Source organism: Micromonospora wenchangensis, from assembly GCF_002210435.1.
Classification (GTDB): Bacteria; Actinomycetota; Actinomycetes; order Mycobacteriales; family Micromonosporaceae; genus Micromonospora; species Micromonospora wenchangensis.
On sequence record NZ_MZMV01000024.1, the window covers coordinates 56385 to 104184 of the forward strand.

Consider the following 47800-nt stretch of genomic DNA (forward strand, 5'->3'; position numbering starts at 1 on the left):
CCCGGGTCGGCGCGGCGGTGGTGAACTCGTCCAGGCCGTCCTCGCCGCGCATCACGATCACCGAGTCGCCCCGGCGGGCGAACACCTCGGCCATCACCGGGGCCATCCGGGCGTCGAAGCAGCCGACCGCCCCGGCGTGCGGCCGGGCCGGGTTGGTCAGCGGGCCGAGGAAGTTGAACGCGGTCGGCACGCCGATCTCCCGGCGGACCGGGCCGGCGTGGCGCATCCCGGGGTGGAACCGGGCGGCGAAGCAGAAGCCGATCCCCGCCTCGGCCACGCACCGGGTCACCTGCTCCGGGCCGAGGTCCAGCGGCACACCGAAGAACTCCAGCAGGTCGGCGGTGCCGCACAGCGACGAGGCGGCCCGGTTGCCGTGCTTGACCACCCGGACGCCGGCGCCGGCCACCACCAGCGCGGTCATCGTCGAGATGTTGACCGTGTGGGCGAGGTCACCGCCGGTGCCCACCACGTCGACCGAGGTGCGCCGCAGCTCCTCCGGCAGGGTCACCGGCACCGCGTTGCCGAGCATCGCCTCGACCAGGCCGGCCAGTTCGGCAGGGGTCTCGCCCTTGGCCCGCAGCGCGATCGCGAACCCGGCGATCTGCGCCGGTACGGCGGCACCCGCCATGATCTCGTTCATCGCCCAGGCGGTGTCGGCGGTGGACAGCTCGTCGCCGCGCAGCAGCGCGTTGAGCAGGTGCGGCCAGGTCCGATCGCCCATGGTGGGCCTCCCGAGGCGGGCGTGGGGTGCGGGTGGACGGGTGCGCCCGTCACCCCGGGCGCCTGGGCGCCGCCGAGTGTCTGCGACTCAGGCGGCGGCGTGCGTACGCAGCAGCTCGGCGACCGTGGTGCCGGTGGTCACCGGGTCGAGCGGGTGCATCAGCACGCCGTCGACCTGCGCGTACGAGGCGAGCCATCGGTCGGCGGCCCGGGCGATGACCACGCACGTCGGCGGGGCGTCGTCCCGGTCGTCCTTGATCTGGCGGGCGATGCCGAGGCCGCCGCCGGGGCTGGCCTCGCCGTCGAGCAGCATCAGGTCGATCTCGTAGTCGTCGACCAGCCGGACGCAGCCGGCGTAGTCGGACGCCTCGACGAACTCGATCTGGATGCCCGGCGCGGGACGGGTGCCGACGGCCAGCCGCATCCGGTCCCGGACCTGCTGGTCGTCGCTGTAGAGCAGGACGGTGCAAAGACGCTCGCTCATGCCGGCACTCCGCTTCGCTCCGTGCCGTGATGAGGCACCGTCGCACTGAGCCTGACTCGCTCGCTGCGCTCACTCATGGGCTGTACTCCTCGTTGCTGCCCGTTGATCGTACCGGGCGGTGTGGCGTACCCGACATCCCGCCTGCCGGCCCCCGGCGGACCGGGTGTCGCGGCAGCTCAGGACGGGGTTCCGGGGGCCGCGGCGGGGGTGGCAGGCGGACCTGCGGGGGCGGTGGTCGCGGCGTCGGACGTGGCGGTGGCCACGACGGGGACAGCGGCGGCCCCGGCGGCGCGGTCGCGGGCCTCCTGCCGGTCCAGCTCGCGGTCCACCCGGCGGGCCTCCCGCTCGGACTGCTTGATCCACTGCACCACCAGCACCGCGATCATCGTCACGCTGACGAACTCGCCACCGGCCCACAGGATGCCGCCGGCGACCACCTGGTCGTTCCACGGGTCGGACCAGGCCAGGTTGAGCGAGGGGTACCAGTCGCCGCCGAACAGCGTGGTGCTCTGCATGATGGTGAGCCCGAGCACGGTGTGGAACGGCACCGACAGCAGCATCAGCAGCGCCCGCGCCGGGTACGGCCAGCGGCCGGGCAGCGGGTCGAGCCCGAGCAGCGGCCAGAAGAACACGCAGCCGGTCATGATGAAGTGCGCGTGCACCAGCTCGTGCGCCCAGGCGTGTTCGAGGGTGTAGCGGTACAGGTCGGTGAAGTAGAGCGCGAACGGGTTGACCACGAAGATGGCGAACGCCACCAGCGGGAAGCCGTAGATCCGGGCGATCCGGCTGTGCACGACGGCCAGCAGCCGCTTGCGCGGGCCGACCGGCAGGGTGCGCAGCGCCAGGGTGACCGGCGCGCCCAGGGCCAGGAAGATCGGGGAGATCATCGACAGCACCATGTGCTGCACCATGTGCACCGAGAGCAGGGCGGTGTCGTAGGCGTGCAGGCCGCTGACCGTGACCGCGGCGATGCCGCCGAGGCCCGGCCCGAGGAAGCAGACGGTACGGATCGCCGGCCAGCGGTCGCCGCGCAGCCGCAGCCGGTGGACCCCGTAGAGGTAGAGGCCGGCGGCGAGGACCAGGCCCAGGGCGAGCCAGCTGTCCAGCCGGGTCTCGGTGAAGACCCGGGTGATGTCGAACGGCGGCGGTACCTCGACGCCGCCGGCCGCCAGGCCGGTGGGCGGGGCCCCCGAGGTGGCGGTGAAGATCGAATCGACGTGCAGCACGCTTTTCAGGCTAGGCCAGGCGAACCGGACCGCCACGATCGGGCCATCCCCGCCCCGGGTTTGGCCCCCCGCTGATCGCCCGCCCCGGTCAAGGGCAATAATGACCGCGTGACTGCGGCCCCAGCCATTGACAAGAGCCGGATCCACTCTCTGACGCGGCCCAACATGGTCAGCGTCGGGACGATCGTGTGGCTCTCCAGCGAACTCATGTTCTTCGCGGCGCTGTTCGCGATGTACTTCTCGATCCGCGCGGCGGCACCGGAGCAGTGGGAGAAGCACACCGAGGTCCTCAACATCCCCTATGCGACCACCTTCACGGTGATCCTGGTGCTGTCCTCGGTGACCTGCCAGCTCGGTGTGTTCGCGGCCGAGAAGGGTGACGTCCACGCCCTGCGGCGCTGGTTCACGATCACCTTCGTGATGGGCCTGATCTTCGTGCTCGGCCAGGCGAACGAGTACCTGACCCTGGTGCACGAGGGCGTGAAGATCAACGAAGACGGTTACGGGTCGATGTTCTACCTGACCACCGGCTTCCACGGCCTGCACGTGACCGGCGGTCTCATCGCCTTCATCATCTTCATGATCCGCACCACCATGGGCCGGTTCACCCCGGCCCAGGCCACGTCGGCGATCGTCGTGTCGTACTACTGGCACTTCGTCGACGTCGTGTGGATCGGGCTGTACGGCATGATCTACTGGCTTCAGTGATCTTGGCGTGTCACGTTCCGCGCCGCTGCTCCGTCCCCTGAGACAAGGTCCAACCGGTTAAGGACACAGGTCATGACTTCTGACAACGACCGCCGACGCGGTCTGCTCGCGCGCCTGCGCGGGCGGCCCGCGGCGCGCAGCAGGGGCCGCCGCCGGCTGGGCGCGGCGTTCCGGCTGATCGCCGCGTTGACGCTGGCCGGCGGCGCCTACACCGTCTTCGCCCCCGGCGTGCAGGCGCAGGAAAACCCGCCGCTCACCGGCGCCGCGGCCGAGGGCAGGGCGCTGTTCGACGTGAGCTGCGTGACCTGCCACGGCCGCAACGCCCAGGGTGTCGAGGGTCGTGGCCCGAGCCTGATCGGGGTGGGCTCCGCGTCGGTCGAGTTCCAGGTCGGCAGCGGTCGGATGCCGATGGCCCGGCAGGAGGCGCAGGCCATGCGCAAGCCGCCGGTCTTCACCGACGAGCAGGTGCGCCAGCTCGGCCAGTACATCCAGGAGCTCGGCGGGGGTCCGCAGGTCCCGCAGGGCAACCTCCGCGAGGGCGCCAACCTGGCCACCGGTGGCGAGCTGTTCCGGATCAACTGCTCGCAGTGCCACGCCTTCGGCGGCGGCGGCGGCGCGCTCTCCTCCGGCAAGTACGCCCCGAGCCTGAACCCGGCCAGCGACGCGCAGATCTACGCCGCGATGCTCAGCGGCCCGCAGAACATGCCGGTGTTCGGCGACAACCAGATCACCCCGGAGCAGAAGGCGGACATCATCGCCTACATCCAGGAGACCCTGAAGGCCGACCAGGACCAGGGCGGCTTCAACCTCGGCCGGTACGGCCCGTCCACCGAGGGTCTGGCGATCTTCCTGGTGGGCATCGTCGCGCTGGTCTTCGCGAGCCTGTGGATTGCGGGCAAGTCGTGACCGAGCGGATCGTCAACACCATTGCCGTGGTGCCGTGCGCCGGCACCGCCCGTAGCGAGGTGACGGCATGAGCACCAAGACCGAGCAGCACGCCCCGCAGGACCGGGAGCCGCTCGACATCCACGACCCCCGGCTCTCCCGGTTCGACATCGTCACCGAGGGCGCCCGCCGGGACGACATCGAGATCGTCCATTACGAGGAGCAGGTCGTCCCGGGCAGCAAGGCCGAGCGCCGGCTGACCCGTACGGTCGCGGCGATGTTCCTGCTCACCGGCCTGGCCGCCACCGCGTTCCTGGTCGTCTACATCTGGTGGCCCTGGGAGTACGAGCCGGGTCGCGGCGGCGACAAGTGGTACACCCCGCTGCTCGGCCTCACCCTCGGCATCGCCCTGCTCGGCATCGGCTTCGGCATCCTCACCTGGGGCAAGAAGCTGCTGCCCAAGGAGGTCTCGATCCAGGACCGGCACGACGGTCCCGGTTCGGCGGAGGACCGGAAGATCACCGGCGAGACCATGCTCTACCTGGCCGACGAGATGGGGGTGCGGCGGCGTCCGCTGCTCGGCGTCTCGCTGGTCGCCGGCCTGCTGCCGGTCGGCGCGGTCGCCGCGGCCCCGCTGGTCGGCGGGCTGATCTCCAACCCGCACAAGAACAACCAGATGTTCACCACCGGCTTCGCCCCGCAGGACGGCAAGAAGATCCGGCTGGTCCGCGAGGACGGCCGGCCGATCCGCCCGGCCGACGTCAGCGCCGGCGGCCAGCTCACCGTGTTCCCGGGCATCGAGCACGGGGTGAGCAACAAGCACGCCGACTCGCCGACCCTGCTGATCCACCTGCGGGAGACCGACGCGGAGAAGTCCCGGCAGGCCAACTCGCGGGTCGGCCACGGTGACTACATGTGGGGCAACTACGCGGCGTACTCCAAGATCTGCACCCACGCCGGCTGCCCGGCGAGCCTGTACGAGCAGCAGACCAACCGGCTGCTCTGCCCGTGTCACCAGAGCCAGTTCCTGATCACCGACAACGCCCGGCCGGTCTTCGGCCCGGCGAGCCGGCGGCTGCCCCAGCTGCCGATCGAGGTGGACGAGGACGGCTTCTTCGTGGCGAAGTCCGACTACACCGAAACCGTCGGCCCCGACTTCTGGGAGCGGCCATGAAGCGCCGAAAGTTTGACGTAGCAGCGGTGCCGGGCAAGGCCGCCGGGGGAGTGGACGACCGCTTCCAGGTCGCCACCCCGCTGCGCAAGCTGCTCAACAAGGTCTTCCCGGACCACTGGTCGTTCCTGCTCGGCGAGATCGCGCTCTTCTCGTTCGTCGTGCTGCTGCTCACCGGGGTCTTCCTGACCTTCTTCTACGAGCCGGCGATGACCGAGGTGGTCTACAACGGCAGCTACGCCCCGCTGCGGGGCACCCCGATGTCCGCCGCGTACGCCTCCAGCCTGGACATCTCGTTCGATGTCCGGGGTGGCCTGATCATGCGGCAGATGCACCACTGGTCCGCGCTGCTGTTCATGGCCGCGATCGTGGTGCACATGATGCGGGTCTTCTTCACCGGCGCGTTCCGCAAGCCGCGGGAGACCAACTGGATCATCGGCTCGCTGCTGTTCTGGGTCGGCTTCCTGGCCGGCTTCACCGGCTACTCGCTGCCGGACGACGGCCTGTCCGGCACCGGTCTGCGGATCGCCTCCGGCATCATGCTGTCGATCCCGGTGATCGGCTCCTGGGTCACCTCGTCGGTCTTCGGCGGCGAGTTCCCCGGCGAGATCATCATCAGCCGGTTCTTCATCGCCCACGTGCTGCTGATCCCGGGTCTGCTGGTCGCGCTGATCAGCGCCCACCTGGGCCTGGTGTTCAAGCAGAAGCACACCCAGTGGCCCGGCCCCGGCCGGACCAACGAGAACGTGGTCGGCGAGCGGATGTTCCCGCGCTACGCGCTCAAGCAGGGCGGCTTCTTCATGGTCGTCTTCGGCGTGATCGCGCTGATGGGTGGCCTGTTCCAGATCAACCCGATCTGGTACTTCGGCCCGTACGAGGCATGGGTGGTCTCGGCCGCCAGCCAGCCCGACTGGTACGTCATGTTCCTCGACGGCTCGACCCGCCTGATGCCCGCCTGGGAGATCAACATCCCGATCGGCAACGGGTACGTCATCCCGCCGCTGTTCTGGCCGACGGTCGTGCTGCCGGGCATCCTGGTCGGGCTCTCCACGCTCTACCCGTTCGTGGAGGCGCGGCAGCTCAAGGACTACCGGCACCACAACCTGCTGCAACGTCCCCGGGACGTGCCGGCCCGGACCGCGGTGGGCGCGATGGCCGTCGCCTTCTACATCGTGCTGACCCTCTCGGGGGCCAACGACGTGATCGCCGACAAGTTCCACATCAGCCTGAACGCGATGACCTGGGCGGGCCGGATCGGTCTGCTGTTCATCCCGCCGCTGGCGTACTACGTCACGTACCGGATCTGCCTGGGTCTGCAGCAGCACGACCGGGAGGTGCTGGCCCACGGCGTGGAGACCGGCATCATCAGGCGGCTGCCCGACGGCCGGTTCGAGGAGGTCCACCAGCCGCTCAGCGCCGGCGACGGCCACGGGCACGGCGAACTGGACTACGTCGGCTGGGTGGTGCCGAAGAAGATGAACCGGCTCGGGGCGCTCGGCCCGGCGATCCGGGGCTTCTTCTACCCGATCGAGAAGCCGGTCGAGGCACCTGTCTCGCCGGGGCACCCGCCGGTGGAACCCCGCCCCGAGCGGGAGGAGATCGGCAGCGGAGATTCCCGCCGCTGACCTGCCCGTACCACTGCACCGAAGCGCCCGCCGGAGGACTCCGGCGGGCGCTTCGTCCGTTCCGGTGGCCGACCCGCCGGGCGGGCGGTGGGCGGCGTGACCGGCCACCAACGGGTGGAAAGCACAGGAATAACCCGCGCCAGCCGGGTATCCGTGCGGTCCAACGAAAACGGGGAGGGAACATGTTGGGTATCAAACGCCTGGGACTGCTGGCCACGCTGGTGGTGGTCGGCCTGGCCCCCGCGGCTGCCGCGCAGGCCGCCGCGCAGCCGTCGGCGCAGGACACCCAGTACCTGCAGGCGGTGCACCAGGTCAACCTGGCGGAGATCGTCACCGGGAACCTGGCCCAGAAGAAGGGCCAGAACGAGCAGGTCAAGCAGTTGGGGCAGCAGTTCGTCACCGATCACACCCAGCTCGACCAGACGGTGAAGAGCACCGCCCAGCAGCTGAACGTGACCCTGCCGAACGCGCCGACGGCCGACCAGCAGAAGGTGATCGACAAGCTCAACGGTCTCAACGGCGCCGCGTTCGACAAGGCGTGGGTGACCGCTGAGCTGGCCGGTCACGTGCAGGCCATCCAGGCCACCCAGACCGAGATCTCGCAGGGCTCCGAGCAGTCGGTGGTCCAGCTCGCGCAGGACGCGCTGCCGGTGTTGCAGGCGCACTACGACGCGCTGGTCGCCCTGGCCCAGGAGCTGGGCGTCCCGGTCCCGCAGACCAGCGCCAGCGGCACCGCTAGCCCGGGTGGCAGCGGTACGCCGGCTCCGGGCGGCACGACCGAGTCCCCGGCCCCGGGTGGCACCACGGAGTCGCCGGAACCGGGTGGCACCACCGAGACGCCGGCTCCGGGCAACAGCTGACGTCCCGTACCACCTGACGGTGGCCGGTCCCCGACGGGGCCGGCCACCGTCGCCTGTGCGGCGCGGCGGTCAGTCGGCGCTGGCCAGGCCGATCGCGAACGCCTCCTCCAGATCGTGCTGGGAGTAGGCGCGGAAGGCGATGTGCGACTCGGTGTTGAGCACGCCGGGGACCTTGGAGATGCTGCCGGCGATGACCTTGGCGATCTGCTCGAACTCCCGCACCCGGACGATGGCGATCAGGTCGACGTGCCCGGCCACCGAGTAGACCTCGCTGACCCCGGGCAGGTTGGCCAGGTTCTCGGCCACCTCGGGGATCGAGTCGGTGGCGCAGTCGATCAGGACGATCGCGGTGATCACTTGACGATTCTCCGTTCGTCGTGCCCGGCGCGACGCCGGCCTGGCGTCGCTGACCATGCTAGTGCCGCACGGCGTCGGTCAGAGCAGCATGGTGCGGGGGTCGGCGGCCATGGCGCGCAGCCAGGCGGACGCCTCCGGCGCCCCCGGGCAGCGGGCGGTGTCCAGCGCGGCGGCCAGGGCGTACATCTCGGGCGGCGGGATCAGCAGGCTCTCCTTGCTGCGCAGCCCCAGCTTGACCGTGCCGGTGTCGGCGGTGACGGTGAGCACCGGGGTCCGGGTGACCGCGCCGGTGGCGACCACCGAGCCGTCGCTGGAGACTCCGGTGTGCGCGACGGCTGTGGCCTGCAACGTCACCGACCGGGCGGCCCGCAGGTCGACGCTCTTCGTGGTGAGCCCGACCACGGTGAGCCGGGTACCCTCCAGCCACGCGCTGCTCCGCACGATGTTGGTCACCAGCAGGCCGACGAAGATGATGACCAGCCCGGCCGACAGCAGCGCGACGACCGCCGGGACCGCCCCGCTGCCCGAGGTGCCCTCACCGACCGTCGCGTTCAGGACGGTCCCGAGCATGGCACCGACACAGCCGCAGGTCACCGTGAGCAGGGCACCGAGCACCAGCAACGAGACGACCCGACCGGTGCGGCTCGACCGGTAACCGACGGACAGGGGGATCCGGGGCGGGGAGGGCTGCATGCCGGTGATTCTGACACCGACGATCAACGTCCGCCCGGTACGGCCGGCACGGTGAGCCCGTCGCCGGCCCGGATCGCGTCGCGCAGCCGTTCGTCCGGGCCGACCGTCGCGCCGGGCCAGACCACCACGCGCTCCACGTCGCCGCGTACCACCGCGCCCGCGCCGACCACCGCGTGCCGGACCCGGCCGGTGACTGTGGCGTCCGGGGCGACCAGGACGTCGTCGCCGGCCGCGTGGAGGTTGGCCGCCAGGTAGTCGGCGGGCGTCCCGGTGTCGAAGAACGTGCCCGGGTACGGCACCACGGTCAGCTCGCCGGCCGCCTCCGCCGGCCGCCACACCGTGCGGACCAGGTCACCGAAGCTCGCCGGTAGCTCCCGCACCCGGTGCCAGGGCAGCAGCGAGAAGCCGGTGAAGACGTGCCCGTCGAAGGTGCCGGGGGCGCGCGGGTCGGGTGCCGGCCGACCCAGCAGGCGTACGGACCGGAAGTCCCACCCGGCCAGCAGCGCCGCGACGTCCGGGCCGGGGGCGGCGCCGGGATCGGCCAGGTACGCGTCGGCGTTGCCGACCAGCACCCCCCGGCCGGCGATCCAGTCCCGCAGGTTGCCCAGGCCGCCGGCGGTGCCCAACGGGTCGCCCGGCTCCACCGACAGGTGCGCCCGGTCGCCGACGTGCGTCACCACCTGGTCGGCCAGGTAGCAGGCGTTCACCGCCACCCGCTGCGGCCCGGTCAGGCCCAGCCCGGCGAGCCGGTGCAGGGCCCGGTCCAGCAGCGGCACGTTGCCGACCGGGCAGAGCGCCTTGGGCACCCGGGCGGTCAGCGGGCGCAGCCGGGTGCCCTCACCGGCGGCGAGCACCACCGCGCACAGGCCGTCCGGGGCGGTCACGTCGTCGGCTGGCCGGCTTGCGGCCCGATGCCGTAGTGGCCGAGCAGGTTGGCGGTGGCCCGGCTCAGCCGGGGCAGGTCGTCCAGCGGGTGCCAGGCCGCCTCGAAGACCTCCGCGCCGTCCACCTTCAGCGGCGTGGTGGCGGCGGGGACCTCCGCCTCGAAGACCATGTCCACCCAGCCCCGGGTGTGCACCACGGCGTTCGGCACGGCCGGGCGGAGCTGTTCCGGGGCGAGCCGTACGCCCGACTCCTCGTGCAGCTCGCGGGCCGCGCCGACGACCGGGGCCTCCCCGCGCTGGAGCAGGCCGGCGGGCAACGTCCAGCTGTGCCCGGGGGGCTGGCGCAGCAGCAGGAGCCGGCCGGCCCCGGCGGCCCCGCTGTCCCGGACCAGGGTCACCGCGCCGACGACGTACTTCGGCCCGGCGAGCCGGACCAAGCGACGACGCACCGAGACCGGCAGCCGGTAGAAGACCTTGTACGCGACGGCCCGGCCGGTGGCGCGGGAACGGAGGATCATGGTCTCCAGGCTAGGCCGTCGGTGCGCTGCCGTGGGGTGCGGGGCGACCGGTCACCCGGCCAGGGCCTCACTGTCGATGGTCGACCAGGTCGATGAGCTGGCGGACCACGGTGTCCGGTTCGACGGCCCGGTCGAAGACCGCGACCAGCAGGGTCTCCAGGTCGGGGTAGCCGAGTTCCTCCGACAGCCGCAGCAGCGGCAGGTCGCTGGCCAGTCCCCGGTTGTGCGTACGCAGCGCCAGGCCGATCGTGGCCCGGCCCAGGCGGACCTTGTCGGCGATGGAGATGCCGGGCTCGACGTGCTCGGTGAACCAGCGGCTGATCTGCATCTGCGCGTGCGGCGACTTGACGAAGTCGAGCCACTCGCGGCGGGGGCCCCGGGGGGCGACGTCCGCCTCGAAACCGCTCTCCGCGTCGCTCTCGGTGTAGATCTCCACCACGTCGCCCTCGTCCAGTTCGGACGCCAGCGGGGCGAGCCGGCCGTTGATCCGCGCGGCGAGGCAGTGGTCGCCCCGCTCGGTGCCCAGCTCGTAGGCCAGGTCGACCGGGGTGGCCCCGGCCGGGAGCACCACCTGCCGACCGTCGGCGACCACCTGGATCTGCGCCTCGGCCAGGTCGCAGCGCAGCGACTGGAGGAACTGGGCCGGGTCGGGGGCCTCCTGCTCCCAGTCGAGGACCCGGCGCAGCCAGGAGAGCTGGTCGGTGTTGCTGGCCCCGGTGGCGGCCCGGGGGAAGCGGAAGTCGGCGGCCACCCCGTACTCGGCGCAGCGGTGCATCTCCCGGGTGCGGATCAGCACCTCGACGGTGCGGTCCTGCGGGCCGCAGACGCTGGTGTGCAGGGAGCGGTAGAGGTTGTTCTTGGGGGAGGCGATGAAGTCCTTGAACCGGCCGGGGACCGGTCGCCAGCGCCCGTGCACCGCGCCGAGGGCGGCGTAACAGTCGGTGGCCGGGCCGTCCACCACAATCACGATCCGGGGCAGGTCGTACGGCACGGCGTGCCCGCCGGCCACGGTGTCCTTCCAGATCGAGTAGAGGTGCCGGGGGCGGACGCTCACCTCGGCGTCGACCCGGCTGCGGCGCAGCGCCACCTTGGCCTGGGCCACCACGTCGTCGAGGTAGGCGTCCCAGCCGGGCCGGTCGTGCACGTGCCGGGCCAGCCGGGCGTGCTCGTCGGGCTCCAGGTGCAGCAGCACCACGTCGTCCAGGTCGCGCTTGAGGGTCTGGATGCCGAGCCGGTCGCAGAGCGGGACCAGCACCTCCTGGGTCTTGCGGGCGATCCGCTCCCGGGAGGCGGCCGAGCGGACCCCGAGGGTACGCATGTTGTGCAGCCGGTCGGCCAGCTTGATGATCAGCACCCGGACGTCCTTGCCGGCCGCGATGATCATCTTGCGGATCGTCTCCGCCTCGGCGGCCTTGCCGTAGAACGCCTTGTCGAACTTCGTCACCCCGTCGACCAGGTGCGCCACCTCGGGCCCGAAGTCCTCGCTGAGCGCCTGGAGGGTGTAGCGGGTGTCCTCCACCGTGTCGTGCAGCAGCGCCGCGACCAGGGTGGTGGTGTCCATCCCGAGATCGGCGCAGATCTGGGCGACCGCCAGCGGGTGGGTGATGTACGGCTCGCCGCTCTTGCGGAACTGGCCGCGGTGCATGTTCTCGGCGATCGTGTACGCCCGGCGCAGCACCGAGGCGTCCGCGCTCGAATGGATGCCCCGGTGGGTGCGGACGAGCTGGGTCACCGGGTCGGCGTCGTTGGCCGGCCAGCTCAACAGGGACCGGAGCCGCCGGGTCAGGGGCAACTCACCCGGCTGGGCCGGGAGCGCACCCCCCAGGGCGGCGCCGTGTCCGGCGTCGACGTCCACGAGGGACACCTCCTCACCCCGGCTCCACGGTCACCGTCGCCGGCAACCGGAAGCAGGCCCACGAAACGGGCAGGACTGCACTCCCTTAACAGACTAAGCGAGGCGGGGTCGTCCGATCGGACACTTGCTCATGAGCGTTCGGTCGAGAGTTGGTGGGACCCGCCGCCCTCGGCCTTCTCCAGCAGGTCACGGAACCGTCCCGCGCCGGCCACCGGGGACGACCAAACGGAGGTCATCTCCACCAGCCGGGTCTCCGGTCGTTCCAACCAGGACAGGATGCGTTCGGTCTCCTCGGCGGTGGCCCGGGGCACCGGCCCGTGCCCGCCCGGCTCCACCGTCTCGGCGGTCGCCCGGATCGCGGTGATCGTCGGTCGGGGGTGGACGCCCGGCGGGGACACCCCGGCCCCGGCGAGCCGCCCGTGCCGGACCAGCGCCAGCTCCCAGCCGCCCCCCGGGGCGGGCCGGGCGGCGGCCAGCTCGGCGATCCGAGTCAGCCCGGCCAGCCGCTGCATCCGGACGGTGGCCCGCAGCACCGCCGCCAGCCGGGAGCGCACCACCGCCGCCTCCTCGTAGCGCTGCGCGGACGCCAACGCCTCGATCCGGGCCAGCAGGGCGTCCACCACCACCTGCGGGTCGCTGGTGGTGGCGGTGCGGAACGGGGCGACCGCGCGGTCGTCGTACTCCTGCGGGGTGATCCGGTGCTCGCAGGGCGCCGGGCAGCGGCCCAGCTCGGCCAGCGCGCAGGCCGGCGTGACCGTGCGCAGCGACAGCCGGTGGGTGCACTGGCGCAGCGGGACCGCGTCGTGGAACCCGGCGGCGGCCAGCTCGGCGGCCCGGGTGGAGCGGAACGGGCCGAGGTAGGCGGTGTCGCCGGGGGCGAGGCCGCGCACCACCGACAACCGGGGGTACGGCCCGCCGGTGAGCTTGAGCCACACCATCCGCTCCGGATACTTCGACCGCCGGTTGTACGGCGGCGCGTGCGCGGCGATCAACCGCAGCTCCCGGACCTCCGCCTCCAGCGGGTGGGCGCACTCGACCGCCTCCACCCGCTCGGCGGCGGCCAGCATCTCCGACATCCGGGCCCGCTTCTCGGCGGCGGTGAAGTAGCTGCGGACCCGGGTGGCGATGTCGCCGGACGTGCCGACGTAGAGCGGCCGGTCGTCGGCGGCCCGGAAGATGTAGACCCCCGGCCCCCGGGGCAGCCCGTCGGCGAGGTGCCGCTTGCGCCGCTGGGTGGGGCTGACCGCGCGGGCGAACTCGATCGCCTCGCCGACCGTGTCGACCCGGTGCCCACCGAGCCGGGCGATCAGGCCGTGCAGCACGTCCACCGTGGCCTTGGCGTCGTCGAGCGCCCGGTGGGTGGGCTGGGTGGCGGTGCGGAAGTAGGCGGCCAGGGTGCCCAGCTTGCGGTTGGGCACCTCGTCGCGGGTGAGCACCCGCCGGGCCAGCGCCGCCGTGTCCAGCACCCGGGGGTTGGGCCAGCGGTAACCGTGCTTGGCGCAGGCGGCCTTGAGGAACCCCACATCGTACGGCGCGTTGTGGGCCACCAGCACGGCGTCGGTGATGAACTCCAGGAAGCTCGGCAGCACCTGCTCGATCGGCGGGGCGGGCACCAGCATGGCCTGGGTGATGCCGGTCAGCACGGTGATGAACGGCGGGATCGGCACCCCCGGGTTGACCAGGGTGGCGAGCACCCCCAGCTCCTCGCCGCCGCGCACCTTCACCGCGCCGATCTCGGTGATGCCCCCGCCGTCGGGTGAGCCGCCGGTGGTCTCCAGGTCGACCACCACGAACGTCGTCGCGTACAGCGGCAGGGCCGGATCGACGCCACCGGCCGACCGGTCCAGACCGGCCAGGGTCTGCTGGACGTACTCCCCAGGTGCCACGGGCGGCAGGCTAACCGTTCGGTGCGACACTCCCGTCACCGCAGCCCCAGGGGCCCCTGGCGGCATAGGATGAGAGATCGGCTCACTCATCCGGCGGTGGGCCCGGTCGCGGTGGGAGACTTGCCCCATGCCCCTCACCGACCCGCACGACGGCCACCTCCCGCTGGAGGGGTCGTCCACCGCCGCGCCCGGGGCCGGCGGGGACCTGGGTGCGGGGGCACCCGAGCCGGCCCGGCCCGATCCCGACGTCCTGCCCGACGCCGTCCCGACCGGGCCCGACGCCGTCCCGACCGGGCTCGACCCGGTGCCGGCGACCGATGCCGGGGCGGCCGGATCCGACGCTGACCCGCCCGGCGACGGTGCAGCCGACACGGACGCCGCCGACACGGACACCGCCGAGGCGACGCCGCCGGAACCGGAGCCCGTCCTGCCCGAGCCGGTCCGGCAGCGGATCGTGGCGCTCACCGCGGCGGTCCTGCCCGGCCTGCCCGCCGACGAGGTGCCGGTGCCGCTGCGCCGGGTGGCCAAGTTCGCCCCCAACCGGCGGGCCCGGCTCGGTGGCTCGGTGATCGCCGCCCAGCTCACCGCCGACCCGCTGTTCCGGCAGCGGGTCACCGCCCGGGTGCTGACCGACGCCGGTGACCTCGGCGCGGCAGTGGTCGAGGGCACCGCACCGGCCGCCGCCGACCCGGTCGAGGTGGCCGCCCTGGCCTACCTGGTCCGCCCCCGGGGCTGGCGGGAGCTGATCGACGCCAGCGGCGCGGCGGTCCGCGCCGAGGCGGACAGCGCGGTCGTCGCCGAGCTGGTCCGCGAGGCCGAGCAGCGGGCCACCCGGGCCGAGCACGACCGGGCGGTGGCCCGGGTCGAGGCGGACAAGCTCCGCGACGAGCTGGCCCGGGTCCGCGAGGAACTCGGCCAGCTCCGGGAGGAGAACCGCCAGCTCCAGCGCGGCCTGCGGGAGACCCAGGCCCGGGAACGCCGGGCCACCGAACTGCTCGCCACGGAGCGTGGCCGGGCCGCCCGCGCCGCCGCCGACAGCGACGCCGAGCTGCGCCGGGCGCGGGCCCGGCTGGCCGAGGCCGAGGCGGCGGCCGGCGTGGCCAAGGCCAGCGCCAAGGAGGCCCGTTCGGTCGACGACGCCCGGCTGTGGCTGCTGCTGGAGACGATCGGCCAGGCCGCCGTGGGGCTGCGCCGCGAACTGGCCCTGGACCCGGTGGACAAACTCCCCGCCGACTTCGTGGCCGACGCCTTCACCGACGCCCCGGCCGCCCAGGGCGGGCCGGCCGCCCGCGCCCGGGACACCGACGACCCGGCCCGGCTGGACCAACTGCTCGCCCTGCCCCGGGCGCACCTGGTGGTGGACGGCTACAACGTCACCAAGCGCGGGTTCGGCGAGATGTCGCTGGAACAGCAGCGCAAGCGGCTGATCACCGGCCTGGGCGGGATCGCCGCGCAGACCGGCGACGAGGTGACGGTGGTCTTCGACGGGGCGGAACGGATGCACGGCCTGCCGCCCACCCCGCGCGGGGTACGGGTGCTCTTCTCCCGCAAGGGGGAGACCGCCGACGAGCTGATCCGCCGGCTGGTCCGGGCCGAGCCGCCAGGCCGCCCCGTGGTCGTGGTCTCCTCCGACCGGGAGGTCGCCGACGGGGTGCGCCGGCACGGGGCGTACCCGCTGGGGGCCGACTCGCTGCTGCGCCGGCTGGCCCGCTCCTGAGGTGTTGATCACCGGTTGTCCGGTTGTGTCGTACCCGATGGTTAGTGTCCGACCTGACCGACGGTGCTCGGGCGGTGACGAGGGTCTGCCGCCCGGCGCCGCACTGCGTCAGGAGGCACGATGCTCATCGACTGCGACGGCTGCCGGGTCCGGGGTGCGGGCTGCGCCGGCTGCCTGGTGACGGCCCTGCTCGACACCGACTCCCCGGCCGCCGGCCTGGGCGTCGCCGAGCACCGGGCGATCGAGGTGCTCACCCGCGCCGGCTTCGAGGTGGAGGTGCTGGCCCACGAGACCCGTCCCGCCCGGTCCACCCGTCGCCGGGTCGCCTGACGCCCCCGCCCCGCTCCGGCGGGGCCCGGGGCGGACACCACGGCGGGGCCGCGTCGGCGGGCCATAGGATGGGCGCTCACGGCGGGAGGAGCGGCGGCATGACACGGGTACGACGCCACGCCCGCGGACCCGTCCCCGGGGCGCCCCGGTGACCCCGCGTGGCTGGGCGGTGCTCACCCTGGCGGCGCTGGTGCTGGCCCTGCTCGTGGTCGGTGCCCTGCTGGTCCCGTGGAGCCGCCCCCCGGCCCCCCGCGCCGACCAGCTCGCCGCCCTGCGTGACCTGCCCGCCGACCAGGTGGCCCGGGGGCGCGCGTTGCAGGCGGCCCTGCGCCCCGGCCGCTACACCGGGCTGGCCGTCGGCCTGCTGGTGGCGCTGCTGCTCGGGCTGACCCCGCTCGGCGCGCGGCTGGTCGAGCTGGCCGGCCGGCCGTTCGGCGACCACTGGATCGCCCGCGCCGTGCTCGGCGGGATCGCCGTGGTGCTCGTCGCCGACCTGCTCACCCTCCCGTTCGCCGCCTGGCGGCAGTCGGTGCTGACCCGGTACGGGCTCGCCACCCAGGGCTGGGGCGGCTGGACGGTCGACCTGCTCAAGTCGTACGCGCTCAGCGCGGTGCTCGCCGCGACCGTGCTGCTCGGCTTCTACACCGTCACCCGGCTCGCCCCGCGCTGGTGGTGGGCGTTCGGGGCGGCCGGAGCGGCCGGGCTGGTGGTGCTGCTGTCCTTCGTGCTGCCGGTGCTGGTGGAGCCCGTGTTCAACCGGTTCACCCCGATGGAGCAGGGGCCGCTGCGCACCGAGCTGACCGCCCTGGCCGCGCGGGACGGCGTGCCGGTGCGGGACGTGCTGGTCGCCGACGCCTCCCGCCGCACCCGGGCGGTCAACGCGTACGTCTCCGGTCTGGGGCCGACCCGCCGGGTGGTGGTCTACGACACCCTGCTGCGCGAGGCCACCCCGGCCGAGGTGACCAGCGTCGTGGCGCACGAGCTGGGTCACGCCAGGGACCGCGACGTCTGGACCGGCACGCTGACCGGTGCGCTCGGAGCCGCCGCCGCGGTCGTCGCCCTCTACCTGGTCGGCTCCTGGACGCCGCTGCTGCGCCGGGCCGGCGTCGACTCGATCGCCGAGCCCCGGGCGTTCGCGCTGCTGATCGCCCTGGTGACGGTCGTCGGGCTGGTCGCCGGCCCGGTGCAGGCGCTGGTGTCGCGCCGGATCGAGGCACGGGCCGACGCGCACGCCCTGGCGCTCACCGGTGACCCGGCCACCTTCGAGGCGATGCAACGCCGGCTCGCCGGGGTCAACCTGGCCGACCCCGACCCGCCCCGGGCGGAGTACCTCTGGTTCGCCTCGCACCCGTCCACCGTGGAGCGGATGGCCGCCGCCCGCGCGTACGCCCGGGAGGCCGGCAGGTGACCCGGACCCTGCTGGTCACCAACGACTTCCCGCCCCGCCCCGGCGGCATCCAGTCGTTCGTGCACCACCTGGCGGTCCGCCAGCCACCCGGCTCGGTGGTGGTCTACGCCTCCAGCTGGCGCGACAGCGCCGGCTTCGACGCCGCGCAGCCCTTCCCCGTGGTCCGGGACGCGACCCGGGTGCTGCTGCCCACCCCGCGGGTCGCCCGCCGCGCCGCCCGGCTGGCCCGGGAGCACGGCTGCGACACGGTGTGGTTCGGTGCCGCCGCCCCGCTGGGCCTGCTCGCCGGTGGGTTGCGCCGCCGGGCCGGCATCCGCCGCACGGTGGCGCTGACCCACGGTCACGAGGCCGGCTGGACGACGCTGCCGGGGGCCCGCGCCGTGCTGCGCCGGATCGGCCGGGACACCGACGTGGTCACGTACCTCGGCGACTACACCCGGGTACGGCTGGAGCGCGCCCTGCGCGGCGTCACCGAGCTGCACCGCCTCGCGCCCGGGGTCGACGTGGACACCTACCACCCCGGGGTGGACGGCGCGCCGGTGCGGGCCCGGCTCGGGCTGGCCGACCGGCCGGTGGTGGTCTGCGTCTCCCGGCTGGTCCCGCGCAAGGGCCAGGACATGCTGATCCGGGCCCTGCCGGCGATCCGCCGCCGGGTGCCCGACGCGGCGCTGCTGGTGGTCGGGGGCGGGCCGTACCGGGCGACGCTGGAGAAGCTGGCCCGGTCCACCGGGGTGGAACGCGACGTGGTGTTCACCGGCTCGGTGCCGTGGGAGGCGCTTCCCGCCCACTACGCGGCCGGTGACGTGTACGCGATGCCCTGCCGCACCCGCAACCGGGGGCTGGACGTCGAGGGGCTCGGCATCGTCTACCTGGAGGCGTCGGCGACCGGGCTGCCGGTGGTGGCCGGTGACTCCGGCGGCGCACCGGACGCGGTCCGCGAGGGCGAGACCGGGTACGTCGTGCCGGGGCGTGACGTCGCCGTGCTCGCCGACCGGGTGGCCACCCTGCTCGCCGACCGGGACCTGGCCCGGCAGCTCGGCGCGGCCGGGCGGGCCTGGGTGGAGAAGGAGTGGCGCTGGGAGACCCAGGCCCGCCGCCTGACGGACCTGCTCACCGGCACCGCCGGCCCCGGCTGAACCGCCGGCCGACCAGCCTCGGAACGAGCCTCCGGCGGTGGGTCAGCGGATCTGTTCGAGGATGCGGGCGGCGGGGGCCGGCTTGCCGAAGTGCCAGCCCTGGCCGGTGTCGCAGCCGATGGCACGCAGCAGGTCGGCCTGGTCGGCGGTCTCCACCCCCTCGGCGGTGACGGTCAGGTCCAGCGCGTGGGCCAGCGACACCAGCGAGGCCAGGATCTGCTCGTCGTTGCGGCTGGCCGGGTCGGCCTGCGGGCTGCGCAGCCGGGTCACGAACTCGCCGGCCACCTTCAGCTCGGTGACCGGCAGGTCCCGCAGGTAGACCAGGTTGCTGTAGCCGGTGCCGAAGTCGTCGATGGCGATCCGGACACCCAGGTCGTTGAGCATCCGCAGGGACCGGACCGGGTCCTCCCCGCCGGTGCTCATCATGGTGCTCTCGGTGATCTCCAACTGGAGCCGTTGCGGCGGCAGGCCGGTCTGCGCCAGCAACCCGCGCACCTCCTGCACCAGGTCGGGGCGGTGGACCTGCCGGACGGCGAGGTTGACGCTGACGAACGGGGCCGGCCCACCGCCGGCCGCCCAGCTCTCGGCCTCCCGGCACGCCTCGGCGAGCACCCAACCGCCGAGCCGGACGATCAGCCCGGTCTCCTCGGCCAGGCCGATGAAGCTGTCCGGGCCGAGCACCCCCAGCTCGGGGTGCCGCCAGCGGACCAGCGCCTCCACCCCGACCACGGTGCCGTCCCGCAGTGACGTCAGCGGCTGGTAGTCCAGGAAGAACTCGCCCCGGTCCAGGGCGGCGGGGATGGCCGCCGACAGGGCGTACCGGGCCAGCTCGGTGCGGTGCCGGGCCGGGTCGAACAGCGCCCAGCGGGCACCGCCGGCCGCCTTGGCCCAGTGCAGGGTGCTGTCGGCGGCCCGCATCAACTCACCCGGGGTGGTGCCGGCCACCGGCCGTTCCACGATGCCCGCGCTGGCGGTGACGGTCAGCTCGTGCCCCTCGACCAGGGCCGGCTCGGCGACCGCGGCGAGCGCCGCCTCCGCCACCTTCACCACGTCGTCGGTGCCGTCGGTGTGCTCGACGAGGACGACGAACTCGTCACCGCCGAGGCGGGCCACCAGGTGCTCGCCGAGGGCCCGGCTCAGCCGCTGCGCCACCTGCACCAGCAGGGCGTCGCCGAGCTGGTGGCCGAGGGAGTCGTTGACCACCTTGAACCGGTCGAGGTCGAGGAAACACACCCCCACCCGGGCGGTACCCCGCCCGGGGACGGTGAGGGCGGTGGCGAGCCGCTCGGTGAACAGGGCGCGGTTGGGCAGGTCGGTGAGCGGGTCGTGGGTGGCCTGGTGGCGGAAGCGGGACTCGCTGTCGCGCAGCGCCCGTTCGGCCTGGGCGCGGGCCACCATCGCCGCCCGCCGGATGGACTCCTGCTCGTCGAGGGTCCGGTCGCGCAGCGCGCGGGCGTACCCGGTGGTGATGGTGGCGAGCAACCGGGCCAGCCGGTCGGAGATGTCGTCGCCGACCAGGCCGAGGTCGCGCAGCAGGCGGAGCTGGACGACCTCGACGGTACGCCCCAGCCCCTCCGCCGAGGCGATGTGCGCGGCCACCAGCTCCGCACCCACCTGGTGACCGATGCGCGGGTCGAACGGCTCGGCCCGCAGCGCGGCGGCCAGCCGTACGGTGAGCCGTTGCAGCAGCTCCTCCAGCTGGGCCTGGGTCATCGGCAGGTAGCTGGTGCCGGAGACCGCCTTGGCCCAGGCGCGGGCGAACGTGCCCGGGCAGGACGCCCGGGGGCCCGCCGGCTCACCCATCGAGACGCCCGACGCCGCCGAGGAAGACGGCCTGCTCGGCGTTCTCGGCGCTCTCCGGCGTCTCGGGCCGCCACTGCGGCACCCAGACCACCCCGGGGTCGACGATCGTGAAGCCGTCGAAGAACGCGGTCAGCTCGCTCCGGCTGCGGATGCACAGCGGGCTGTCGGTACGCCGGTAGACCCGTTCCGCCTCGGCCCGTTCGGCCCCGCCCCGGGTGTCGTCGCTGGCCTGGGAGAGGACCAGGAAACTGCCCGGGGCGAGCGCCGCGCGCAACGTCCGCAGGATGTCCTCGGGATGGTCGGAGTGCGGGATGAAGTGCAGCACCGCCACGATCATCACGGCCACCGGCTGGGAGAAGTCGATCAGCCGGGTCACCTCGGGGTGCGCCAGGATCGCCTCCGGCCGGCGCAGGTCCTCCTGCACGACGGTGGCGGTGGGGTTGCCGGCGAGGATCTCCTGGCTGTGCGCGACGGCGACCGGGTCGACGTCGACGTAGACCACCCGGGCCCGCGGGTCGGCCCGCTGGGCGATCTCGTGCACGTTGCCGACGGTGGGGATGCCGGAGCCGATGTCGAGGAACTGGCGGATGCCGGAGTCGACCAGGTGCTGCACCACCCGGCGCAGGAAGGCCCGGTTGGCCTGGGCCATCAGCGGCGCGTCGGGCACCGCCTCCACCATCGCCCGGGCGGCCACCCGGTCGGCGGCGAAGTTGTGCGAGCCGCCGAGGTAGTAGTCGTACATGCGGGCGACGCTGGGGCGTTCGATGTCGATGTCGTCGGGTGCCCAGTTCGGTCGCTGCATCCCCAACCCCTTTGTCGAGTGCCACCGCGAACATGGTCGACCGTGCGGTTCACCCGGGTATTCTGCCCGCCCACCGCCCGGGTGCAAAGACCGCGATCAGTGCGCGACCGGCCCCTCACCGGGCGCAGTCGAACCGGTGGTGTGCCGATGGCAGGCCCGGGTTCGGGGTGGACCCGGGCCTGCCATCCCGGCGGGGTGACCCCGCCTCAGAACTTCGGGGCGTCCGGCGCCTCGAGCAGGCCCAGCCGCAGGGCGGTCATCAGCGCCTGCGCCCGGTTGGCCGCGCCCAGCTTCTCGTAGAGCTTCGAGATGTGGGTCTTGGCGGTCGACTCGCTGACGAAGAGCTGCTTGGCGATGCCGGCCACGCTCATGCCGTCGGCGAGCAGCCGCAGCACCTGCCCCTCGCGGGGGGACAGCTGCGGGCCGGACGGGGCCAGCCGGCGCTTCATCGCCTCGGCCAGGTCGGCGGCGGTGAACGCGCTGGGGGAGGAGGCGGCGTGCCGGGCGGCGGCCACCACCTCGTCGGCCGGCGCGGTCTTCGGCACGAAGGCGCTCGCCCCCGCCTCCAACGCGCCGAAGAGCTGGTCGTCACCGGCGTACATGGTGAGCACCACGATGCCCATCGACGCGCTGGACTTGCGCAGCGCCCGGGTGGCCTCCAGGCCGCTGCCGTCGGGAAGCCGCAGATCCATGATCACGACGTCCGGTTGCAGCGCGCCGGCCTGGCGCACACCCTCCGCCGCCGTGGCGGCCTCGCCGACGACCTCGAACTGACGGTCCCGCTCGAAGGCGTGCCGCAGCCCCTTGCGGATCAGATCGTGATCGTCGACAAGGAGGACCTTGGTACGGGTGGCCGGTGTCGGGCTTGTGGTCATCCTCGAATTACTCCACTTCTGCTGCTGCGCTGCCACGCACGTTATCGCGCCGGGGCGACGAACCCACCACCACCGCCACGGTCGTACCACTGGGTTGCCGGGGACTGATCTCCAACCGGCCCCGGATACGTTCCGCCCTCTCCGCCATGATCGCAAGGCCGTAGTGACCGTCGGTGCGCTGGTCACCGATGCCGTGACCGTCATCCGACACTTCAATTTGCGCGTACGGGGGGTCCACCTCGCAGGTGACCCAGAGATTCGACGCCCCGGCGTGCTTGCGGGCGTTGGTCACCGCCTCCTGGGCGATGCGCAGCAACTCGGCCTCGGTGGCGGCCGGCAGCCGGGCGGTCGACTCGTCAAGTGACAGGTGCACCCGCAGGCCCCCCGACGCGCCTACGGTACGGGCGTACTCGGCGATCGCCGCCGCCAGGCCGCCGTGCCGGTCGACCTCGCTGCGCAGCTCGAACAGGCTCAGCCGCAGCTCGGTGATCACCCGGGTCACCTCGGCGCGCAGGGTGCGCAGCGCCTCGGCGGTCTCCTTCGGGTCCTCGTCGACGTAGGCCAGCGCGTTGTCGATGCCGTAGCCGACCATCACCAGCTCCTGCGCCACCCCGTCGTGGATCTCCCGGGCTAGTCGCTGCCGCTCCTCGTTGGTGGCCAGCGACCGCACCTCGTCGAAGAGCAGCGCCGCCTCCAGGCGCAACGCCGCCGGGCCGGTCAGCGCGGTCACCCGGGACACCACCGGCGGCGGGTAGGCGTGCGCCGCGTCCGCCTCCAGCACCACCAGGCCGACCGTGCGGACCCCGGCGACCAGCGGCACGATCAGCGCCGAGACGTCCCCGCCGGTGTGCGAGCGGGCCTGCGACCGGGCCGAGGTCTGCGGCTGCTGGCTGGCCCAGGCGTCGGCGATCGCCGAGTCGGCGTCCAGCGTCGTCTCCCAGTCGACCCGGTCCACCCCGACCTGGGCGAGCACCACCAGCCGCCCGCCGCCGCTGGCCGACAGCACCGCGCCCCGGTTGCCGGGGGCGACGGTACGCAGCTCCTCCAGCAGGTGTTCGGAGATGCCGCCCGGGTCGAGGGTGGCCCCGGGTAGCTGCCGGGCGACCGTACGCAGCTGGGTCAGCAGCCGGGTCGCCTCGGCGTACGGCTGGGGCTTGCCGTCGGCCCGGACCCGCATCACCTGGTGCAGCGTGCCGGCGGCGTAGAGGCCGAGCCCGGCGAGGATCAGCCACTGCGCGCAGACCGCCAGGTAACCGGGCTGGCCGAGCTGCCGTCCACCGTCGACCTCGGTGAAGGCCCCCGCCACCAGCAGGGTGGCCGCGGTGACCCCGAGCAGCACCGCGCCCTCGCGGAACTGCCGGCGCAGCGCGGTGACGGTCACCGGCACCGCCAGGTAGGGCAGCACCGCCGAGGCGCCCAGCCCGCCGACCGACGAGCCGAGGGCGGAGGAGACGGCGACCTGGCTGGCGGCCAGCCCGATCACCACCGCCTCGGCGAGCCGGCTCAGCGGGCCGAGCAGCCGGTGCTCGGGGGCGAGCAGGGCGGGCGCTCCGGCGGCCGCCAGCAGGGCGATCCACCAGAGCTGGGCGGGATCGCGGGTGGCGATCAGGGTCAGTGCGCCGACCAGCGCGAGCATCACCGCACGCGCGGCGGCGGCGACGGGACGCGTCTGGGGGCGGACGGCTGTGGAGGCGGGCACGTGACGGATCGTAGTCAGCCTTGGTAGATCTCCGCGATCTCGGCCGCGTACGTCTTGTGGACGACCTGCCGCTTGACCTTCAGCGAGGGGGTCAACTCGCCGGTCGCCTCGGTGAAGTCGCGGGGCAGGATGCGGAACACCTTGATCGCCTCGGCCTTGGAGACGGCCAGGTTGGCGGTGTCCACCGCGCCCTGGATCTCGGCGCGCAGCGCGTCGTGCGCCACGAGCTGTGCGACCGGGGTGTCCTCGGGCAGGCCGTGCGCGGCCAGCCACTTCGGCAGCGCCTCCTCGTCGACGGTGACCAGGGCGGCGATGAACGGCTGCCGGTCGCCGACCACCAGGCACTGGCTGACCAGCGGATGCGCCCGGACCTGGTCCTCCAGCACCGCCGGGGCGACGTTCTTCCCGGCGGCCGTCACGATGATCTCCTTCTTGCGGCCGGTGATGCTCAGGAAGCCGTCGTCGTCGAGGTGCCCCAGGTCGCCGGTGCGGAACCAGCCGTCGGTGAGGGCCTCGGCGGTGGCCGCCTCGTTCTTCCAGTAGCCCTGGAAGATCAGGTCACCGGCGATCAGGATCTCGCCGTCGTCGGCGATCCGGATCGTCACGCCGGGCAGCGGCCGGCCGACGGTGCCGATCTTCGTGCCGGTGGGCAGGTTGGCCGCGGCGGCGGGGGAGGTCTCGGTGAGGCCGTACCCCTCGCAGATGGTCACCCCGATGCCCCGGAAGAAGTGCCCGAGCCGGGCGCCGAGCGGGGCACCACCGGAGATCGCGTCCCGGCACCGGCCGCCGAGGGCGGCCCGCAGCCTGCGGTAGACCAGCCGGTCGAAGACCGCGTGCTGGGCGCGCAGCGCGAACCCGGGACCGCCCGGGGTCTCCTGCGCCTCGCTCCAGGCGATCGCGACCTTCTCCGCCCGGTCGAAGATCGCGCCCTTGCCGTCGGCCTCGGCCTTCTGCCGGGCGCCGTTGTAGACCTTCTCGAAGACCCGCGGCACCGACAGCACGAACGTCGGCCGGAACTCCTGGAGCTGGGCGACCAGGTCCCGGGTGTCGGCGCAGTGCGCCATCGTGGCCCGCGCCTGCACCACCCCGATCTGGATCAGCCGGGCGAAGGCGTGCGCCAACGGCAGGAACAGCAGGGTCGAGGCGCCCGGCCGGAACAGGTTCGGCAGCACCGGCACCGCGTTGGCGATGTCGGCGTACATGTTGCGGTGGGTCAGCACGCAGCCCTTGGGGCGGCCGGTGGTGCCGCTGGTGTAGATGATCGTGGCGACGTCGGCGGCGCGGACCGAGGTGCGGCGGCGCTCGATCTCCTCCGGGTCGACCGACGTGCCGGCGGCGACGATCTCGTCGACCCCGCCCAGCTCGATCTGCCAGACGTCGCGCAGCTCGGGCAGCCGGTCGCGGATCCCGGCGACCAGGGTGGCGTGGCTGTTGCTCTCCACCACCACCGCGACCGCGCCGGAGTCGGCGAGGATCCAGGCGGCCTGTTCGGCGCTGGAGGTCTCGTAGATCGGCACGGTGACCGCGCCGGCGGCCCAGATGGCGTAGTCGAGCAGGGTCCACTCGTAGCGGGTGCGGCTCATCAGGGCGACCCGGTCGCCGGGGGAGACCCCCGCGCCGGCCAGCCCCCGGGCCACCGCGACCACCTCGTCGCGGAACTGCCGGCAGGTGACGTCGGCCCCGGCGCGGCCCTCGACGGCGGGCCTGACGAACTGCACCGCGTCCGGCGCGGCCTCGGCGTTGTCCCAGACCGGGTCGGTCAGGTTTGCCGCGTCGCCGATGGTGACGATCGGCGGGACGGAGAACTCGCGCACCTGCACTCCCTCGTGCTCGCACTGGCCGGGCCGACCACGGGCCGGCATGGTCGAAACCTACCCGGCCGGCCGGGCGGACGCGCCAGCCAGGTTGCCCGGCCACCGGCCCGACCCCTGCCCGGGGGGTGGAGCGGGGCATCCGTCGGGCGCGCCGGGTAGCCTCCCCCCATGGCGGACTCCTCCACCCAGTCGATCGTCATCGGCGCGTCACCGGACCGGGTCGCGGCGGTCGTGTGCGACTTCGCGCGCTACCCCGAGTGGACCGAGGCGGTGCGCCGGACCGAGGTCGTCGAGGAGTACGAGGACGGTTACGCCAGCCAGGTCCGGTTCACCATCGACGCCGGGGTGATGGCCGACGAGTACGTGCTGGCCTACGAGTACGCCGAGGACCTGTCCCGCATCGAGTGGCACCTGGTGACGCCGTCGAAGATGCAGAAGTCCCAGCGTGGCTCGTACGACCTGGTCGGCAACGCGGACGGCACCTGCACGGTGACCTACACGCTGGAGGTCGAGTTGTCGGTGGGCATGCTCGGCATGTTTCGCCGCAAGGCCGAGAAAATGATCATGGATACGGCGTTGAAGCAGCTCAAGCGCCGGGTAGAAGCAACCGGTGCGGCGTAGCGACGCGACGGCCGGCGACACGACGGAGGAGCCGACCATGGGCGCAACGGAACCGGGCTCGGCCCGGGAGGAAGCGGAACGGCTGGTCGCCACGCTGCTCGCGACGGCCCGGCTGGCGTCCGCCGGCTCCGGTTCGGGGTCCGGGCCGTGGGGTCCGCTCGGTGGGATCGTCTCGGGTGTCCTCGGTCACAGTGCCGGCCCGTCCCGGTCGCCCGGCGGCAGCCACCGGGCGGAGGGTTTCGCCACCGGATCCGCCGAGTGCTGCATCTGTCCGATCTGCCGGGCGGTCGCCGCCCTGCGCGATCCCAGTCCCGAATTCGCCGAGCGGCTCGCCACCGGCGCGGGGGATCTGGCGGCCGGCGTCGCCAGCCTGATGCGCGCGTTCGCCCCGCCCGGAGCCGGGGAAGCACCCCCCGGGGCGTCAGGTGACGCCGCCGCGCCGACCGGCCCGTCCGATTCCGGAGCCGATCATGTGTGGCGCGAGGCCACCCGCACCGGGCATGATTCTGCGTCGGCGCCGGAGCGGGACGTCTGGTCCGCCGCCACCCGGGCGGAGGACGCGGTCGAACCGGCCGCCGCCGCACCGCCCGTCGACGACGCCGGGCCGGCCGCGCCGGCCCAGCAGGTCCGGCCCGCGGCCGACGGTCCCGTGGTGCCCACCTCGCGCGCGCCGGCCGGCGCGGACGGGGACGCACCAGGCGACGGGGCCTGACCACCGGACATCCCGGCAGCGTACGGCCGGTTTCGGCCGATGTCGGGCAGCACAGCAGAGGGGAGTGGCCGCGGTGACGCTGACCATCGGAGTCGACGTCGGTGGCACGAAGGTGGCCGGCGGTGTCGTGGACGACACCGGCAGGGTGCTCGTGCAGGCCCGGCGGGACACCCCCGCGGACGACGTCGGCAAGACCCGCGACGTCATCATCGAGCTGGTCACCGAGCTGTCCACCGGCCACCAGGTCGACGCGGTGGGGATCGGCGCGGCCGGCTGGATCGACGCGTCCCGCTCCACCGTGCTGTTCGCTCCCAACCTGGCCTGGCGGGACGAACCGCTGCGCGACTACGTCAGCGCCGCCACCGGCCTCCCGGTGATCGTCGAGAACGACGGCAACGTGGCGGCCTGGGCCGAGTTCCGGCACGGCGCGGCCCGCGACGCCGACGACTCCATGGTCATGTTCACCATCGGCACCGGCGTCGGCGGCGGCATCGTCCTCGGCGGCGAGCTGGTCCGTGGCGCCCACGGCATCGCCGCCGAGCTGGGGCACATGCTCACCGTCCCCGACGGCCACCAGTGCGGCTGCGGCCGGCTCGGCTGCATCGAGCAGTACGCCAGCGGCAGCGCCCTGGTCCGGTTCGCCCGCGCCGGCGCCCGGCAGGAACCGCAGCGCGCCACCGCCCTGCTGGAGCTGGCCGGCGGCGAGGCCGAGGCGATCACCGGCCCGATGGTCACCACCGCCGCCCAGGCCGGCGACCCGATCTCGGCCGAGGCGTTCGCCCAGATCGGCCGCTGGCTCGGCACCAGCCTCGCCGACATGGCGCAGATCCTCGACCCGCAGGTGCTGGTGGTCGGCGGCGGCGTGGTCGACGCCGGTGACCTGCTGCTCGGCCCGACCCGGCGGTCCTTCGCCGACGCCCTGGCCCAGCGCAGCCGGCTCCCGGTGGCCGAGGTGCGCCCTGCCGAGCTGGGCAACAGCGCCGGCGTCATCGGCGCCGCCGACCTGGCCCGCCGCCGATGAGCGCCGCGCCGACGGGGCCGCGCCCGGACGCCCCCGCGCCCGCCGACGCGGGGACCGCCGTCGCGCCGCCGGCACCGGCCCCGACGGGAACGGCCGGGACCGGCCCGGCCGCCGGCCGGGTGCCGCTGCGGGTGGTGTCGTACAACATCCACAGCCAGCGCGACGACACGGCGGCGCTGGCCAGCGTGGTCCGCGAGGCGGCCCCGGACGTGGTGATCGTGCAGGAGGCGCCGCGCCGGTTCCGGTGGCGGCAGAAGTCCGCCACCCTGGCCGACTCGTTCGGCCTGGTGGTGGCCGCCGGTGGGCTGCCCTCGCTGGGCAACCTGCTGCTGACCAGTCTGCGGGTCCGGGTGACCGGGACGCACTGCCAACGCTTCCCGCTGACCCCGGGCCGGCACCTGCGCGGCGCGGCGTACTCCCGCTGCCAGGTCGGCGGGGCCCGGTTCCTGCTGGCCGGCTCGCACCTGTCCACCGACCCGGCGGAGCGGCCCGGCCAGGCGGCGCTGCTGCGGCGGGAACTGTCCGCGAGCGACCTGCCGGTGGTCTTCGGTGCCGACCTCAACGAGGGCCCGGACGGCCCGGCCTGGGGCACCGTGGCGGCCGGCCTGACCGACGCCGCGATCGCCGCCGACGCGGCCGACCGGCACACCTACTCGTGCGCCAACCCGCGTCGCCGCATCGACGCCCTCTTCGTCGACCCCCGGGTCGAGGTGGTCGGCTACGACGTGGTGGACACCCCGACCACCCGCCGGGCCAGCGACCACTTCCCGGTCCTGGTCGACCTGCTGCTGCCGGTCGTCGACTGACCGGCCGGCAGCGTCCCCGGGCCGGCCGTCGCGGCCGCCCGGGGGCCGGCCCGCGACGCGTCCCGACACCTCCGCGAGCCGGGCTGGACAACGCGTCGGGGGCCCGGAAGGATGCCGGTCGAACCGGCGTACCTGGCCGCACATAAGGAGATTCCCGGTGTCCCCCTCCACCGAGCACGGCCGGCCCGAACCGGAGCCCACGACGCTCGCCCCGAACCGGGACGGCCGCCCGGTCTCCGACCGGGGCGACACGGTCTGCGTGATCGGGGCCGGGGCCAGCGGCCTCACCGCCGTCAAGAACCTCACCGAACACGGCTTCGGCGTCGACTGCTACGAGCGCGAGACCGGCGTCGGCGGCGGCTGGAACTGGCGGCACGACCGCAGCCCGGTGTACGCCAGCACCCACCTCATCTCGTCGCGGCCGTTCACCCAGTTCCCCGACTTCCCGATGCCGGACTCCTGGCCGGACTACCCGCACCACAGCCAGCTGCTGTCCTACTTCGAGCGGTACGCCGACCACTTCGACCTGCGCCGGCACATCTGGTTCGGCACCGAGGTGGTACGGGTGGAACCCGTCGACGGCCACCGGTGGGACGTGACCACCCGCAGCACCGGCGGGTACGGCCCCGAACGCACCTCCCGGTACGCCGCCGTGCTGGTCGCCAACGGGCATAACTGGTCGCCGAAGCTGCCCCGCTACGAGGGGCTTGAGGAGTTCCGGGGCGAGGTCATGCACGCCTCGTCCTACAAGGACCCCGCCCAGTTGCGCGGCAAGCGGGTGCTGGTGGTCGGGGCCGGCAACACCGGCTGCGACCTGGCGGTCGAGGCCGCCCAGCAGGCGTCCCGCTGCTGGCACTCCACCCGCCGCGGCTACTGGTACGCCCCGAAGTACGTCCTCGGCCGCCCCGCCGACCAGGTCAACGACGCGCTGCTGGCGCTGCGGGTGCCGCTGCGGCTGCGGCAGTGGCTCTACCACTGGACGCTGCGGCTGACCGTCGGCGACCTGACCCGGTTCGGGCTGCCGAAGCCGGACCACCGGGTCTACGAGACGCACCCCATCGCCAACAGCCAACTGGTCTACTACGTCGGCCACGGCGAGATCACCCCCGTGCCGGAGCTGGCCCGGTTCCATTTCGGCGGGGTGACCCTCACCGACGGCCGGGATATCGACCCCGAGCTGGTCGTCTTCGCCACCGGCTACCTGCCCCGCTTCGAGTTCCTCGACCCGGGCGTCCTCGGCGACGCCGACGGCTCGGGCCGCCCCCGGCTGTGGCTGCACGCGTTTCCGCCGGGCCACCCGACGCTGGCGGTGGCCGGGCTGTTGCAGCCCGACTCGGGGCTGTTCACCCTGGCGCACTGGCAGACCGTGCTCTTCGCCAGGTCCCTGCGGCTGCGCCGGGAGCAGCCGCAACGGGCCGCGGCGTTCGCCTCCCGGGCGGCGGCCGGTGCGGGGGAGCGGTACGCGGGGAAGGTCAAGGACAGCAGCCGGCACTGGTTCGAGGTGGGCCACGTCGACTACCTGCGCGCGGTGCAGCGCGCCCTCGACGAGCTGGAGGGCAAGTGACCGGCACGACCGATCAGCGGGTCCGGATCATGCGGGGCCGGGAGTGGGCCCACCCGGTCCGTCCGGCCCGGCGCGAGGTGCTCGGCGTCGACCCGGAGCTGGATGAGGGGCGTCCGCCGCTGCTGTTCGTCCCCGGGTTCGGGCACGGCGCGTGGGCGTTCGCCGAGCACTGGCTGGAGCACGCCGCGTCGCGCGGTTTCCCCGCGTACGCGATGAGCCTGCGCGGGCACGGCGGCAGCGAACCGGCGCCGGGGGCGACGCTGCGGGCGTACACCCACGACGTGGTCCAGGTGGCGGCGGGGCTGCCCCGGCAGGCGGTGCTGGTGGGGCACGGCGCCGGCGCCCTGGTGGTGTCGCACGCGTTGGCGCGGTACCCGGCCCGCGCGGCGGTGCTGGTCGCGCCGGTGCTCGGCGGCGCGGCTACGGCCGGCGCGGCGTTGCGGGCCAACCCGCTGGGCACCCTGCCCGCGCTGTTCGGTGGTGGTCTGCGGCTGCACCGGCGGCAACTGTTCAGCCGGGAGCTGCCCGAGGCGGACGCCCGCCGGCACCTGGCCCGGCTGGGTCGGGCCGGGCGGCGGGCCCAGTGGCAGTTGCTCGCCGGCCGGGCGGCGGAGCCGGCGGTGGGTCGCCCGCCGGTGCTGGTGCTGGGCAGCCCGGACGACCGGGTCGTCCCGCCGGCCGCGCTGACCCGGGCGGCCCGCCGGTACGGTGCGGCCCCGCTGCTCTTCCCCGGCATGGGGCACGACCTGATGCTCGACACCCGCTGGCAGGAGCCGCTGGACGCGCTGCTGGACTGGCTGGTCAAGGAGCCGGCGAAGAGCTGACCGTCGGCACTGCACCGGGCGGCGACCCGCCGCCCGGTGCGGTGCCGGTGTCCTCAGCCGCTGCTGCTGAGCCGGGTGAGCAGCGAGCCGGTGTCGTCCAGGGCGCTGAGGTAGGAACGGGCCCAGGCCCGGATGTCGTGCCGGTGCAGGTGGTGGCGCATCGCCCGCATCCGGTCGCCGAGGTCGGTGGGCCCGGCCCGCAGCGCCGACAACAGCCCCTGCTTGAGCCCCTCCAGGTCGTGCGGGTTCACCAGGTACGCCCGGTCCAGCTCGGCCGCCGCCCCGGCGAACTCGCTGAGCAGCAACGCGCCGGTGTCGTCGACCCGGGCGGCCACGTACTCCTTGGCGACCAGGTTCATCCCGTCGCGCAGCGGGGTGACCGCCATGACGTCGGCGACCCGGTAGAGCGCCGCCAGCTCGGCCCGGTCGAAGGGCTGGGTGAGGTAGTGGATGGCCGGCTCGCCGACCCGGCCGAACTCGCCGTTGATCCGGCCGACCTCGCGTTCGATCCGGTCCCGCAGGATCTGGTACTGGCCGACGCGTTCCCGGCTCGGCATGGCGACCTGCACCAGCACCGTGTCCCGGACCTTGACGTCACCGCTGGCGAGCAGCTCGCTGTAGGCCTTCAGCCGCTGCTCGATGCCCTTGGTGTAGTCCATTCGGTCCAGGCTGAGGACGACCCGCTCCGGGTCGCCCAGGTCGTGCCGGAGGCGGCGGGCCCGCGCGGTGACGTCCGGCCGCGCGGCCAGCGCCGCCATCTCGGCGGTGTCGATCGAGACGGGGTACGCCCCGATCCGCACCACCCGGTCCTGCACGCCGATCCGCCGGTCGGTGGCCGGCAGGCCGAGGACCTTGGTGGCGAGCTGGGCGAAGTTGTGTGCCGCCTGGGCCCGCTGGAACCCGATCAGGTCGGCGCCGAGCATCCCGCGCAGCAGTTCGGCCCGGCGGGGGAGCTGCATGAACAGCTCCGGCGGCGGGAACGGCACGTGCAGGAAGAAGCCGATCCGCAGGTCGGGCCGCAGCTCGCGGAGCAGGCCGGGGACCAGTTGCAGGTGGTAGTCCTGCACCCAGACCACCGCGCCCGGGTCGGCCGCCTCGGCGGTGGCCTCGGCGAACCGCTGGTTGACCCGCTGGTACGCCTCCCACCAGCGGCGGTGGTACTCGGGTTGCTCCACCGCGTCGTGGTAGAGCGGCCAGAGCGTCGCGTTGGCGAAGCCCTCGTAGTGGTCGCGCAGGTCGTCGGCGCTGAGCGGGACGGTGCGCATGTGCACACCGTCCACGTCGGGCAGCACGGGTGCGGGCCCGGTGCCGCCGGCCCAGCCGACCCAGGTGGCCGGGGTCTGCCGGAGCAGGGGGTGCAGGGCGCTGACCAGCCCGCCGGGGCTGCGCCGCCACTCACAGGCGCCGTCGGGCGCCACGCTGTCGTCGATGGGGAGCCGGTTGGCCACCACCACGAGTGAACTCTGTCGCATCTCGGGCATTCCGATCGGCAGGGGACCGACCACGCGAGCAAGGAACAACCGGGCAGTCGGTGGGTGAAGTGACCTACAGCGGTATTCCTACTGACCGTAAGTTACACCACTGTTACGCCCGGCGTGAGGGCTGCGGTGTCCCGGGATGCGGGCGGGACGACCGGTGGCCCCGACGGGGTGCCGCAGGGTCAGACGACCGCGCCGTCGTCGGGGTCGTGATCGTCCTCGTCGCCGGGACGCAGCCGCCAGATCAGCGTGACGAACCCGGCGAGGATGCCGGTGAAACCGAGCAGGGTGACCACCGAGGCGTCCACCGGCAGCAACGACGGGTTGAGGAAGAGCACGAAACCGAGCACGATCCCCAGCACCCCGACCACCGCGTACTTCGAGATCCGGGGCAGCGGCGGAGGCGGCGGCGGGGTGTAGCCCTCCTCCGGGTCGTCCGGCAGGTCGGCCCCGAAGGTGTCCAGGCCGTCCAGCAGCGACGGCTCGTCCTGCTGCCGGCCCCGTGGGGTCACCGAGATGCCGGAGATGTCGGCCGCGTACGGCAACCGGCGCACGTCGGTGGCGGTCGGACCCGTCGGCTCGTCCGCCCTGGTCGTCGGGCCACCCGCGCGGGCGGCCGGGTCGGCCCCGTCGTCGTCGATGTCCTCGGACGCCGGCCAGGGATGGCTGCCGGCGGCGGGCGCGGTGTGGAAGGCGGCGACGAGACGTTCCCACTCGGCGTCGACGTCGGGCTCGGCACGGGCCGGCTCCGGCGTCGCCTCGTCGGCGAGCTGGGTCAGGTAGTCCCGGGCGGTGGTCAGGTGCGAACGGTCCACGTAGAGCCGGTCGACCGGCCGGGACGGCACGGTGGTGGTGCGGGTGATCGGGTTCAGGTCGGCGGAGGGCTGGAGGTAGGCGGCGATCCCGCCCGCGGCGAGCACGTCGAGCAGGTGCTCACCGACCCGCGGGTCGACGTCGCCCGCGACGGCGTACTCGCTCGCGTCGAGCCCGTTGTCCCGCCGTCCCCGGCGGGCGCCACCCGCTGACACCGGACATCCTCCTCCGCGCACCTGCCGGTGCGGTCGTGTCGGCGCCCCGTACGCCGTGCTCTGAATCGTGACACGTCGGCACCCCGTTCCGGGAGTGCGTTGTGGCGCGCCGCTCGTGGTTCGTCGGCTCCGTCGTCGGCGGGCGGGCCCGGCGGCGGCTCTCCGGGCGGCCCACCCGCCACCCCCGCGACCTGTCCGGACGGCCCCGACCCGGGCCGTCGGCGGTGGACGGGGCGGAAATCCGGTGCCGTACCGGCTGGTAGTGCCGTTGACCGGCGGTCCGCCGCACCCGACGGGTGCGGCGGCTGCGGCACGCGGGGTGCCGGAGCTGCCCGCCGACGGGCCGGTGCCCCCGGCCGGCGGCCGGCCCGGTCGCCGCCGCCCGCCGCGCCCTCGCCCCCCACCCGCAAGAAGTCACATTCCACGCGAAAGCGGAATACCTCTCCCGGACCCCGCCCGGCGGGCTCGCTGCCCGTCGGCGGGCGACCCGTCGCGGCCGTGACCGCCCCGGGGCCGTCGTTCGCGGGTGATCGACTCCTGTGGGCCCGAACAGCGCCATCAGGTCTTCCGGACACCGCGTCGTCGGCCCAGGTGAGTCGATCACCGACCCCGGTCAGCTCCGGTCGGGCGTCGCCCGGGCGGCCAGCCGGACCAGACCGGGCATCCCGTTGCGGTCGGCGAAGTCACGTACCCGGTCGAGGGTGGCCGCCGCCTGCGCGGGGTCGGCCACGGTCAGGGCCGGCACCGACAGCGCCGTGGTCAGCACGTGGTCGGTGGTGTCGGGCATCCGGGCATAGCGCTCCGCCGCCGCCGCGAACAGCCGGGCGGCCCGTGGGGCGTCCCCGTCGCCGAGGGCCAGGGTGGCGTCGGCGGCCTGCCCGGCCGCCTCCACCCAGGGGGTCGTCCGGGGCGACCGGGCAAGCATGTCGTGCACCAGCCGGGCGGCGTCCGGGCCGAGCACCGCGGCGACGTGCCCCACCGCCGGCACCCACTCGGCGAACGGGATCATCCGGGTCCGGCTCCAGTCCTCGTCCAGCTCCACCAGCAGCCGCATCGCCTCCTCCCGGCGGCCCCGCACCGCCCGGCAGAGCGCCGCGTGCGCCAGCGTCGACTGCAACACCCGGTGGAAACCACTGCGCCGCGCGGCGACCAGCGCGTGGGCCACCAGATCGTGCTCCACCACCCCGCCGGCGGCATCCGCTCCGCCGGTCGCGCCCGCGCCGGCCACTCCTTTCCCCGCGCCGGCCGTGCCCGCGTCGGCCGCCCCTGGGTCCGTCCCGCCCGGGTCCGACCCGTCCGGCGTCGTCGCGCCCGGGTCCGGTCCGTCCGGTGCCGTCGCGCCCGGCGTCGTCGCGCCCGGGTCCGACCCGTCCGGCGGCGGGGCGGCGTCGGCCCGCAGGGCCCGCATCCAGCCGGAGACCGCCACGATGTGCAGGTCCCACTCGGCGGTCGGCAGCCGGGTCGACTCGGTGCCCAGCTCCAGCGCCGCCACCCAGTCCCCGGCGTAGTACGCCCGCGCCCACTTGTCGGCGAAGCTGGTCGCCAGGCTGTGCCCGCCACCCGGGTCCAGCGAACGCCCCTCGTCGACCAGCCGGGCCGACCGGGCCAGGTCACCCTCCTCCTGCGCCGCCCAGGCGAGGTTGTGCACCGCCCGGCGTCGGCTGACCAGCCGGTCCACCCGGCACTGCTCGGCCACCTCGGCCAGTTCCGCGTACGCGTGCTCCTCGCCGGCCATGTAGCGGGCCACCGCCAGGGTGATCCGGGCGTTGGCCCGCACCTCGGGCAGCCGCAGCCGCTCGGCCAGCTCGGCTGCCGCGGAGGCCGCCACGCAGGCCGGATCGGTCTCGGCGTTGAGCATCCGGACCCGGGCCAGTTCCAGCAGCGCCTCCGCCTTCTCCTCGGACTCCGGCAGCTCGGCGTAGATCGCGTTGGCCCGGTGCAGGCAGCGCAGCGTCTCGGACCGGTCGGCCCGGCTCCAGGCGGCGGTGGCGAGCAGCGTCCAGGCGCGGGCCGCGCCGGACCGGTCCCCGACGGCGGCCAGCCGTTCGGTGAGCCCGGTCAACGCCTCCGTCCCCCCGTCGACCAGGAACGCGTCGCCGTCCCGGAACAGGGCCAGCTGGGCGGCGAACAGCTCCAGCCCCGGGTCGGGCGCCCCGCCGACCTGCAACGCCCGGCCCACCAGCGTGGCCGCGTTGTCCAGCGCGTGCAGCTCGTACGCCCGGCGGGCGGCCCGGTGCAGCGCGGTGCGGGCCGCCACCGCGTACGGCATGGGGTCGAGGCCGACCGTCCGGGCGATCTCGTGGGCGGTCCAGCGGTGGTTGGCCAGCACCTCCGCCAGGTCCTGCTGCCCGGCCTGGGTGAGCTGGGCCAGCCAGTCGGCGGTGCGCTGGTGGCGCGACACCCGTTCGGCCCGGGGCAGCCGCTGGTAGCACACGTCGCGGACCAGGATGTGCCGGAAGCGGTACTCCGGCTGACCGGCCATGGTGGAGGTGGGCAGCTCGAAGACCATGTCCCGGCGCTGCAACCGGTCCAGCGCCCGCTCCACCCACTCGACCGTCCGGCCGAGGGCGGCCGCCACGGGCGCCGGCCAGAACTGGACCCCGACCACGGCGGCGGCCTGGAGCACCGCCCGGTCGGCCGGGTCGAGCAGGTCGAGCCGGTTGGCGATGACCGCCTGGACGGTACGCGGCATGTCGGTGGTGCCGGCCGGATCGAAGGCGGCGCTCGGCTCCAGCAGCCCGCCGTCCATCAGCATCCGGGCGTACTCCTGGGCGTAGAGCGGGTTGCCGTCGGCGAACTCGATCAGCGGTGCCCGCGAGGCCGCCGGCAGGGTGGCCTGGCCGAGCAGCAGGGAGTAGAGGGTGTCGATGTCGGTGTCGTGCATCGGCGGCACCGAGATGGACATCGCGCCGCTGATCGTGCCCGTCCAGGCCGGCTGCCGCTCCCGCAGCTCGGGCCGCGCGGTCGCCACCACCAGCAGCGGTACGCCCCGGGCGGCCGCCCCGAGCTGCTCGACGAAGGTGAGCATCGCCTGGTCGGCCCAGTGCATGTCCTCGAAGACCAGCACCGTCGGTCCCCGCCCGGCGAGGGTGAGCAGGAACCGCCGCCAGGCCGCCTCGGTCTCACCCGGATTGAGTCGTTCCCCGGTCATCCCGAGCAGCGGGCCGAGCGCGCCGGCCAACCGCATGGCGTGCGGGTCGTCGAGCTGGCGCAGCCGGTCACGGAGCCGGTCGCGCAGCGGTTCCGGGTCGTCGGTGTCCGGCGCGCCCAGCCACCCCTTGACGATGTCCGCCAGGGCGGCGTAGGTGACGTTCTCGCCGAACGGCGGGCACTGCCCGACCAGCCAGGTGACCCGGTGGCCGGGCAGGTTGGCGGCGTGCCGGGACAGCTCGCGCAGCAGCCGGCTCTTGCCCACCCCGGCCGGTCCGAAGACGGTGACGAGCTGGGAGGTGCGTTCGGTGACCGTGCGGTGCAGGGCGCTGACCAGCAGGCCGCGTTCGTGTTCCCGGTCCACCATCGGGGTCAGCTCGGCGGCCTGCGGGTCGGTCCGGGGCCGGGCCCGCACGGCGAGCCAGATCCGGCTCACCGTGGAACGTCCCCGCAGGGTGACCGGCGGCCGGTCGACGTAGTCCAACTCGTGTCGGGTGGCCGACCAGGTGCTCTCGTCGACGACCACCCCGCCGGTGGGGGCCAGCGCCTGCAACCGGGAGGCGGTGTTCACCACGTCGCCGGTGACGAACGCCTGACCGCCGTCGCGGGTGGCGGAGAGGTCGACCAGCGCCTCACCGGTGGCCACGCCGACCCGGAAACCCAGCGGCGGGTGCGGGCCGGCGGCCTGCCGGGCCAGGTTCCGTTGCAGCTCCAGACCGGCCCGTACGCAGCGCAGCGCATCGTTGTCGGTGGCGACCGGGGCGCCGAACAGCGCCATCACCGCGTCGCCGATGTACTTCTCGACCACCCCGCCGTACTGGTGGACCAGCTTGCGGACGGTGGCGAAGTACGCCTGCTGGAGGCTGCGCGCCTGCTCCGGGTCGGCCCGTTCGGCGTACGTGGTGAAGTCGACGATGTCGATGAACAGCACGCTGACCTGGCGGCGGTCCTCCTGCACGGTGACCGCGTGGTCACGCAGCGGCTGCCCGCAGCTCGTGCAGAAGTTGGCCTCGGGACTGTTGCCGTGCCCGCAGGAGGCACAGGTGAGCGTCAGCGCCTGTCCGCAGCCGCCGCAGAAGCGGTCGTCCGGTGCCGCCGCCCGTGAGCAGTGTCCACACTTGAGGTCGATGACGAACTCCGTACGTGAGGAGATCCCATTATCCCGCCGCGGAGGGCCAGTCGGGTACCCGACGTGCGGGCGGACCCTGCGGCTGGTCGGCCGCCACTAGTGTTCCTCACGAGGAAAACTCACTGTCAGGAGAGTGCCGTGCAGGTGCGATTGTCCGCCTACTGGACCGATCCGGACGGTACCGTCCGGTCCCCCGGGGAGACGGTCGACGTCGACGCGGTCACTCTCGCCAGAATGGAGGAGCAGGGCATGGTGGAGAATCCCGACAGCAAGACGACCTCGGACACCGGCACGACCACGACCACGACGTCGAAGCCACAGAAGATCGGACCGGGGCCGGGTACACCGCCGGACCAGATCGGACCGGGGCCGGGCGCCCCGCCGGCCGACGACAGCGGCAAGTGAACGACCGGCGCGGCCGGCGGACCCCGGTCCGCCGGCCGCGCCGGTGTGGTGTTCCCGGTTACCCGCCGGGGCGTCGCCGCCCGGGAAGAACCCTGGTCAGCGGTCGCTCATGCCGGCGCGTCGGCGCAGCGCCGCCACGTCGGTGACCACGATCCGACGACCTTCGGTACGCAGCCAACCGCGACTGGCGAAGGAGCCGATCGCCTGGTTGACGCTCTGCCGGGAACCACCTGCCATCTCGGCGAGCTGGCTCTGGTTCAGCTCGATGGTGATCATCGGGGCCTGGCTCTCACCGGCCAGCCGGACCAGCGTCTTGGCCACCCGACCGGGCAGGTCGAGGAAGACGTGGTCGGCGTTCTGCTCGGTGAGCCGCCGGATCAGGCCGCCCAGCGAGCGCATCACCGCGTCCAGGATGCGCGGGTTGGAGTGCACCAGCTCCATGAAGGCCGGGCGGGACAGGGCGAGCGCCGCGCAGTCCTCGATCGCCTCGGCCGACGCGGAACGGGTGGAGGCGTCCAGCAGGGACACCTCGCCCAGCACGTCCGGTGGTCGGATGACCGACAGCACCGCGCGTTCCCCGGTCGGCGCGGTGCGGAACACCGCCACCGCCCCCCGGCGGAGCACGATCAGCGACTCGCCGGGATCGTTCTCGACGAAAAGCAACTGACCTTTGCGATAGGTGCGCGGCACGGCCGCGGCGATCACCCGCTGGCGCACCTCCGGCTCCAGCCCGGCGAACATCTCCACCCCCGTGAGGGCGTCACCCGGCTCCGGCAGGCGCATGTCCACGGCCCCACCCCTCCCCGGTCACGGACCACAATTTTCGCTCACCGGGTGAACCCTGACGGCCCCGCAAGAGGTGAACTCACACCGCTTCGGCGTCCGGTAGCGGTACACATCAGATCATGACGGCCCGGTCGCTTGCTGTACACCCCTCTAGACCTTTCCGTGACCCTGCGCAAGCTGCGGCGGACCACCGGGTCGGGGGTCGGCGGGGTGCCGTGCGTGTGGTGCCGTCGGTGCCCGCCCCGCCCGTCGACGGTCACCGGCGGTGAGCGAGGATGGGCGGCGATGGTCTACCGCTATTTCTACGACTGCGAGTTCATCGAGGACGGCCGGCTGGTCGACCTCGTGTCGATAGGTGTCGTCGACGAGTACGGCCGCGAGTTCTACGCGGTCTCCACCGAGTTCGACGACTCCCGCGCCGTGCCCTGGGTCCGCCGCAACGTGCTGGACAAGCTCCCCTCGCCGGCCGACCGGGCCTGGCGTTCCCGGGCCCGGATCCGTGACGACCTGCACGAGTTCCTGCTGGAGCCGATCCGGGACCGGCCGGGCGAGCAGTTGGAGCTGTGGGCCTGGTACGCCGCGTACGACCACGTGGTGCTGGCCCAGCTCTGGGGGGCGATGCCGGCGCTGCCCCGGGAGATCCCCCGGTTCACCAAGGAGCTACGGCAGCTCTGGGACGACCTCGGCCGGCCCCGGCTGCCCGAGGCGGCGGCCGACCGGCACGACGCGCTGGTCGACGCCCGGCACAACCTGGCCCGCTGGCAGGCGATGACGGCCCGTCCGGGGTGACCCCGGCGGCGGTGGCCTGTCCGGGCCTGATCCCGGCGGCGGCGGTCCGGTGCCGGTGGGTCCGGCCGTCGGTGCTGACAGCCCGTGACGATCGGCAGGTTTGACCGGTGCCGTCCGGGGCACCGGATCCGGGCGAGCCGATCCGAGGGAGTGCGCCATGGCCGACGACGCGACCACCATCACCGACGCCCGGCGGCGGGTGACCGAGCTGATCCGGGACGCCCGGATCTGCATGTTGACCACCATCGGGGTCGACGGCCGGATGCTCAGCCGGCCGATGGGGCTGCAGGCGGCCGAGTTCGACGGGGACCTGTGGTTCTTCGCCTACGCCGACTCGGCCAAGATGCGTCAGGTCCGGGTCAACCCCGAGGTCAACGTCGCCTTCTCCGACCAGCGCCACCACGCCTGGGTGTCGATCTCCGGCACCGCCCAGGAGGCGTACGACCGGGCGCGGGCCGAGCAGCTGTGGAACCCGGTGCTCAAGGCGTGGTTCCCGGACGGGCTGGACACTCCCGGGCTGACCCTGCTCAAGGTGCACGCCAGCTCGGCGGAGTACTGGGACTCCCCGGGCGGCACGGTGGTCAACCTGCTCGGGTTCGCCAAGGCGGCGGTGACCGGCACGCCGCCGAAGCTGGGGGAGAACCACGAGGTCGCCTACTGACCGGTAGCCGCCCGGGTGGGCGGGACCGGCCGGGGCGCGGTGTCGGCGTACACCTGAGCCGACTACAGTGCGCACTGACGGCCCGCCCCGGGCCGGCAACGACGCCGATGGTCTGAGCGGACACATATCCTGGGGCTTATCCGGGCTTCACCTGACGTTCCAGGAGGATGAGCAGATCATGCGTATCGGCGTGCTCACCGGCGGCGGCGACTGCCCAGGTCTCAACGCGGTCATTCGGGCGGTGGTCCGTAAGGGCGTCGCTACTTACGGTCACGAGTTCGTGGGTTTCCGGGACGGCTGGAAGGGCCCGCTGGAGGGCCTGTCCAAGCCGCTCGGCATCCCCGAGGTGCGGGGCATCCTGCCGCGCGGCGGCACCATCCTCGGTTCGTCCCGCACCAACCCGTTCAAGATCGAGAACGGCGTGGAGCGGATCAAGGAGAACCTCGCCGCGCAGGGCGTGGACGCGCTGATCGCGATCGGCGGCGAGGACACCCTGGGTGTCGCCACCAAGCTGCACGAGCTGGGCGTCAACGTGGTCGGCGTGCCGAAGACGATCGACAACGACCTGGGCGCCACCGACTACACCTTCGGGTTCGACACCGCCGTCAACATCGCCATGGAGGCGATCGACCGGCTGCACACCACCGCGGAAAGCCACCACCGCACCCTCGTCGTCGAGGTCATGGGCCGGCACGCCGGCTGGATCGCCCTGCACGCCGGCCTCGCCGGTGGCGCCAACGTGATCCTGCTGCCCGAGCGCAAGTTCGACGTCGACCAGGTCGCCGGCTACGTCGAGAAGCGCTTCCAGCACCAGTACGCCCCGATCGTCGTGGTCGCCGAGGGCGCCCAGCCGCTCGACGGCCAGATGGTCCTGCACAACCAGGAGCTGGACGCCTTCGGGCACGTCCGGCTCGGCGGCATCGGCCAGTGGCTGGCCGAGCAGCTGGAGGCCAAGACCGGCAAGGAGGCCCGCACCGTCGTGCTCGGGCACATCCAGCGCGGTGGCACCCCGACCGCGTTCGACCGGGTGCTCGCCACCCGGCTCGGCCTGCAGGCCATCGACGCCGCCCACGAGGGCGACTGGGGCAAGATGGTCGCGATGCAGAGCACGGACATCGTCCGGGTGCCGCTGGCCGAGGCCACCCGTGAGCTGAAGACCGTCCCGATCGAGCGCTACGACGAGGCCGAGGTCTTCTTCGGCAGCTGATCGCAGCCCACCCCTTCCCCTCCGCCCTGCCGGAGGGGAAGGGGCACGGGACCGGACGAACGGGACGGAAGGGTGACATGGGGTCGGCGAGGCACACCGTCGCGGTGATCGGGGCGGGAAAGATCGGCGAGCTGGTGCTCTCCGGGCTGTTGCGGTCCGGCTGGCCGGCACAGCGGCTGCTGGCGACCGCCCGCCGACCCGTCCGGGCCGAGGAACTCGCCACCCGGTACGGCGTACGGGTGGTCGACAACCTGACCGCCGTCGACGAGGCGGCCGTGCTGGCGATCGCGGTGAAACCCCAGGACGCCGGCGTCCTGCTGGACGAGATCGGCCCCAAGGTGCCGGCCGACAAGCTGGTCGTCTCGCTCTGCGCCGGGCTGCCCACCAGCTTCTTCAGCCGCCGGCTGCCCGAGGGCACCCCGGTGGTGCGGGTGATGACCAACACCCCGGCCCTGGTCGACCAGGCGATGAGCGCCATCTCGGCCGGCGCGCACGCCACCGGCGAACACCTGGCCCTGGCCGAGGAGATGTTCGCCCCGCTCGGGGCGACCCTGCGGGTGCCCGAGTCGCAGCAGGACGCGGTCACCGCGCTCTCCGGCTCCGGCCCGGCCTACTTCTACCTGCTGGTCGAGGCCATGATCGACGCCGGCATCCTGCTCGGCCTGCCCCGGCAGGTGGCGCACGAGCTGATCGTGCAGACCGCGATCGGTTCGGCCGTGATGCTGCGCGACTCCGGCGAACACCCGGTCAAGCTCCGCGAGGCCGTCACCTCCCCGGCCGGCACCACCATCTCCGCCGTCCGCGAGCTGGAGAAGCACGGGGTACGCGCGGCGCTGCTGGCGGCGCTGGAAGCCGCCCGCGACCGCGCCCGCGAACTCGCCGCCCAGGCCGACTGAGGTCGCGCAGCGAGCGGTTTGCGGCATCTTGTCCGGAGACCGGGGCGGTCGACCTGGCGGCCCCGCCCGGTGCCCGCCCGCACTGGCACCGGGCGGGCGCGTCTTCCGACCCGTCAGGCGACACCCACGTTCACCTCGCTGGCCCTGATGAGCTGTCCTGCGCCGATGAAGCGGCAGGCAACCAGCAGGCCGGCGTCGTGGGCGGCCGGACCGCCATGGCTCGCCGAGGCGTCGGTGACGAGCCAGGGGGTGAGATCGCGCTCGAAAGCGTCCACCGCTGACTTGAGCACGCAACTCTCGGTGGCGATACCGCAGAACACGAGGTCGGTCCAGCCCTCCCGGGTGGCGATGTCGGCTCCCTCGGTGGTGAAGTACGAGTAGATGCGCTTGTCGATCACGGCCCGTGCCCGGGCAGTGTGTGGCTGTAACTCGGGCACGATCTCCGTCTCCGGTGCGTGCTGCACCTTCGACCAGTGGATCAGCCGCTCGAAGGGGCTGCCCGGGTAGTTGTGGTATCGGGTGAAGACGATCGGGCGGCCCGTGGCCTCCCACCGCTCGACCAGCCTCACGACCGTGGGGATGACGTGCCGGCTCTGATCGTTGACGAAGCCGTTCTGCATGTCGATGACGATCAACGCCGCCCGAGTGCCGTTCATGCGCTGCCTCGGTCCCTCATCAACTCGGCCTCGCGCAGCGCCGCCTGGGCTTGTGCCAGGCGTTCCGGTAGGCCGCTGGTCGTGACGGCTGCCTGACGCATCAGGCAGTGCTGTGCCGTCTCCTGCGCTCGTGCGGTAGTAAGCCGGGAGTGGGCGCCCCTCAGAAAGCGCCAGCCGAACCGCTCCGACATGACGGGGTCTCGTCCTTCCTCTACTGCCCGCTGGATGTGCCGGCAGTAGGTCCACAGCATCTGTACGTCGATCTCAAGCGAGAGCAGTTCATCAGCGGTGAGGGCCCGCTCCGGCGAGATCGCGTGGTAGGCCAAACCTGACCAGGCCGCGAAGCCGACGGACACGCCGGGGATTCCGAAGGGCTCGGCGGGGAACTGGTCGAATCCGTCAGCTAACAGACCCCGCTCCACCTGCTCGGAGACGGGCCGAGGTCGAGGCGTCGCGTGGCGGTCGACCAGGACCGACGGCAGGCTCAACAACCGAATCGCGTTGTCCAGATCCTCGCGACGACATCCCGGCTCGCGTAGGAGATACATCGACATCACGTACTCTGGCACCGCCACTTGTCCCTCAAGCTGATCCGACAATAGCTGTTCGATCTGGCGAGCCGCCCACGGCAGATCCTCTTTGTAACTGGCGTACCGCCAGACCGCGAGTTCCGCCAGGTTCGTGGGGGCGACTTCCTGTTCCAGGTGGAAGACCAGCACACCACAGGCGAAGACGTGAGCCGTGCACCGACCGGTCGGATGCGGCACCGCTGTAGCGGACACAGGTAGCCAATCGTGCCGGCGCGAATCCACCTGCGGTAACCTGGCCAGATCTTCCGCTGCCGCTACCCCGATGAACGCCGGGATGAACTTGTGGGACTGGACACGGTAGCCGCCGGGGACCGCAGGAGCGGTACTCCCGCCCGTCGAAGCGCTGAACCGGCTCACCGCCTCATCACTGGCCCTGCGTAGTGCGGTGTCGAGGGCGGCCTGCATCTCCGGTCGGGGCTGCACCGCTTCCCGACCGGCCTCCCACTTGCACACCGTGCGCCTGCTGACGCCGAGGTGCCCGGCGAAGTCGTCGACCGTCATTCGCAGGGCGTGGCGCAGCGCTCGGGTTTCCTGGCCGGTCCACTTCTGCACGATCGTCATCCACTCGCCCCCGATCGCGCCGAGGTCGGCCGTTCAGCACCTCGGCGGCTCGATGTCAGATCCGGCACAGCGTAGGCGCAGAGCGTAGTCGTTCCGGACGGCGGGTGACATCGTCCCCCGGTGGCCGGGGCGTGGCGCGGACGCAGATCCATCTGCCGACCGAGCCCGCCGGCTGACCGGCCCGTCGGGCCTTCGGACCGGCATCCGCGCGGCCCACCGTCCTATCGGCGTCGCCTGGTCTCCAGCGGCCATTCGAGGCTGACCGTCTCGGCGATGCCCCGCCGGTCGAAGTACTCCTGGAGCTTGCGCTTCTGTGCGGCGTACCAGGTGACCTGCGCCCGGTGGAGGTCGTCGGGGAGCATCCGGGCGATGCGTTCGTGTCGGGCCGCGATCGACACCGCCATCTCGACGGCGGCGCGGGCGTCGCTCGTGGCGTCGTGGGCGGAGCCGAGGGTCACCTCGTAGTACCTGCACAGCTCACCGAGCTGCCGCCCGACGAACCGGTACGGTTCGACCTCCTGGTGCAGGATCGAGGGGTCGATGATGACGGCGCGGTCCCAGTCCAGCGACGGCAGGGCGTGCCGGGCCAACTCGGCGTGCAACGTCGTGACGTCGAAGTGGGCGCAGAAGGCGACGAGCGGCGTACCGTCGGCGATCACCTTTCCGACGGCCGTGCCCAGCTCGGCCAGCGCCGTCCCGGCCGGCGTACCGGCGCTGCGGACCAGCTCGTCGGTGATCCCGTGGATCTCGGTCGTGCGGGGCGGGATCGGCACTCCCGGGTTGACCAGCCACCGCCTGGTCGTGCCGTCGGAGTACACCAGCGCGGCGGAGACGATACGGGCGTCCAACGGCTCGTTGCCGGTGGTCTCGATGTCGAAGCCCACCACCGGCAGGTGGTGCCACCCGCGGTGGGTGCCCGGCGGCGGCGCCGCCTCCACCGGCGCGCAGTCGTCGTGGTAAGTGGTCCAGCCGGCGCCGAGCTTGAGCGCCTGTCCGGCCCCGGCCTCCACCCGGCCTCGGCAGGTGCCACAGGTTCCGGGGTACTTGTTGATCACTATGGGGACTCCTGGTTCGGTCGTGCGATGCACTGGTGCGTGCGGCGGGAGGCAGAGGCGACGGACCGCGCGCCTGAAGATCATGATCCATCGGCCGCGTCGTCGGCACCCGCCGGCCGGGCCACCATACGACCTATGTGGACGGTCGGTGGTGACCCTTCATCCACCGGCTCCGCCCGGACCCCCGGCCCGTTCCGGACACCCCCGGTCCGGGCGAAGCCGGCGGACGGGTCGGTACGGATCACGCGGGTGCCCCATACTGGCCCCGTGTTCACTCTCGCCCAGGCGCGGTACCTGGTCGCCACCCTGCATCCCCGCATCGACGAGTTGATCGGCATCCGGGCCGACCTGGCCGAGCTACGGGCCGACCTGGCCAGCGGGGGGATGTCGGCGCTGGGCGGCCGGGCCGAGGTCAAGGCCCTGGAGGCCCGGCTGCACGGCGTGCTGGAGGAGCTGAACTCGCACGACATCCAGGTCAAGGGGATCGCCCCGGTGCTGCTCGACTTTCCCGGCGAGCACGAGGGCCGGGCGGTGCTCTGGTGCTGGTTGGAGGGCGACCCCGACGTGCGCTGGTACCACCGCGTCGAGTGCGGCTTCGCCGGCCGCCGCCCCATCCGCTAACCCACCCCCACCCCCACCCCTCTGCCCCACCCCACCCTGCGCGTCGATCATGGAGTTGTGGTGGGCGCAAAAGGGTTAATACCCCCGCGAATTCGGCACCACAACTCCAAGATCGCGCGCGACGGTCGGAGCCAGGTCAGGGTGGGGGTCAGGGCAGGGTGGTCAGCATGGTGGGGGAGATGTTGCCGCCGCTGAGGACGAGGATCGTCCGGGTGCCGGGGGCGGCGGTCACCCGACCGGTGCGCAGTGCGGCGAGGGTGACCGCAGCCGCCGGTTCGAGCAGCAGCCGGGTGGCGGCCATCAGGTCCCACCAGGCGGCCCGGATGTCCGCCTCGGTGACCTCCACCAGGTCGTCCACCAGGTCCCGGACGTGGGCCAGGGTGAGTCGGCCGGCGAACGGGGCGGCCAATCCGTCGGCCATCGAGACCGGTCGGGTCGCCGGGGCGTCGCCACCGGTGCGCAGGGCGTGGCCAACGACGTTGGCGGTGGCCGGCTCGACGCCGACGATCCGGGCGGTGGGGACGGCCCGGCGGACGGCGGCGGCCACCCCGCTGATCAGTCCACCGCCGCCGACCGGGACCAGCACCAGGCCCGGCGGCGGGCCGTCGGCCAGCAGTTCCCGTCCCAGGGTGGCCTGGCCGGCGATGACGTCCGGGTCGTCGAACGGCGGCAGCAGGTGGTAACCGCGTTCGGCGGTGATCTCCTCGCAGGTGGCGAGCAGGTCGTCGGTGAGCACGACCTCCCCACCCCACCGGCGGACCGCCTCGATCTTGGTGGGTACCGCGTGCGGGGGCATGCAGACGACGGTGGGCAGGCCGAAGGCGCGCCCGGCGAAGGCCACCGCCATGGCGTGGTTGCCGGCGGAGAAGGCGGTCAGCCCGGCGGGCGTCGCCTGCCGTTCGGCCAGGGCGAGCAGCGCGTTCAACGCTCCCCGGACCTTGAAGCTGCCGGTGTGCTGGAGGTTCTCCGCCTTCACCGCGACGTCGAGCGCGAACTCGTCGCCGAGTTGCGGGCAGGGCAGGAGCGGGGTCCGGACGATCCGCCCGGCGAGCCGGCGTTCGGCGGCCAGGACGTCGTCCACGCTGGTCAGTCGCACCGCCGGAGCCTAGCGGGCGGGGCGTGCGGGGCCGTGCCGGTGGGCGGGTCAGCCGGCTGCGGAGCGGGGGAGGGGGTCGACCGGCGGGTCGGCGACGGCGAAGACCACCACGTTGTCCCGGTAGTGGCCGACGCGCCTGTCGAAGTCGCCCCCGCAGGTGATCAGCCGCAGTTCCGGGCCGGGTGTCGGGCCGTACACGGTGGCGGTGGGGAAGGCGTCCTTGGGCGTACGCAGCGTGCCGGTGACCCGGAACGTCACCCGGTGCTCGCCCCGCCACACCTCGATCCGGTCGCCGGGGCGCAACTCGCCGAGGCGGGCGAAGACGGCCGGGCCGCGCCGCGAGTCCAGGTGACCGGCGATCACCGCCGGCCCCGGGTCGCCAGGCGTCGGGCCGCCGCCGTACCAGCCGGCCCGGGTGAAGTCTGCCGGTGGCACCAGGGTGCCGGCCCGGTCCAGCCCGAGGGTGGCCAGCGGGGAGTCGACGCCGATCCGCGCCACGCGTACCCGGGTGGGGGATGCCGGGGTGGCGCGGGGGGTGCCGGCCCCGGTGGCGCAACCGGTCACGCACCCGGGCTGCCAGGCCCCGGCCGCCGCGACCGGCCGGGGTGCTCCGCCCGGCCCGCCGAGGCCGGTGGCGGCGGCGAGCACGACGCCGGCACCGGCGGCGAGGCAGCACGCCGCGCCGGCC

General features: G+C 73.5%; 44 protein-coding genes (1 of these 44 running past the window's edge). 21 read left to right on the top strand and 23 right to left on the bottom strand.

Going from position 1 to position 47800, the window contains the following annotated elements:
* The 3 genes from trpD to B5D80_RS15965 all read right to left on the bottom strand — a co-directional run.
* On the bottom strand, positions 1–721 hold the 5' portion of the coding sequence (trpD, locus tag B5D80_RS15955; RefSeq protein ID WP_088644668.1) for an anthranilate phosphoribosyltransferase. 326 nt of this gene lie to the left of the window's left edge; only the first 721 of its 1047 coding nucleotides appear in the window; it begins with the start codon at positions 719–721; its stop codon lies off the left edge, out of view.
* A gap of 87 nt (positions 722–808) precedes the next feature.
* Positions 809–1204 carry a hypothetical protein gene (locus B5D80_RS15960; RefSeq protein WP_088644669.1) on the bottom strand — a complete coding sequence of 132 codons (396 nt, stop codon included), beginning with the start codon at positions 1202–1204 and terminating at the stop codon, positions 809–811.
* A 176-nt stretch (positions 1205–1380) separates the two neighbouring features.
* Positions 1381–2430 (bottom strand): cytochrome c oxidase assembly protein, encoded by a 1050-nt coding sequence (locus tag B5D80_RS15965; protein ID WP_088644670.1) that lies wholly within the window; start codon positions 2428–2430, stop codon positions 1381–1383.
* Positions 2431–2538: 108 nt separating this feature from the next.
* On the opposite strand from B5D80_RS15965, the gene ctaE reads away from it, so the two are divergent.
* From ctaE to B5D80_RS15990, 5 genes are all read left to right on the top strand, one after another.
* On the top strand, positions 2539–3138 hold the full coding sequence (gene ctaE, locus B5D80_RS15970; protein ID WP_088644671.1) for an aa3-type cytochrome oxidase subunit III: 600 nt from the start codon (positions 2539–2541) through the stop codon (positions 3136–3138).
* Positions 3139–3210: 72 nt separating this feature from the next.
* Positions 3211–4044, top strand: a complete 834-nt coding sequence (gene qcrC / locus B5D80_RS15975; protein ID WP_088644672.1) for a cytochrome bc1 complex diheme cytochrome c subunit — start codon at positions 3211–3213, stop codon at positions 4042–4044.
* A 67-nt stretch (positions 4045–4111) separates the two neighbouring features.
* A complete protein-coding gene (gene qcrA / locus B5D80_RS15980; protein WP_088644673.1) occupies positions 4112–5197 on the top strand; it encodes a cytochrome bc1 complex Rieske iron-sulfur subunit in 1086 nt (361 codons plus the stop codon).
* Positions 5194–6819 (top strand): cytochrome bc1 complex cytochrome b subunit, encoded by a 1626-nt coding sequence (gene qcrB / locus B5D80_RS15985; protein WP_088644674.1) that lies wholly within the window; start codon positions 5194–5196, stop codon positions 6817–6819. The genes qcrA and qcrB overlap by 4 nt, the downstream gene beginning before the upstream one ends.
* Before the next feature lie 182 nt (positions 6820–7001).
* Complete coding sequence (locus B5D80_RS15990; protein ID WP_088644675.1) at positions 7002–7679, top strand: DUF4142 domain-containing protein; 678 nt, start codon at positions 7002–7004, stop codon at positions 7677–7679.
* 69 nt (positions 7680–7748) lie between these two features.
* On the opposite strand, the gene B5D80_RS15995 is transcribed toward B5D80_RS15990, so the two are convergent.
* From B5D80_RS15995 to B5D80_RS16020, 6 genes are all read right to left on the bottom strand, one after another.
* Complete coding sequence (locus B5D80_RS15995) at positions 7749–8036, bottom strand: Lrp/AsnC family transcriptional regulator (RefSeq protein WP_088644676.1); 288 nt, start codon at positions 8034–8036, stop codon at positions 7749–7751.
* Positions 8037–8114: 78 nt separating this feature from the next.
* Positions 8115–8729 (bottom strand): hypothetical protein, encoded by a 615-nt coding sequence (locus tag B5D80_RS16000; RefSeq protein ID WP_088644677.1) that lies wholly within the window; start codon positions 8727–8729, stop codon positions 8115–8117.
* A gap of 23 nt (positions 8730–8752) precedes the next feature.
* Positions 8753–9613 carry a sugar phosphate nucleotidyltransferase gene (locus B5D80_RS16005; RefSeq protein ID WP_088644678.1) on the bottom strand — a complete coding sequence of 287 codons (861 nt, stop codon included), beginning with the start codon at positions 9611–9613 and terminating at the stop codon, positions 8753–8755.
* Positions 9610–10131, bottom strand: a complete 522-nt coding sequence (locus B5D80_RS16010; protein WP_088644679.1) for an NUDIX domain-containing protein — start codon at positions 10129–10131, stop codon at positions 9610–9612. Before B5D80_RS16010 ends, B5D80_RS16005 begins: the two co-directional genes overlap by 4 nt.
* A 67-nt stretch (positions 10132–10198) precedes the next feature.
* The gene (locus B5D80_RS16015; RefSeq protein ID WP_088644680.1) at positions 10199–11986 is read right to left on the bottom strand and encodes a RelA/SpoT family protein; all 1788 of its coding nucleotides are present in this window, start codon (positions 11984–11986) and stop codon (positions 10199–10201) included.
* 128 nt (positions 11987–12114) lie between these two features.
* On the bottom strand, positions 12115–13872 hold the full coding sequence (locus B5D80_RS16020) for a DEDD exonuclease domain-containing protein (protein ID WP_088644681.1): 1758 nt from the start codon (positions 13870–13872) through the stop codon (positions 12115–12117).
* A 127-nt stretch (positions 13873–13999) separates the two neighbouring features.
* On the opposite strand from B5D80_RS16020, the gene B5D80_RS16025 reads away from it, so the two are divergent.
* From B5D80_RS16025 to B5D80_RS16040, 4 genes are all read left to right on the top strand, one after another.
* Positions 14000–15589, top strand: a complete 1590-nt coding sequence (locus B5D80_RS16025; protein WP_088644682.1) for an NYN domain-containing protein — start codon at positions 14000–14002, stop codon at positions 15587–15589.
* Positions 15590–15709: 120 nt separating this feature from the next.
* A complete protein-coding gene (locus tag B5D80_RS16030; RefSeq protein WP_088644683.1) occupies positions 15710–15919 on the top strand; it encodes a hypothetical protein in 210 nt (69 codons plus the stop codon).
* Between the two features lie 148 nt (positions 15920–16067).
* Positions 16068–17327: a M48 family metallopeptidase gene (locus tag B5D80_RS16035; RefSeq protein WP_088644684.1), complete on the top strand. Its 1260-nt coding sequence runs from the start codon at positions 16068–16070 to the stop codon at positions 17325–17327.
* Entirely contained in the window at positions 17324–18463 is a 1140-nt protein-coding gene (locus tag B5D80_RS16040; protein ID WP_088644685.1) for a glycosyltransferase family 4 protein, read from the top strand. The genes B5D80_RS16035 and B5D80_RS16040 overlap by 4 nt, the downstream gene beginning before the upstream one ends.
* A 42-nt stretch (positions 18464–18505) precedes the next feature.
* Here B5D80_RS16040 and B5D80_RS16045 read toward each other — a convergent pair whose 3' ends face one another.
* The 5 genes from B5D80_RS16045 to B5D80_RS16065 form a co-directional block, all read right to left on the bottom strand.
* On the bottom strand, positions 18506–20266 hold the full coding sequence (locus B5D80_RS16045) for a putative bifunctional diguanylate cyclase/phosphodiesterase (protein WP_088644686.1): 1761 nt from the start codon (positions 20264–20266) through the stop codon (positions 18506–18508).
* A complete protein-coding gene (locus B5D80_RS16050) occupies positions 20259–21068 on the bottom strand; it encodes an SAM-dependent methyltransferase (protein WP_088644687.1) in 810 nt (269 codons plus the stop codon). The genes B5D80_RS16045 and B5D80_RS16050 overlap by 8 nt, the downstream gene beginning before the upstream one ends.
* Before the next feature lie 206 nt (positions 21069–21274).
* A complete protein-coding gene (locus tag B5D80_RS16055; RefSeq protein WP_007072219.1) occupies positions 21275–21943 on the bottom strand; it encodes a response regulator transcription factor in 669 nt (222 codons plus the stop codon).
* Between the two features lie 7 nt (positions 21944–21950).
* Complete coding sequence (locus B5D80_RS16060) at positions 21951–23642, bottom strand: GAF domain-containing sensor histidine kinase (protein WP_088644688.1); 1692 nt, start codon at positions 23640–23642, stop codon at positions 21951–21953.
* Between the two features lie 14 nt (positions 23643–23656).
* A complete protein-coding gene (locus tag B5D80_RS16065) occupies positions 23657–25456 on the bottom strand; it encodes an AMP-dependent synthetase/ligase (protein ID WP_088644711.1) in 1800 nt (599 codons plus the stop codon).
* Positions 25457–25624: 168 nt separating this feature from the next.
* On the opposite strand from B5D80_RS16065, the gene B5D80_RS16070 reads away from it, so the two are divergent.
* From B5D80_RS16070 to B5D80_RS16095, 6 genes are all read left to right on the top strand, one after another.
* The gene (locus tag B5D80_RS16070) at positions 25625–26077 is read left to right on the top strand and encodes an SRPBCC family protein (protein WP_088644689.1); all 453 of its coding nucleotides are present in this window, start codon (positions 25625–25627) and stop codon (positions 26075–26077) included.
* 37 nt (positions 26078–26114) lie between these two features.
* Positions 26115–26789 (top strand): hypothetical protein, encoded by a 675-nt coding sequence (locus tag B5D80_RS16075; RefSeq protein WP_088644713.1) that lies wholly within the window; start codon positions 26115–26117, stop codon positions 26787–26789.
* Between the two features lie 73 nt (positions 26790–26862).
* Positions 26863–27810, top strand: a complete 948-nt coding sequence (locus tag B5D80_RS16080; protein WP_088644712.1) for an ROK family glucokinase — start codon at positions 26863–26865, stop codon at positions 27808–27810.
* Positions 27811–27929: 119 nt separating this feature from the next.
* Positions 27930–28616, top strand: a complete 687-nt coding sequence (locus tag B5D80_RS16085; RefSeq protein WP_158224194.1) for an endonuclease/exonuclease/phosphatase family protein — start codon at positions 27930–27932, stop codon at positions 28614–28616.
* A gap of 157 nt (positions 28617–28773) precedes the next feature.
* On the top strand, positions 28774–30180 hold the full coding sequence (locus tag B5D80_RS16090) for a flavin-containing monooxygenase (protein ID WP_088644691.1): 1407 nt from the start codon (positions 28774–28776) through the stop codon (positions 30178–30180).
* A 29-nt stretch (positions 30181–30209) separates the two neighbouring features.
* Positions 30210–31004 carry an alpha/beta hydrolase gene (locus B5D80_RS16095; protein WP_088644714.1) on the top strand — a complete coding sequence of 265 codons (795 nt, stop codon included), beginning with the start codon at positions 30210–30212 and terminating at the stop codon, positions 31002–31004.
* 53 nt (positions 31005–31057) lie between these two features.
* Here the strand turns inward: B5D80_RS16095 and B5D80_RS16100 are convergent, their stop codons facing one another.
* From B5D80_RS16100 to B5D80_RS16110, 3 genes are all read right to left on the bottom strand, one after another.
* On the bottom strand, positions 31058–32476 hold the full coding sequence (locus B5D80_RS16100) for an alpha,alpha-trehalose-phosphate synthase (UDP-forming) (RefSeq protein WP_088644715.1): 1419 nt from the start codon (positions 32474–32476) through the stop codon (positions 31058–31060).
* Between the two features lie 188 nt (positions 32477–32664).
* Positions 32665–33510: a DUF308 domain-containing protein gene (locus B5D80_RS16105; protein ID WP_088644692.1), complete on the bottom strand. Its 846-nt coding sequence runs from the start codon at positions 33508–33510 to the stop codon at positions 32665–32667.
* 613 nt (positions 33511–34123) lie between these two features.
* Positions 34124–37813, bottom strand: coding sequence for an ATP-binding protein (locus B5D80_RS16110; protein ID WP_245854640.1), 3690 nt, complete (start codon positions 37811–37813; stop codon positions 34124–34126).
* Positions 37814–37927: 114 nt separating this feature from the next.
* Between B5D80_RS16110 and B5D80_RS16115 the strand changes: the two genes are divergently transcribed.
* Entirely contained in the window at positions 37928–38194 is a 267-nt protein-coding gene (locus tag B5D80_RS16115; protein ID WP_088644694.1) for a hypothetical protein, read from the top strand.
* Between the two features lie 96 nt (positions 38195–38290).
* On the opposite strand, the gene B5D80_RS16120 is transcribed toward B5D80_RS16115, so the two are convergent.
* Positions 38291–38983: a Crp/Fnr family transcriptional regulator gene (locus B5D80_RS16120; protein ID WP_088644695.1), complete on the bottom strand. Its 693-nt coding sequence runs from the start codon at positions 38981–38983 to the stop codon at positions 38291–38293.
* A 282-nt stretch (positions 38984–39265) separates the two neighbouring features.
* On the opposite strand from B5D80_RS16120, the gene B5D80_RS16125 reads away from it, so the two are divergent.
* The 4 genes from B5D80_RS16125 (at position 39266) to proC (ending at position 42533) form a co-directional block, all read left to right on the top strand.
* Positions 39266–39769 (top strand): polyadenylate-specific 3'-exoribonuclease AS, encoded by a 504-nt coding sequence (locus tag B5D80_RS16125; protein WP_088644696.1) that lies wholly within the window; start codon positions 39266–39268, stop codon positions 39767–39769.
* A gap of 157 nt (positions 39770–39926) precedes the next feature.
* Positions 39927–40430, top strand: a complete 504-nt coding sequence (locus B5D80_RS16130; RefSeq protein WP_088644697.1) for a pyridoxamine 5'-phosphate oxidase family protein — start codon at positions 39927–39929, stop codon at positions 40428–40430.
* 178 nt (positions 40431–40608) lie between these two features.
* The gene (locus B5D80_RS16135; RefSeq protein WP_088644698.1) at positions 40609–41637 is read left to right on the top strand and encodes a 6-phosphofructokinase; all 1029 of its coding nucleotides are present in this window, start codon (positions 40609–40611) and stop codon (positions 41635–41637) included.
* A gap of 77 nt (positions 41638–41714) precedes the next feature.
* Positions 41715–42533: a pyrroline-5-carboxylate reductase gene (proC, locus tag B5D80_RS16140; protein WP_088644699.1), complete on the top strand. Its 819-nt coding sequence runs from the start codon at positions 41715–41717 to the stop codon at positions 42531–42533.
* Between the two features lie 113 nt (positions 42534–42646).
* On the opposite strand, the gene B5D80_RS16145 is transcribed toward proC, so the two are convergent.
* The 3 genes from B5D80_RS16145 to B5D80_RS16155 all read right to left on the bottom strand — a co-directional run bounded on the left by B5D80_RS16145 (position 42647) and on the right by B5D80_RS16155 (position 45395).
* A complete protein-coding gene (locus tag B5D80_RS16145; RefSeq protein ID WP_088644700.1) occupies positions 42647–43189 on the bottom strand; it encodes a cysteine hydrolase family protein in 543 nt (180 codons plus the stop codon).
* A complete protein-coding gene (locus tag B5D80_RS16150) occupies positions 43186–44340 on the bottom strand; it encodes a helix-turn-helix domain-containing protein (protein ID WP_088644701.1) in 1155 nt (384 codons plus the stop codon). The genes B5D80_RS16145 and B5D80_RS16150 overlap by 4 nt, the downstream gene beginning before the upstream one ends.
* 221 nt (positions 44341–44561) lie before the next feature.
* Positions 44562–45395: an exonuclease domain-containing protein gene (locus B5D80_RS16155; protein WP_158224193.1), complete on the bottom strand. Its 834-nt coding sequence runs from the start codon at positions 45393–45395 to the stop codon at positions 44562–44564.
* 267 nt (positions 45396–45662) lie between these two features.
* Between B5D80_RS16155 and B5D80_RS16160 the strand changes: the two genes are divergently transcribed.
* On the top strand, positions 45663–46016 hold the full coding sequence (locus B5D80_RS16160; protein ID WP_088644703.1) for a DUF2203 domain-containing protein: 354 nt from the start codon (positions 45663–45665) through the stop codon (positions 46014–46016).
* 148 nt (positions 46017–46164) lie between these two features.
* Here B5D80_RS16160 and B5D80_RS16165 read toward each other — a convergent pair whose 3' ends face one another.
* Both B5D80_RS16165 and B5D80_RS16170 read right to left on the bottom strand, forming a co-directional pair.
* Entirely contained in the window at positions 46165–47112 is a 948-nt protein-coding gene (locus B5D80_RS16165; RefSeq protein ID WP_088644704.1) for a threonine ammonia-lyase, read from the bottom strand.
* Between the two features lie 48 nt (positions 47113–47160).
* Positions 47161–47800: class F sortase (locus tag B5D80_RS16170; RefSeq protein ID WP_342747116.1), on the bottom strand; the 640-nt coding region annotated here is incomplete at its 5' end.

What these genes read in the sequence shown, in the direction of transcription:
- B5D80_RS16095 (WP_088644714.1), top strand. Translation starts at nt 30,210, where the DNA reads ATGCGGGGCCGGGAGTGGGCCCACCCGGTCCGTCCGGCCCGGCGCGAG.
- B5D80_RS15990 (WP_088644675.1), top strand. Translation starts at nt 7,002, where the DNA reads ATGTTGGGTATCAAACGCCTGGGACTGCTGGCCACGCTGGTGGTGGTC.
- B5D80_RS16030 (WP_088644683.1), top strand. Translation starts at nt 15,710, where the DNA reads ATGCTCATCGACTGCGACGGCTGCCGGGTCCGGGGTGCGGGCTGCGCC.
- qcrB (WP_088644674.1), top strand. Translation starts at nt 5,194, where the DNA reads ATGAAGCGCCGAAAGTTTGACGTAGCAGCGGTGCCGGGCAAGGCCGCC.
- B5D80_RS16125 (WP_088644696.1), top strand. Translation starts at nt 39,266, where the DNA reads ATGGTCTACCGCTATTTCTACGACTGCGAGTTCATCGAGGACGGCCGG.
- B5D80_RS16150 (WP_088644701.1), bottom strand. Translation starts at nt 44,340, where the DNA reads ATGACGATCGTGCAGAAGTGGACCGGCCAGGAAACCCGAGCGCTGCGC.
- B5D80_RS16025 (WP_088644682.1), top strand. Translation starts at nt 14,000, where the DNA reads ATGCCCCTCACCGACCCGCACGACGGCCACCTCCCGCTGGAGGGGTCG.
- B5D80_RS16000 (WP_088644677.1), bottom strand. Translation starts at nt 8,729, where the DNA reads ATGCAGCCCTCCCCGCCCCGGATCCCCCTGTCCGTCGGTTACCGGTCG.
- B5D80_RS16100 (WP_088644715.1), bottom strand. Translation starts at nt 32,476, where the DNA reads ATGCGACAGAGTTCACTCGTGGTGGTGGCCAACCGGCTCCCCATCGAC.
- B5D80_RS16010 (WP_088644679.1), bottom strand. Translation starts at nt 10,131, where the DNA reads ATGATCCTCCGTTCCCGCGCCACCGGCCGGGCCGTCGCGTACAAGGTC.
- B5D80_RS16075 (WP_088644713.1), top strand. Translation starts at nt 26,115, where the DNA reads ATGGGCGCAACGGAACCGGGCTCGGCCCGGGAGGAAGCGGAACGGCTG.
- B5D80_RS16070 (WP_088644689.1), top strand. Translation starts at nt 25,625, where the DNA reads ATGGCGGACTCCTCCACCCAGTCGATCGTCATCGGCGCGTCACCGGAC.
- B5D80_RS16045 (WP_088644686.1), bottom strand. Translation starts at nt 20,266, where the DNA reads ATGGGTGAGCCGGCGGGCCCCCGGGCGTCCTGCCCGGGCACGTTCGCC.
- B5D80_RS16055 (WP_007072219.1), bottom strand. Translation starts at nt 21,943, where the DNA reads ATGACCACAAGCCCGACACCGGCCACCCGTACCAAGGTCCTCCTTGTC.
- proC (WP_088644699.1), top strand. Translation starts at nt 41,715, where the DNA reads ATGGGGTCGGCGAGGCACACCGTCGCGGTGATCGGGGCGGGAAAGATC.
- B5D80_RS16145 (WP_088644700.1), bottom strand. Translation starts at nt 43,189, where the DNA reads ATGAACGGCACTCGGGCGGCGTTGATCGTCATCGACATGCAGAACGGC.
- qcrA (WP_088644673.1), top strand. Translation starts at nt 4,112, where the DNA reads ATGAGCACCAAGACCGAGCAGCACGCCCCGCAGGACCGGGAGCCGCTC.
- qcrC (WP_088644672.1), top strand. Translation starts at nt 3,211, where the DNA reads ATGACTTCTGACAACGACCGCCGACGCGGTCTGCTCGCGCGCCTGCGC.
- B5D80_RS16050 (WP_088644687.1), bottom strand. Translation starts at nt 21,068, where the DNA reads ATGCAGCGACCGAACTGGGCACCCGACGACATCGACATCGAACGCCCC.
- B5D80_RS16135 (WP_088644698.1), top strand. Translation starts at nt 40,609, where the DNA reads ATGCGTATCGGCGTGCTCACCGGCGGCGGCGACTGCCCAGGTCTCAAC.
- B5D80_RS16130 (WP_088644697.1), top strand. Translation starts at nt 39,927, where the DNA reads ATGGCCGACGACGCGACCACCATCACCGACGCCCGGCGGCGGGTGACC.
- B5D80_RS15960 (WP_088644669.1), bottom strand. Translation starts at nt 1,204, where the DNA reads ATGAGCGAGCGTCTTTGCACCGTCCTGCTCTACAGCGACGACCAGCAG.